The 54,895-nt window shown below is 64.2% G+C and carries 57 protein-coding genes and 1 pseudogene (2 of these 58 cut by a window edge); 27 read left to right on the top strand and 31 right to left on the bottom strand.

Going from position 1 to position 54,895, the window contains the following annotated elements:
• From VOI21_RS07890 to VOI21_RS07880, 3 genes are all read left to right on the top strand, one after another.
• A protein-coding gene (locus VOI21_RS07890; RefSeq protein ID WP_323769243.1) for a BCCT family transporter crosses the window boundary here: on the top strand, nt 1–375 show its 3' end. It extends 1,335 nt beyond the left edge of the window; only the last 375 of its 1,710 coding nucleotides appear in the window; its start codon lies off the left edge, out of view; its stop codon occupies nt 373–375.
• A gap of 139 nt (nt 376–514) precedes the next feature.
• Nucleotides 515–1,714 carry an aminotransferase class V-fold PLP-dependent enzyme gene (locus VOI21_RS07885; RefSeq protein WP_323769242.1) on the top strand — a complete coding sequence of 400 codons (1,200 nt, stop codon included), beginning with the start codon at nt 515–517 and terminating at the stop codon, nt 1,712–1,714.
• A 66-nt stretch (nt 1,715–1,780) separates the two neighbouring features.
• Nucleotides 1,781–3,202: a deoxyribodipyrimidine photo-lyase gene (locus VOI21_RS07880; RefSeq protein ID WP_323769241.1), complete on the top strand. Its 1,422-nt coding sequence runs from the start codon at nt 1,781–1,783 to the stop codon at nt 3,200–3,202.
• A 7-nt stretch (nt 3,203–3,209) separates the two neighbouring features.
• Here the strand turns inward: VOI21_RS07880 and VOI21_RS07875 are convergent, their stop codons facing one another.
• Nucleotides 3,210–3,491, bottom strand: coding sequence for a hypothetical protein (locus tag VOI21_RS07875; protein WP_323769240.1), 282 nt, complete (start codon nt 3,489–3,491; stop codon nt 3,210–3,212).
• A gap of 265 nt (nt 3,492–3,756) precedes the next feature.
• On the opposite strand from VOI21_RS07875, the gene VOI21_RS07870 reads away from it, so the two are divergent.
• The 3 genes from VOI21_RS07870 to VOI21_RS07860 are packed head-to-tail and all read left to right on the top strand — an operon-like array spanning nt 3,757 to nt 6,527.
• On the top strand, nt 3,757–4,962 hold the full coding sequence (locus VOI21_RS07870) for a cyclopropane-fatty-acyl-phospholipid synthase family protein (RefSeq protein ID WP_323769239.1): 1,206 nt from the start codon (nt 3,757–3,759) through the stop codon (nt 4,960–4,962).
• 3 nt (nt 4,963–4,965) lie between these two features.
• Complete coding sequence (locus VOI21_RS07865) at nt 4,966–5,406, top strand: TrgA family protein (protein ID WP_323769238.1); 441 nt, start codon at nt 4,966–4,968, stop codon at nt 5,404–5,406.
• Nucleotides 5,319–6,527, top strand: a complete 1,209-nt coding sequence (locus VOI21_RS07860) for an NUDIX domain-containing protein (protein ID WP_323769237.1) — start codon at nt 5,319–5,321, stop codon at nt 6,525–6,527. The genes VOI21_RS07865 and VOI21_RS07860 overlap by 88 nt, the downstream gene beginning before the upstream one ends.
• A gap of 164 nt (nt 6,528–6,691) precedes the next feature.
• Here the strand turns inward: VOI21_RS07860 and VOI21_RS07855 are convergent, their stop codons facing one another.
• Entirely contained in the window at nt 6,692–7,120 is a 429-nt protein-coding gene (locus VOI21_RS07855; RefSeq protein WP_323769236.1) for an Rrf2 family transcriptional regulator, read from the bottom strand.
• A gap of 79 nt (nt 7,121–7,199) precedes the next feature.
• Here VOI21_RS07855 and VOI21_RS07850 point away from each other — a divergent pair, with 79 nt between their 5' ends.
• The 6 genes from VOI21_RS07850 to VOI21_RS07825 all read left to right on the top strand — a co-directional run bounded on the left by VOI21_RS07850 (nt 7,200) and on the right by VOI21_RS07825 (nt 12,622).
• The gene (locus VOI21_RS07850) at nt 7,200–7,355 is read left to right on the top strand and encodes a hypothetical protein (RefSeq protein WP_323769235.1); all 156 of its coding nucleotides are present in this window, start codon (nt 7,200–7,202) and stop codon (nt 7,353–7,355) included.
• Nucleotides 7,356–7,357: 2 nt separating this feature from the next.
• Complete coding sequence (locus VOI21_RS07845) at nt 7,358–7,753, top strand: group III truncated hemoglobin (RefSeq protein ID WP_323769234.1); 396 nt, start codon at nt 7,358–7,360, stop codon at nt 7,751–7,753.
• Between the two features lie 247 nt (nt 7,754–8,000).
• A complete protein-coding gene (locus tag VOI21_RS07840) occupies nt 8,001–9,035 on the top strand; it encodes a cysteine synthase A (protein ID WP_323769233.1) in 1,035 nt (344 codons plus the stop codon).
• The gene (locus VOI21_RS07835) at nt 9,032–11,470 is read left to right on the top strand and encodes a DUF3772 domain-containing protein (RefSeq protein WP_323769232.1); all 2,439 of its coding nucleotides are present in this window, start codon (nt 9,032–9,034) and stop codon (nt 11,468–11,470) included. The genes VOI21_RS07840 and VOI21_RS07835 overlap by 4 nt, the downstream gene beginning before the upstream one ends.
• 5 nt (nt 11,471–11,475) lie before the next feature.
• Nucleotides 11,476–12,186, top strand: a complete 711-nt coding sequence (locus tag VOI21_RS07830) for an alanyl-tRNA editing protein (RefSeq protein WP_323769231.1) — start codon at nt 11,476–11,478, stop codon at nt 12,184–12,186.
• Nucleotides 12,187–12,271: 85 nt separating this feature from the next.
• Nucleotides 12,272–12,622: a hypothetical protein gene (locus VOI21_RS07825; protein ID WP_323769230.1), complete on the top strand. Its 351-nt coding sequence runs from the start codon at nt 12,272–12,274 to the stop codon at nt 12,620–12,622.
• Nucleotides 12,623–12,967: 345 nt separating this feature from the next.
• On the opposite strand, the gene VOI21_RS07820 is transcribed toward VOI21_RS07825, so the two are convergent.
• The 3 genes from VOI21_RS07820 to VOI21_RS07810 are packed head-to-tail and all read right to left on the bottom strand — an operon-like array spanning nt 12,968 to nt 15,178.
• Nucleotides 12,968–13,381, bottom strand: a complete 414-nt coding sequence (locus VOI21_RS07820; RefSeq protein WP_323769229.1) for a Fur family transcriptional regulator — start codon at nt 13,379–13,381, stop codon at nt 12,968–12,970.
• Nucleotides 13,378–14,304 (bottom strand): DMT family transporter, encoded by a 927-nt coding sequence (locus VOI21_RS07815; protein ID WP_323769228.1) that lies wholly within the window; start codon nt 14,302–14,304, stop codon nt 13,378–13,380. The genes VOI21_RS07820 and VOI21_RS07815 overlap by 4 nt, the downstream gene beginning before the upstream one ends.
• A gap of 10 nt (nt 14,305–14,314) precedes the next feature.
• Nucleotides 14,315–15,178, bottom strand: a complete 864-nt coding sequence (locus tag VOI21_RS07810; RefSeq protein ID WP_323769227.1) for a tellurite resistance TerB family protein — start codon at nt 15,176–15,178, stop codon at nt 14,315–14,317.
• 158 nt (nt 15,179–15,336) lie between these two features.
• On the opposite strand from VOI21_RS07810, the gene VOI21_RS07805 reads away from it, so the two are divergent.
• Nucleotides 15,337–16,248, top strand: a complete 912-nt coding sequence (locus VOI21_RS07805; protein ID WP_323769226.1) for a DMT family transporter — start codon at nt 15,337–15,339, stop codon at nt 16,246–16,248.
• Between the two features lie 95 nt (nt 16,249–16,343).
• Here VOI21_RS07805 and VOI21_RS07800 read toward each other — a convergent pair whose 3' ends face one another.
• From VOI21_RS07800 to VOI21_RS07780, 5 genes are all read right to left on the bottom strand, one after another.
• On the bottom strand, nt 16,344–17,762 hold the full coding sequence (locus tag VOI21_RS07800; protein WP_323769225.1) for a protein adenylyltransferase SelO: 1,419 nt from the start codon (nt 17,760–17,762) through the stop codon (nt 16,344–16,346).
• Between the two features lie 66 nt (nt 17,763–17,828).
• Nucleotides 17,829–18,275: a GNAT family N-acetyltransferase gene (locus tag VOI21_RS07795; RefSeq protein ID WP_323769224.1), complete on the bottom strand. Its 447-nt coding sequence runs from the start codon at nt 18,273–18,275 to the stop codon at nt 17,829–17,831.
• Nucleotides 18,272–19,213, bottom strand: a complete 942-nt coding sequence (locus VOI21_RS07790; RefSeq protein ID WP_323769223.1) for a nucleoside hydrolase — start codon at nt 19,211–19,213, stop codon at nt 18,272–18,274. The genes VOI21_RS07795 and VOI21_RS07790 overlap by 4 nt, the downstream gene beginning before the upstream one ends.
• 94 nt (nt 19,214–19,307) lie before the next feature.
• On the bottom strand, nt 19,308–19,673 hold the full coding sequence (locus VOI21_RS07785; protein ID WP_323769222.1) for a hypothetical protein: 366 nt from the start codon (nt 19,671–19,673) through the stop codon (nt 19,308–19,310).
• Nucleotides 19,670–20,617 carry a radical SAM protein gene (locus VOI21_RS07780; protein ID WP_323769221.1) on the bottom strand — a complete coding sequence of 316 codons (948 nt, stop codon included), beginning with the start codon at nt 20,615–20,617 and terminating at the stop codon, nt 19,670–19,672. The genes VOI21_RS07785 and VOI21_RS07780 overlap by 4 nt, the downstream gene beginning before the upstream one ends.
• Before the next feature lie 208 nt (nt 20,618–20,825).
• Between VOI21_RS07780 and zwf the strand changes: the two genes are divergently transcribed.
• The 4 genes from zwf (at nt 20,826) to VOI21_RS07760 (ending at nt 25,295) form a co-directional block, all read left to right on the top strand.
• Complete coding sequence (zwf, locus tag VOI21_RS07775; protein ID WP_323769220.1) at nt 20,826–22,280, top strand: glucose-6-phosphate dehydrogenase; 1,455 nt, start codon at nt 20,826–20,828, stop codon at nt 22,278–22,280.
• A gap of 15 nt (nt 22,281–22,295) precedes the next feature.
• Nucleotides 22,296–22,973 (top strand): 6-phosphogluconolactonase, encoded by a 678-nt coding sequence (pgl, locus tag VOI21_RS07770; RefSeq protein WP_323769219.1) that lies wholly within the window; start codon nt 22,296–22,298, stop codon nt 22,971–22,973.
• Between the two features lie 96 nt (nt 22,974–23,069).
• Nucleotides 23,070–24,653, top strand: coding sequence for a glucose-6-phosphate isomerase (gene pgi / locus VOI21_RS07765; RefSeq protein WP_323769218.1), 1,584 nt, complete (start codon nt 23,070–23,072; stop codon nt 24,651–24,653).
• Between the two features lie 90 nt (nt 24,654–24,743).
• On the top strand, nt 24,744–25,295 hold the full coding sequence (locus VOI21_RS07760; RefSeq protein ID WP_323769217.1) for a PRC-barrel domain-containing protein: 552 nt from the start codon (nt 24,744–24,746) through the stop codon (nt 25,293–25,295).
• A gap of 73 nt (nt 25,296–25,368) precedes the next feature.
• On the opposite strand, the pseudogene VOI21_RS07755 reads toward VOI21_RS07760, so the two are convergent.
• Nucleotides 25,369–25,782: pseudogene (locus tag VOI21_RS07755) on the bottom strand (cupin domain-containing protein); the annotation flags it as partial.
• An 83-nt stretch (nt 25,783–25,865) separates the two neighbouring features.
• Between VOI21_RS07755 and VOI21_RS07750 the strand changes: the two are divergent.
• From VOI21_RS07750 to VOI21_RS07735, 4 genes are all read left to right on the top strand, one after another.
• Nucleotides 25,866–26,489 (top strand): holin-associated N-acetylmuramidase, encoded by a 624-nt coding sequence (locus VOI21_RS07750; RefSeq protein ID WP_323769216.1) that lies wholly within the window; start codon nt 25,866–25,868, stop codon nt 26,487–26,489.
• Nucleotides 26,480–27,043 carry a holin family protein gene (locus tag VOI21_RS07745; protein ID WP_323769215.1) on the top strand — a complete coding sequence of 188 codons (564 nt, stop codon included), beginning with the start codon at nt 26,480–26,482 and terminating at the stop codon, nt 27,041–27,043. Before VOI21_RS07750 ends, VOI21_RS07745 begins: the two co-directional genes overlap by 10 nt.
• 86 nt (nt 27,044–27,129) lie before the next feature.
• A complete protein-coding gene (locus VOI21_RS07740) occupies nt 27,130–29,097 on the top strand; it encodes a heme lyase CcmF/NrfE family subunit (RefSeq protein WP_323769214.1) in 1,968 nt (655 codons plus the stop codon).
• 11 nt (nt 29,098–29,108) lie between these two features.
• Nucleotides 29,109–29,573: a cytochrome c-type biogenesis protein gene (locus tag VOI21_RS07735; RefSeq protein ID WP_323769274.1), complete on the top strand. Its 465-nt coding sequence runs from the start codon at nt 29,109–29,111 to the stop codon at nt 29,571–29,573.
• Nucleotides 29,574–29,584: 11 nt separating this feature from the next.
• Here the strand turns inward: VOI21_RS07735 and VOI21_RS07730 are convergent, their stop codons facing one another.
• Nucleotides 29,585–29,962 carry a VOC family protein gene (locus VOI21_RS07730; protein ID WP_323769213.1) on the bottom strand — a complete coding sequence of 126 codons (378 nt, stop codon included), beginning with the start codon at nt 29,960–29,962 and terminating at the stop codon, nt 29,585–29,587.
• Between the two features lie 225 nt (nt 29,963–30,187).
• On the opposite strand from VOI21_RS07730, the gene VOI21_RS07725 reads away from it, so the two are divergent.
• Nucleotides 30,188–30,691 (top strand): DUF2087 domain-containing protein, encoded by a 504-nt coding sequence (locus tag VOI21_RS07725; RefSeq protein ID WP_323769212.1) that lies wholly within the window; start codon nt 30,188–30,190, stop codon nt 30,689–30,691.
• A gap of 70 nt (nt 30,692–30,761) precedes the next feature.
• Nucleotides 30,762–31,538, top strand: coding sequence for an enoyl-CoA hydratase-related protein (locus tag VOI21_RS07720; RefSeq protein ID WP_323769211.1), 777 nt, complete (start codon nt 30,762–30,764; stop codon nt 31,536–31,538).
• Between the two features lie 71 nt (nt 31,539–31,609).
• Here VOI21_RS07720 and VOI21_RS07715 read toward each other — a convergent pair whose 3' ends face one another.
• The 3 genes from VOI21_RS07715 to gltX form a co-directional block, all read right to left on the bottom strand.
• Complete coding sequence (locus tag VOI21_RS07715) at nt 31,610–33,727, bottom strand: hypothetical protein (protein WP_323769210.1); 2,118 nt, start codon at nt 33,725–33,727, stop codon at nt 31,610–31,612.
• A gap of 312 nt (nt 33,728–34,039) precedes the next feature.
• Nucleotides 34,040–35,335: a citrate synthase gene (gltA, locus tag VOI21_RS07710; protein ID WP_323769209.1), complete on the bottom strand. Its 1,296-nt coding sequence runs from the start codon at nt 35,333–35,335 to the stop codon at nt 34,040–34,042.
• A gap of 80 nt (nt 35,336–35,415) precedes the next feature.
• A complete protein-coding gene (gene gltX, locus VOI21_RS07705; protein WP_323769208.1) occupies nt 35,416–36,831 on the bottom strand; it encodes a glutamate--tRNA ligase in 1,416 nt (471 codons plus the stop codon).
• Between the two features lie 76 nt (nt 36,832–36,907).
• On the opposite strand from gltX, the gene VOI21_RS07700 reads away from it, so the two are divergent.
• A complete protein-coding gene (locus VOI21_RS07700) occupies nt 36,908–38,977 on the top strand; it encodes a ComEC/Rec2 family competence protein (RefSeq protein WP_323769207.1) in 2,070 nt (689 codons plus the stop codon).
• On the opposite strand, the gene lexA is transcribed toward VOI21_RS07700, so the two are convergent.
• The 7 genes from lexA to VOI21_RS07665 form a co-directional block, all read right to left on the bottom strand.
• Complete coding sequence (lexA, locus tag VOI21_RS07695; RefSeq protein ID WP_323769206.1) at nt 38,971–39,666, bottom strand: transcriptional repressor LexA; 696 nt, start codon at nt 39,664–39,666, stop codon at nt 38,971–38,973. The genes VOI21_RS07700 and lexA overlap by 7 nt on opposite strands.
• Before the next feature lie 172 nt (nt 39,667–39,838).
• Entirely contained in the window at nt 39,839–41,005 is a 1,167-nt protein-coding gene (gene glp, locus VOI21_RS07690; RefSeq protein ID WP_323769205.1) for a gephyrin-like molybdotransferase Glp, read from the bottom strand.
• Nucleotides 41,002–41,478 carry a cyclic pyranopterin monophosphate synthase MoaC gene (gene moaC / locus VOI21_RS07685; protein ID WP_323769204.1) on the bottom strand — a complete coding sequence of 159 codons (477 nt, stop codon included), beginning with the start codon at nt 41,476–41,478 and terminating at the stop codon, nt 41,002–41,004. The genes glp and moaC overlap by 4 nt, the downstream gene beginning before the upstream one ends.
• Complete coding sequence (trpC, locus tag VOI21_RS07680; RefSeq protein WP_323769203.1) at nt 41,475–42,278, bottom strand: indole-3-glycerol phosphate synthase TrpC; 804 nt, start codon at nt 42,276–42,278, stop codon at nt 41,475–41,477. Before trpC ends, moaC begins: the two co-directional genes overlap by 4 nt.
• Nucleotides 42,275–42,949: a uracil-DNA glycosylase gene (locus tag VOI21_RS07675; RefSeq protein WP_323769202.1), complete on the bottom strand. Its 675-nt coding sequence runs from the start codon at nt 42,947–42,949 to the stop codon at nt 42,275–42,277. The genes trpC and VOI21_RS07675 overlap by 4 nt, the downstream gene beginning before the upstream one ends.
• Complete coding sequence (trpD, locus tag VOI21_RS07670; protein ID WP_323769201.1) at nt 42,946–43,965, bottom strand: anthranilate phosphoribosyltransferase; 1,020 nt, start codon at nt 43,963–43,965, stop codon at nt 42,946–42,948. The genes VOI21_RS07675 and trpD overlap by 4 nt, the downstream gene beginning before the upstream one ends.
• Nucleotides 43,962–44,543, bottom strand: coding sequence for an aminodeoxychorismate/anthranilate synthase component II (locus VOI21_RS07665; protein ID WP_323769200.1), 582 nt, complete (start codon nt 44,541–44,543; stop codon nt 43,962–43,964). The genes trpD and VOI21_RS07665 overlap by 4 nt, the downstream gene beginning before the upstream one ends.
• A 188-nt stretch (nt 44,544–44,731) precedes the next feature.
• Between VOI21_RS07665 and VOI21_RS07660 the strand changes: the two genes are divergently transcribed.
• A complete protein-coding gene (locus VOI21_RS07660) occupies nt 44,732–46,366 on the top strand; it encodes a divergent polysaccharide deacetylase family protein (protein WP_323769199.1) in 1,635 nt (544 codons plus the stop codon).
• 24 nt (nt 46,367–46,390) lie between these two features.
• Here the strand turns inward: VOI21_RS07660 and VOI21_RS07655 are convergent, their stop codons facing one another.
• The 5 genes from VOI21_RS07655 to VOI21_RS07635 form a co-directional block, all read right to left on the bottom strand.
• Nucleotides 46,391–47,086, bottom strand: coding sequence for a DUF1638 domain-containing protein (locus VOI21_RS07655; RefSeq protein WP_323769198.1), 696 nt, complete (start codon nt 47,084–47,086; stop codon nt 46,391–46,393).
• Nucleotides 47,067–47,240, bottom strand: coding sequence for a hypothetical protein (locus VOI21_RS07650; protein ID WP_323769197.1), 174 nt, complete (start codon nt 47,238–47,240; stop codon nt 47,067–47,069). Before VOI21_RS07650 ends, VOI21_RS07655 begins: the two co-directional genes overlap by 20 nt.
• A gap of 99 nt (nt 47,241–47,339) precedes the next feature.
• A complete protein-coding gene (locus VOI21_RS07645) occupies nt 47,340–47,678 on the bottom strand; it encodes a YbjQ family protein (protein WP_323769196.1) in 339 nt (112 codons plus the stop codon).
• The gene (locus VOI21_RS07640; protein WP_323769195.1) at nt 47,678–47,893 is read right to left on the bottom strand and encodes a hypothetical protein; all 216 of its coding nucleotides are present in this window, start codon (nt 47,891–47,893) and stop codon (nt 47,678–47,680) included. Before VOI21_RS07640 ends, VOI21_RS07645 begins: the two co-directional genes overlap by 1 nt.
• 74 nt (nt 47,894–47,967) lie before the next feature.
• Complete coding sequence (locus tag VOI21_RS07635) at nt 47,968–48,672, bottom strand: B12-binding domain-containing protein (protein WP_323769194.1); 705 nt, start codon at nt 48,670–48,672, stop codon at nt 47,968–47,970.
• 173 nt (nt 48,673–48,845) lie between these two features.
• On the opposite strand from VOI21_RS07635, the gene VOI21_RS07630 reads away from it, so the two are divergent.
• Nucleotides 48,846–49,931, top strand: a complete 1,086-nt coding sequence (locus VOI21_RS07630) for a PA0069 family radical SAM protein (protein ID WP_323769193.1) — start codon at nt 48,846–48,848, stop codon at nt 49,929–49,931.
• Nucleotides 49,932–50,088: 157 nt separating this feature from the next.
• On the opposite strand, the gene bmt is transcribed toward VOI21_RS07630, so the two are convergent.
• From bmt to VOI21_RS07610, 4 genes are all read right to left on the bottom strand, one after another.
• Nucleotides 50,089–51,105 (bottom strand): betaine--homocysteine S-methyltransferase, encoded by a 1,017-nt coding sequence (bmt, locus tag VOI21_RS07625; protein WP_323769192.1) that lies wholly within the window; start codon nt 51,103–51,105, stop codon nt 50,089–50,091.
• Nucleotides 51,106–51,261: 156 nt separating this feature from the next.
• On the bottom strand, nt 51,262–51,909 hold the full coding sequence (locus tag VOI21_RS07620; protein ID WP_323769191.1) for a YdcF family protein: 648 nt from the start codon (nt 51,907–51,909) through the stop codon (nt 51,262–51,264).
• Nucleotides 51,900–53,468, bottom strand: a complete 1,569-nt coding sequence (gene guaA, locus VOI21_RS07615) for a glutamine-hydrolyzing GMP synthase (protein ID WP_323769190.1) — start codon at nt 53,466–53,468, stop codon at nt 51,900–51,902. Before guaA ends, VOI21_RS07620 begins: the two co-directional genes overlap by 10 nt.
• A gap of 46 nt (nt 53,469–53,514) precedes the next feature.
• Nucleotides 53,515–54,684: an alpha/beta fold hydrolase gene (locus tag VOI21_RS07610; protein WP_323769189.1), complete on the bottom strand. Its 1,170-nt coding sequence runs from the start codon at nt 54,682–54,684 to the stop codon at nt 53,515–53,517.
• Between the two features lie 159 nt (nt 54,685–54,843).
• Here VOI21_RS07610 and VOI21_RS07605 point away from each other — a divergent pair, with 159 nt between their 5' ends.
• Nucleotides 54,844–54,895, top strand: the 5' portion of a protein-coding gene (locus tag VOI21_RS07605; RefSeq protein ID WP_323769188.1) for a hypothetical protein. Its footprint extends 128 nt past the window's final position; 52 of the gene's 180 nt are visible here — the first part of the coding sequence; the start codon lies at nt 54,844–54,846; the stop codon falls past the right edge of the window.

Genomic DNA, 54,895 nt, shown 5'->3' with positions numbered 1-54,895 from the left:
GCAGTAAAGGCGAACGTGATCGATAGCTATGTGCCCGAACTCTCACTGTTCGCGATGCTGGACAGCTTGCCGTTCACCGCAATCACCTCGACCATCGGCATCGTGCTGGTCATCGTGTTCTTTGTGACCTCGTCGGATTCCGGGTCATTGGTGATCGACACGATCACGGCGGGCGGCAAGGTCGACGCGCCGGTGCCGCAGCGGGTGTTCTGGTGTACCTTCGAGGGGCTTGTGGCCATCGCGCTGCTGATCGGCGGCGGCCTGACGTCGCTTCAGGCGATGGTGATCTCGACGGGTCTGCCGTTCACGTTGGTCCTGTTGTTGATGTGCTATGCCATCTGGAAAGGCCTTTTGGCGGAGCGCAAGCTGCGCTGAGGGCCGCACCGGTCATGCAACAGAAAAGAGGCCCCGGCGGAAACGTCGGGGCCTTTGCCGTTTTCGGTGCTCTGGTGGGTTGACGCCGCCCGATCCTCGGGCTTTGTCTCAGGCTCCGGGATCATGGAGGAGGGGTATCATGCTGGATGTCGATTTCGTGCGGGCGCAGTTCCCTGCCTTTTCCGAGCCGTTCCTTGAGGGGCAGGCATTTTTTGAAAACGCGGGCGGGTCTTATGCCTGCGGACCGGTGATCGACCGGCTGACGCGGTTCTACCGCGAACGCAAGGTGCAACCCTACGGGCCGTTTGCAGCCAGTGAGGCCGCCGGGGCCGAAATGGATGAGGCCCGTCGTCGCCTGTCGGCGCTGTTGGGCGTGGACACCGATGAACTCAGCTTTGGTCCTTCGACCACGCAGAACACCTATGTCTTGGCCCGGGCGTTCCAACAATTCATGCAGCCCGGTGAGGCGATCATCGTCACCAATCAGGACCATGAGGCCAACTCTGGCCCGTGGCGGCGGCTGGAGGCAGAAGGGATCGAGATCCGCGAATGGAAGATCGACCCCGGCACCGGTCAGCTAAACCCCGAGGACCTTGAGGCGCTGCTGGATGAAAAGGTGCGTCTGGTCTGCTTTCCGCATTGCTCCAACGTGGTTGGAGAGATCAACCCGGTGGTTGAGATCACGGCGCTGGCCCATGCGGCGGGGGCCTTTGTCTGTGTCGACGGGGTCAGCTATGCGCCGCACGGCTTTCCCGATGTGGGCGGGCTGGGGCCGGATATCTACCTGTTTTCCAGCTACAAGACCTATGGCCCCCATCAGGGGATCATGGTGGTACGCCGGGCCTTGGCCGAGGTTCTGCCGAACCAGGCGCATTTCTTCAACGGGGCGAGTCTGACCAAAAAGTTCACGCCCGCCGGGCCGGATCATGCGCAGGTGGCAGCCTGCGCGGGTATGGCCGATTACATCGACGCACTGGCGGCACATCACGGCTGCGCAGCGGGAGAGGTGCATGACCTGATGCGCGCGCACGAGGTCCGTCTGTTGAAGCCGCTTTTGGACGCGGTGGCAGGACGCAACGGCGTGCGTTTGCTGGGGCCACGCGATGCAGAGACCCGCGCGCCAACCGTGGCGCTATCTTTGCCGGGGTCGGCGGCGGGTGCGGCGGCGGAACTGGCGCAACACGGGATCATGGCAGCAGGCAGCGATTTCTACGCGGTGCGCCCCTTGCAGGCGATGGGCATCGACACCCAGCGCGGCGTTCTGCGTCTGTCCTTTGTCCACTACACGTCTGAAGCAGAAGTGACGAAGCTGATCGAGGCGCTGGACAGGGTTCTCTGATCCGGGCCTTGTCCTGTGCCAGCGCGCGCTATCTGACTGACGGGCAAGACCACGAAGGAACCCGCCTTGTCCGACCGCTCCCCAATCCTAGTCTGGGTCCGCCGTGACCTGCGCCTGACCGACCATCCCGCCCTGAGTGCGGCCAGCAAATCGGGTCGGCCAGTGATCCCGGTGATGATCCGCGACACGGCGGTCGATGATCTGGGGGCCGCGCCGAAATGGCGGATGGGTCTGGGGATCGGGCATCTGGCGGAACGTTATGAGTCTGCGGGCTCTCGTCTGATCCTGCGATCGGGTGATGCCGTGGACGTGCTAAAAACGCTGATCGAAGAGACCGGGGCAGGGGCCGTGTACTGGATGCGCGCCTATGACCCGGCCAGCGTTGCGCGCGACACGGCGGTGAAGTCAGCCCTGAAAGAGGCAGAGATAGAGGCGCAAAGCTTTGCCGGCCACCTGATGTTCGAGCCATGGACCGTCGAGACCAAACAGGGCGCGTTCTACAAGGTCTACACCCCATTCTGGAAATCCGTGCGCGACCGGGGCGTCGCGGACCCCCTGCCCGCGCCGGGGCGTATCCCGGCACCGGATTGTTGGCCCGCCAGCGAGGCGTTAGAGGACTGGAAACTGGGTGCCGCAATGCGGCGCGGGGCCGAGGTGGTGCGCCCTTGGGTCCGGTTGGGCGAAGAGGCCGCACAGGGAAGGCTGGGGGCCTTCATCGCGCACAAGGTCAAGGACTATGACACCACGCGCAACTTGCCCTGGACCGACGGCACCTCTTGCCTGAGCGAAAACCTCGCCTTGGGCGAGATTTCCCCGGCCCAGTGTTGGCACGCCGGGCGCCGCGCGATGGAAGAGGGCAGCAAAGGGGCCGAGACCTTTCTCAAGGAACTGGTTTGGCGCGAGTTCGCCTATCATCTCATGTGGCACACGCCCCGCCTGTTGGACAGCAACTGGCGCGAGGAATGGGAGGCTTTCCCATGGAACACGGATGAAGACCGACCAGAGGTCATTGCCTGGAAACAGGGGCGCACGGGCATTCGGTTTGTCGATGCGGGGATGCGTGAGATGTATGTCACCGGGCGGATGCACAATCGCGCGCGGATGATCGTGGCCTCGTACCTGACCAAGCATCTCATGACTGACTGGAAAATCGGCATGCGATGGTTCGAGGATTGCCTGATCGATTGGGACCCGGCGTCCAACGCGATGGGCTGGCAATGGTCGGCGGGGTCCGGACCGGATGCGACGCCCTATTTTCGAGTCTTCAACCCGATTACCCAGCGAGACAAGTTTGACCCCAAACGGGACTATGTGGATCGCTGGATTGCCGAAGGGCGAAAATCACCAACGGACACCGCGCAAAGCTATTTTGACGCCATTCCGCGCAGCTGGAACCTATCCGCGCAGGACCCATACCCCGAGCCGATTGTCGGCGCGGACGAGGGACGCAAACGCGCCCTGTCTGCTTATCAGGACCGCGGGTTCTGAACCGCGATCAATTGCTGACGCCGCCCATACGGTCCATCTTGACCCAGCCGGTGGTGTTGCCGGCATAGGCGATCTTGCATACCGGCTTGGCGTCCGAACAGGTCTCGACGTAGCCGCCTTCGCCGGGGGCGAGGGTGCCGGTCTTTTGGGTGAACTCCACGTCGCTGTAGACCGCGACGGGCAAGGCCGACATGTTGAAGTAGGGGATGTCTCGGGCCACATTGCTTTCCCACGACCCGCCAGCCACTGCCTTGGGCTGAACCTCACGCACGGGCTCGGATAGGGTCATGGCAGGAGCCGCGGCTGGCGCGGTGGTTTTACTTTTTTCGACACCCACGAAATTCATGACCTTGCTGCAGCCAGTGGTTGCAAGGGCGCAAAGAAAAACGGCTACTAATTGCTTTTTCATCGGTCGTCTCCCGCATCGAGGGAACATTTCGCTCCGGAATGACTCCAGAAAACACCACTTTGGCCAGAATCCAAAGCACAAATCCTTGTCTCGAAGGGCTTCGGCCATAAACTTTGGGAAACAACAGGCATCTTGAAAGAAACTCATGCATCTGACGGACACGATTGGCCAAGCGGACCTGCCCCGCTATTTCACGCGGGTTTTCGACCTTGCTCGCAGGATGCAGCGGGGGCGGCTGGATTTCGTCCTGCGCGACGGGCGTGTGTTTCGCGCAGAGGGCCGTGTGGCCGGGCCCGTCGCCGAATTGCACTTGCTGAACAATGACATATTCGCCCGGCTGATCCGCGAAGGCGACCTTGGGTTTTGCGAGGCTTATCTGGATGAATGGTGGTCGACGCCGGACCTGATAGGGTTTCTGGACCTTGTTCATGCCAATGAAGAGATGTTCGACGGCTACCCCGGCGGCGGCCTCGTGCGCGCATGGGAACGGCTGCGGTTCTGGCTGCAATCCAACAGCAAGCGGCAGGCGAAAAAGAACATCGCGCACCACTATGATCTGGGCAATGCGTTCTATGGCCTGTGGCTGGACGACTCGATGACCTATTCTTCGGCACTGTTCGGAACCGGGCAGGAGAGCCTCGAAAAGGCGCAAGAGCTGAAGTACGCGTCGATGATTGACCAGATGGGGGCCATGCCCGGCGATCACGTGCTGGAGATCGGCTGCGGCTGGGGCGGTTTCGCGGAATACGCGGCGCGGGAACGGGGGTTGCGCGTCACCGGGCTGACCATCAGCCGCGAGCAATTTGTCTACGCGCAGGATCGGATTGCGCGGGCGGGGCTGTCGGACCGCGTGGATTTCAAGTTGCAGGACTACCGGGATGAGCGGGGCAGCTATGACGGCATCGCCTCGATCGAGATGTTTGAGGCGGTGGGACAGAAATACTGGCCCGTCTACTTCGAAACGGTGCGCGAGCGGCTGAAGCCCGGCAAATCCGCAACGCTTCAGATCATCACCGTTCAGCACAAACGGTGGGAGGTCTATCGGCGCGGGGTGGATTTCATTCAGAAATACATCTTTCCCGGCGGGATGCTGCCCTCACCGGTGGTGCTGCGGCAAGAGGTCGAACAGGCGGGCCTGCAGGTCGTGCGCAGTCTGGAATTTGGCGAGAGCTATTCGCAGACCCTGCGCCGCTGGCATGACACCTTCAACACGCGATGGGAGGATATTTCCGCGCTGGGGTTTGACGAACGATTCCGGCGGATGTGGAATTTTTACCTCGCCTCTTGCGCGGCGACCTTTCACAGCGGTAACTGTGACGTGACCCAGATCACGATTGCAAAGCCAGCCTGACACATGCCCAATGCCGCCAAACTCTTTGCCGCCCTCGGACTTGCGGCGTTGGGCTGGATCATTTCGGACATGATCAAACCGCTGGTGCCGTTCAGCGTTGACTTTGGATATTTCAACTACGTCAACGCAGTCATCGGCGTGCTGATCGGGTGGCTGTTCCTTGGTCCGCGCGCGGGTGAGGGTGTTACATCGGCGATCAACAACGGGGTCACCAGTGCGGTTGCCATGGTTGTTGTGGGGGTCTTGGTTCAGGGTACGAACGAGATGGTGCGCCTATCGTTTGCCCGCCGCTACGACTCTCCCATCGAAGCGATCGCCGCGATCTTTGAGAAAAGCATCGATTACGGGCTGATCCTGTGGAACTTGCAGTTGATCCTGACGCTGCTTGGCGGGGCCGTCGCGGTTGCTCTGGTGGTCGAGATGGCGGGCAGACGCTGGAGGTAACCCTGTCAGACCTGTTTTTCTACGGAACGCTGCGGCATCTGCCGCTGCTGGAGTTGGTGTTGGGCCGGGTGCCGGACATGCTGCCCGCCCGCTTGGCCGATCATGCGGTGGTCTGGGCAGACGGGCAGGCCTTTCCTCTGATCCTTGAGCGTGCCGGGGCAGAGGCGGAGGGCGTGCTGGTGCGCGACCTCAGCGACGCGGATCGCGCGGCGCTGGATTTCTACGAGGGTGGCTTTGTCTATGCCCTGCGTTCGGTGACGGTTCAGACCGCCGAAGGGCCGCAGGCGGCAGAGGTCTATTTTCCCCAGACAGATCGTTGGCGTCCGGGGGAGGAGTGGTCGCTGGACGACTGGGCCGAGCGATGGGGCGTCGTGACGATGGGGGCTGCGCGTGAGGTGATGGACCGGCGCGGGTCGTATGATGCGAGGGACGTGGCGGGGATGCTGCCGTTCTTTCGGGCCCGCGCCTGGGCGGGACAGATCGCTGCCAAGGGCGCGCCGCAGACGGTGCGACGGGCCAGCGGCATGGAAGACGTCGATTATCAGGGGGTGCACGGGACACCCTACAAGGGCTTTTTCCGCATCGATCCGTTCCGCCTGCGGTATCGGCGCTTTGATGGCGAGTGGAGCGCGCCGCTGGAGCGGGAGTGTTTCATCGCCTTCGATGTGGCGCTGGTGCTGCCCTATGATCCGGTTCTGGACAAGGTGCTGCTGATCGAGCAGATGCGTTTTGGTCCGATCCATCGCGGCGACCCGGCCCCTTGGATATTGGAGGCGGTGGCGGGTGTGGTCGACGCGGGGGAGACCCCCGAAGAGGCGGCGCTGCGCGAGGCGATGGAAGAGGCGCATGTGGACGTGAAAGAGCTGCGTCTGGCCTGCCGAGGCTATGCCTCGCCCGGATATACGACCGAGTTTTATCATTCCTATGTGGGTCTGTGTGACCTGTCCGGGCGGGACAAGGGGCTGGCCGGTCTTGATGAAGAGCATGAGGATATCCGCAGCCATGTGGTGTCTTTCGATCATGCGATGGAGCTGGTGGACACGGGGGAGATCAATGCCCTGCCGCTGGTCCTGCTGATCAACTGGGTGGCTGCGAGACGGGACAAGCTGCGGGCGGGCTGAGAATGGCTGTCCACGTGTGGACAGCCATGCCGCCAATATAAATCAAGGGCTTACAGAGACGGTTTTACGTTTCGGTAACGTCTGGACGGTCCGTGGAAAGGCGCGCGTCCCGGTCTGAATCACCGGAACATGGCCGCGCCCGGCGTCCCCGGCCGCTGGCGTGGTCAGCCATCTAGCAGCGCCGCCAGCGCGCTGTGGGGGCGGACCACATCGGCCAGTGTGTATCCGTCCAGCGTGGCAAAAAACGCCTCTTGTGCCTGCGCCAGTGGCCCTCGCAACCCGCAGGCGGGCAGGATCAGGCAGGAGGTGTTGGCCCCGAAACACTCTGCCACCGGATCATCGCGTTTCATCGCCCGCACCACGTCGCCGATGCGGATCAGCTCTGCGCTGCGTCCAAGGGTCAGCCCGCCGTTGCGCCCGCGTTCGGACCGCGCAAAGCCCTCTGCCACAAGCTGTGTCGCGACCTTGGACAGGTGATGGTCCGACAGGTCAAAAAGTGCGGCAATCTGCGATGTCGGCACGCGGTCAGGCGACCGCACGGCCAATGTCATCAAGATCCGCAAGGCGTAGTCGGTGAATTTGTCCAGTTGCATGGTCTTTATTTAGCATTTGAAATGCGCATTTGACAGTGCTAGATAATGCGCATCGAAAATACCAAATAAGGCGAATCTCATGACTCTCTCCGAAGCCTTCCTGTGGCCGGGAACAAAGGCCTGCGAAAAAATGGGCGTCGATCCGGAAGGTGAGGCGGGATTGCTGCGCTGGATGGTCAACACTCTGGTCTATCTGGTGCTGAGTCTGGCCGTGGTCTGGGTGCTGGTGGTGTGACCATGCCGCCGCGCATCCCCGTCACCGTGGCGCAGATTGAAACGGTTGTGGCCCGGTTCTATGCCCGCGTGCGCGTCGACCCGGTGCTGGGGCCGGTATTTGCCGCCCATGTGGACGACTGGCCGCCGCATGAGGCCAAGATCGTGCGGTTCTGGCGCAACGCCCTGTTGATGGAACGGTGTTACAACGGCAATCCGATGCAGGTGCATGCCGCGGCGGGCAACGTCAAAAGCACGCATTTCGCGATCTGGCTGTCGTTGTTTGATAGCGTTCTGCAAGAGGAACTGCCGCCGATGCTGGCCGCGTCGTGGTCGGCGCTGGCCCATAGGATTGGACGCGGGCTGAGCTATGGGCTGCCGTCGCCCTGCGGTGCGGAGATGGTGCCCGATCTGGGCTGATTTCGGCCAAGCCTGACGCTGCGCCGTTGCCAACTGTCGCGGCCCCCCACGTCTTTTTTCATAAAAATGTGCCGGGCGGCGCAACCCGGCAGCGGGTTTGCGCGTTGACGCGGTCAATGGGACCGCGATGGCGCGTATCCCGGGCCGACCCGCACAGGCGGAGCTGGCCCTGCGGCGCGCGTCATCGGCTTGAGTTCCCCCCACCTCGGCCCTAAACCAAGGGGAACCGGGATCGAAAGGACATGTCATGCGCAATTCGCAGGACCTCGCACAGGCCGTCGGGCAGACGCCGCTGATCAAGCTTCGCAAGGCGTCGGAACTGACCGGCTGTGAGATTTGGGGCAAGGCAGAGTTCATGAACCCCGGCCAGTCGGTCAAGGATCGCGCGGCGCTGTACATCATCAAGGATGCCATCGCCAAGGGCCAGCTGGAACCGGGCGGCACCATCGTCGAGGGCACCGCTGGCAACACCGGGATCGGCCTTGCGCTGGTGGGCGCGTCGATGGGGTTCAAGACCGTGATCGTCATGCCAGAGACCCAGAGTCAGGAAAAGAAGGACATGCTGCGGCTGGCCGGTGCCGAATTGGTGCTGGTGCCTGCGGCGCCTTACAAGAACCCCAACAACTACGTGCGCTATTCCGGGCGTCTGGCCGCCGAACTGGCCAAGTCTGAGCCGCATGGCGCGATCTGGGCGAACCAGTTTGACAACGTGGCCAACCGTCAGGCCCATATTGAAACGACCGGCCCGGAAATCTGGGAGCAGACCGGCGGCAAGGTGGACGGGTTCATCTGCGCGGTGGGGTCGGGTGGCACGGCGGCGGGTGTTGGCATGGCCTTGCAGCCCAAAGGCGTGAAATGCGGCATCGTCGATCCGATGGGATCGGGGATTTACACGCTCTATACCCAAGGTGAGGCCAAAGCCGAGGGCAGTTCGATCTCTGAGGGGATCGGGCAGGGGCGGATCACCGCCAACCTTGAAGGCTTCAAGCCCGATTACCTGACGCAGGCCAGCGACGAAGAGGCGCTGCCCATCGTGTTTGACCTGCTGGCCGATGAGGGCCTGTGCATGGGCGGATCGACAGGCATCAACGTCGCAGGCGCGATCCACATGGCGCGCGAGATGGGGCCGGGCCATACCATCGTCACGGTGCTGTGCGACTATGGCACCCGTTACCAGTCCAAGCTGTTCAACCCCGACTTCCTGCGTGACAAGGGTCTGCCGACCCCGCCGTGGATGTCGCGCGGGCCGTCCAGCATTCCCGGCGTATTCGAGGACGCATGACCCTGAGTTTCCGCACGGCCCTACGGCCCGCCGCCGCCCTTCTTGTCGTTCTGTTCCTCTGGGCCACAAGTGTTCTGGCCCAACAAGCGACATCACCTGATTATACCTCGTGGCAGACCATCGCCGCGCGCGCCGAGTCGATGGTCGATTCCGAGCGGGCCTCGGATGAGCGGCTGGAAACGCTGCGCGGGCAGATCGCCACGTGGCGGGAGCAATTCCTTGCCGCGCAGAGCGTCAACACCGCGCGTATCCAGACGCTGGAGGCGCAGATCAAGGCGCTGGGACCGGAACCCGAAGACGGCACCGAGTCGGTCGAGATCAAGAACCAGCGCAGTGAGCTGAACACCCAGCTTGCCGATCAGCGCGCGCCGGTCCTGAGGGCAGAGGCGGCCTATTCGCGGGCGAATGCCATCATCGGTGAGATCGACCGGATCATCCGGGAACGTCAGGCCGATGCGCTGCTGGAGTTCGGGCCATCGCCGCTGAACCCGGTGCACTGGCCGGGGGCGGTGCAGAACCTGCGCAGCACCTTCGTGTCGCTGTGGAATGAAATCACCGCCAACGTGGGCTCACGCTCTGCCCGGTCGGCTGCGTTGCAGAATGCGCCTGCGGTGCTGCTGTACCTGATTGTCGGCATCATGCTGATCGCGCGCGGTCAGATCTGGGCCCGCACCGCCGTCGAAAAGCTGCGCAGCGGCACGCGGCGCGGGACAGGGGTGTTCCGTTTTCTGGTGTCGCTGATGCAGATCCTGCTGCCCTATCTGGGGATCGTGGCGCTGTTGCAGGCGCTGAAGACGACCGGATTTGCGGTGGATGAATGGAACGTGTTGCTGGGCAAGCTGCCGTTCTGGGCGGCGCTGATGTTCGGCATCCGCTGGCTGGCGGATCAGGCGTTCAACCGCGACAACGAGGTCGCCGCCCTGCCGCTGCCGATGGACGAGCGGCCCAAGGCGCGTCGGCTGGCGAACGGGCTGGCCTTTCTCTACGTGCTCGAGGCCTTTGTCTCGACACTGATCGAGTTTGACGGCTATCCGACGGCCACCGCGACCGTTGTCCAGTTCCCGGTGCTGTTGCTGTCGGGCTTCTTGTTGTTCCGCATGGGCCGCTTGCGCAACGAGGCGCCGATCGTGGGGTCGAACGAGGCGCGCGAACAGGGGCCGGGCGATTTCCGCCTGCGCTTTGCCAAGCTGCTGGGACGGATCATTCAGGTCGTGGGCATCTTGGGGCCGATCATGGCCGCGGTGGGCTATTTCAAGGTGGGCGAGGCGCTGGTCTATCCTGCCATCGCGACGCTGGCGCTGGTTGGCCTTGTGATGGTGCTGCAGCGCTTCATGACCAATCTCTACGAGTTGATCACCGGGCGGCATCCGGACCAGTCCGAAAGCCTGCTGCCGGTGCTGGCGGGGTTCATCCTTGCGCTGGTCGCGCTGCCGGCGCTGGCGTTGATCTGGGGCGCACGTGTGGCGGACCTGACAGAGATCTGGGCGCGCGCGCAGGAAGGTATCTCGCTGGGGGATACGCGCATCTCGCCGACTTCGATCATCGTGGTGATCGCGGTCTTTGCCACGGGGTACATGCTGACGCGGCTGATGCAGGGGGCGCTGCGTACCTCTGTGCTGCCCAAGACCAAGCTGGATCAGGGCGCGCAAAACGCGGTGGTGTCGGGCATCGGTTACGTCGGCATTTTCCTTGCGGTCATCATATCGGTGACGGCGGGCGGTCTGGACCTGTCGTCGCTGGCCATTGTCGCCGGTGCGCTGTCGGTCGGTATCGGTTTTGGCCTGCAGAACATCGTGTCCAACTTTGTCTCCGGGATTATCCTGCTGATCGAACGTCCCATCGGCGAGGGCGACTGGATCGAGGTGGGCGGCACCCACGGGATTGTCAAGGACATCTCTGTGCGCTCGACCCGGATCGAGACCTTTGACCGGTTCGACGTGATCATCCCCAACGCCGACCTCGTGTCGGGCACGGTGTCGAACTACACCCGTGGCAATTCGCTGGGCCGGATCATCGTCGAGGTGGGGGTGGCCTATGGCTCGGACACCCGCAAGGTGGAGCGCATCCTGCTGAACATCGCGCGCGAACATGAAATGGTGTTGATGAACCCCGCACCGGCTGTGGATTTCATGAACTTTGGCGCGGACTCTCTGGATTTTCGCGTGCGCGCGGTCCTGCGTGACATTGGGCAGGGCATGGCCGTCAAGACCGAGATGCGTCACCAGATCGTCGAGCGGTTCACCGAGGAAGGTATCGAGATTCCCTTTGCGCAGCGCGACCTTTGGCTGCGTAACCCCGAATTGCTGGCAGAGGCGGTCGAATCCCGATGGACCGCCACAAATGGCGAGCGTGAGAATGCGCAGAGCGGCAGCACGCCGCGCAAGTCGACCGCTGTCATGGGCGATGAGCGCGTGGGCGACGAGGACGAGGGCTGAGCATCATGGAACTGTACCGCGAAGACCCTTATCTGCGGGATGCCCCCGCCGAGGTGGTGGCGCTGACCGACGAGGGCGGCATCGTCCTGTCGCAGGCGATCTTTTACCCCACCGGCGGCGGCCAGCCCGGTGACAGCGGCTGGCTGGAGTGGGGCGGGCAGCGCCTGCCCATCGCCACAACCCTGAAGGGTGAGGCGGGCGCATCGGTTCTGGTGCCTGCAGAGCCCGCGTCGCTGCCCCCCGTCGGCACGCCGGTGATGCAGGTGCTGGACTGGGAGCGCCGCCACCGGCACATGCGCATCCACACCGCGCTGCATCTGCTGAGCGTGGTGGTGCCGCTGCCGGTGACCGGCGGGCAGGTGGGGGCGGGCACCGGGCGGCTGGATTTCCTGATGCCGACCCCGCCGGACGACCGCGACGGGATCGAGGCGGCGCTGAACCGGCTGGTGGACCGCGATCTGGAGGTCAGCGACGGCTGGATCACCGAGGCGGAACTGGACGCGCGGCCCGATCTGGTCAAGACCATGTCGGTGCAGCCGCCGCGCGGCGCGGGCCAGATCCGTCTGGTGCGGATCGGCACCGGGACCGAACAGGTGGACCTGCAACCCTGCGGCGGCACCCATGTGGCGCGCACCGGAGAGATCGGCGCGCTGAAGCTGGGCAAGATCGAGAACAAGGGCAAGCAGAACCGCCGGGTCCATATCGCGCTGGCCTGAGGGGGCAACAGGCGCAGGCTGGGCAGAACAGGCGCGGCGCGGTATCCTGCCGGGATTGATCTGTTTCAGACCGGAGGATTTCGAAATGCGCCTTGTCCTGATTTTTTGCGGCCTTGCGGCGGCCGCCCCTGTTGCCGCCGAAGTCGATACCGTGACCTTTATCCAGAGTTGCCGCGACCTGCATCAGGGCCGCGCGGGCGGCGAGACCTGCGAGGCCATGATGGAGGGGGCCTTGGGCGCGTTTAGCCTGATCGGAGCGGATTACATGCCGCTGTCGGCGGAAATGGGCTATTGCCTGATGCCCGACATGACCGCCGTCGAGGCCGCCACGGCCATCGTGCGCTATGTTGACCGCGACCCGGAGTGCGCGCAACTGGCGCATTTCTCGATGTGTATGAACCTTGCGTTTCAGGAGACCTATGGCGGGTCGTGTTGATTGGAGTATTGGGAGCGCTGGCGTGATCCAAAGGCGCGCTTGCGCGCACAGGTTCAGCGCCTGCGGCGCGGCGCTGTGGTGGGGTGACGTGTCTTGAAGCTGTGGTGCGGGTGAGAGCGGGCACAGCTTCTGGACTCACCAGAACGAAGATCTTCGTCCCTGACCCATCCCTCTACCCGCTTTTGGCCTGACGGTTCGGGCCACCCGCGCCAAGCCAAATAGCCGTCTCCCCGCAGGCGGGGCCCCTCGGCGATTTGGCTTGTCCCGTGCGTCCCAAACCGTCCACCGGCCCGCGCGGCGAGGGATGGCTCCGGAACGAAGATCGGCGGTGGGTGTGGTTGGGGGTTAGCGTTTCTTGAGCGGGACGCCGTAGAGTTCCATGCGGTGGCCCTTGAGTGTGTAGCCGAGTTTTTCGGCGATCTTTTCTTGCAGGGCCTCGATCTCGGGGTCGACGAATTCGATCACTTCGCCGCTGTTGAGGTCGATCAGGTGATCGTGGTGTTCGCGTTCCGCGTCCTCGTAGCGGGCGCGGCCGTCGCCGAAATCGACCCGTTCGAGAATGCCTGCCTCTTCGAAGAGTTTCACGGTACGGTAGACCGTGGCGATCGAGATATTCGGGTCGCGCGCCGAGGCGCGGGCGTAGAGGTCCTCTACGTCCGGGTGATCGGTGGCGCTGTCGAGCACATCCGCGATGGTGCGGCGCTGCTCTGTCATGCGCAGGCCTTTGGCGGCGCAGCGTTCGGCGATGGTGTCTGTCATGGGCCCGGCGTGAGTTGTCTTGGGGTCGTTTTAGGCAAAGCGGCGCGCGAGGCCAAGCCTCGAACGCGCCGGGCGCGCAGGACGTAGAGGGCAAGGGTGATCACGACAATCGCGCCGCCGATGAGCATGCGGTGCGAGGGGGCCTCTCCGGTGCCGATCCAGACCCAGAGCGGGGCGAGCACGGTTTCCAGCAGCAGGAGCAGGCTGACATTGGCGGCGGCGGTGTAGCGCGAGGCCTGACTGAGGGCGAAGAAGGACAGCGGGAGGACCACGATGCTGGTTGTGAGGATCGCCCAGAGGGTGCCGTCGGTCATCTGCGCCGGGCCGGTGACGGTCCAGCCTGCGGTGCCTGCGATCAGCGCGCCGATGCCAATGGCCGGCAGCAGTGGCAGGTCCGGGTTGTGGCGCAGCGTGACGAAGTTAAGCGCCAGTGCGAGGGCCACCCCAAGCCCGCAGGCGGCCCCGGCCAGCGAGGCGGTGTCCAGCGCCGCCGCGCCGGTGTCGGTGACGGCATAGCCCAGCCCGGCCAGCACCAGCGCGATGGCGACCCATGTGGCGGTCGAGGTGGATTCGGCGTGCAGCACGCGGGACAGCAGGGCCGACCAGACCGGCACCGTCGCCACCCCCAGCAGCACGGGGGCCACCGGCGAGACCGCGATGCCTACCGGAAACAGCGTGGCGTTGAGCGCATGGCACAGGATCACCATCGCGGCGGTCGGGCCTGCGAGGCGGCGCAACTCGGCGCGGGGCGCGCGGGTTGTCAGGCCCCATGCGGTCAAAAAGATCACGCCCATGCACAGCCCGCGCCAGCCAAGCATCTGGAACCCGTCCATGCCGGAGAGACGCAGCAACAGCGCGTCCGGTGTCAGGATGAGCGCCCCGGCCAAGGCAAGGCCGAGGCCGAAGGCAGGAGAGCGCGTCACGGTGCGGGCCTCAGGCGTAGAGCGGTTGCAGGCCCATCTGCATGTGCAGCATGTTCACCATCGCCTCATCCAGATGCATCGCCTTGGCGAGGCGGTCGAGGTACTGCGCCTCTTCCTGGGTGTCGACGCGGATGGTCATGAGCGAGGCGGAATAGACCTGCATGCGCTGCGACTCGGGGACGTCAGAGGCCAGCGCCTCGGGGTCGACGGGGGCGGCAAGCTGGGTCTGGATGAACGCGCGATCCGACGCGTCGGCATCGTCGCCGAGGGTTTCGAGGATCTTGGCCTGTTCGGCGCGGTCGATGTCGCCGTCGCTTTTGGCGGCCTGAATCATCGCGCGCAGCATCAGGCCTGCGGCCTCTTCGGCCTCTGGCGGGGCGGCCTGCGCGGTCATGGCGTTCAGAAGCCCCGAGGCGCCCTGACCCTGTGCGTCGGCGGTGGTCCCGGCCATGGCGGCGAACATGCCCGCCATGCCGGTGCCGCCCGCGCCCAGTTGCGACAACAGGCCCTCACCCTTGCCGGTGCCCGCGCGGCCCATGATCGCCGACAGGTCGAGGCCGCCGGACTGGAGCGATTTCATCATGTCCGCCATCGGGTTGGCGGCGCCCGAGGCCCCGCCGGACATGGCGCCCATACCCCCCATGCCGCCCTTTTGCATGGCCTCCATCATGTCCTGCATGCCGCCGCCCTCTGGCATCTGGCCGCCCATGAGCTTGCCCATCTGTGCCTGCAGCGAGGCGGCCTGTGTCTTGGCCGGCACTTGCGCGCCACCGCCCAGCAGCGAGCCCATCCCCTGTCCGCCCGAAAGCCGGTCGACGCCGCGTGCGGCGGCGTATCCGATGGCCACCTTGGCCAGTGTTCCCATGAGACCCATTTGACTTCTCCTCCTTGCCGGTCCTGCGCCGGTCCTGCGTTGAGACCGACTGTGGCAGAAGAACGGGCTTTCGCACAGGGGAAGTATCCGCACAAAGTATCGGTGGCCGCATGTCGGTGGCGGATTGACCTTGTGGTTGCTCGGGTGTCCAAGGAGCCATGGAACGCAAGCAACAGATGGACCTTGCCGGGGCGGTGGGGATGGTGGTTTTCGCCACGCTGCTGGCCTTTAACCAAGTGGCGATCAAATTCACCAATGACGGCTTTGGGCCGATCTTTGCCGCCGGGGTGCGGTCATTGCTGGCGCTGGGAGTGCTGGCACTGTGGATGCGGTTCAGCGGGCGGCGGGTTGGCGGGCTGCGGCAGACGCTGTGGCCGGGGCTGATGCTGGGCCTGCTGTTCAGCGTAGAGTTCATTTTCCTGTTTCTGGCGCTGGATCTGACCAGCGTCTCACGCGCCTCGATCACTTTTTACGCGATGCCGGTCTGGCTGGCGCTGGTGGCGCATTTCACCCTGCCGGGCGAGGCGCTGTCGCCGCGCCGCGCCTTGGGGCTGGTGCTGGCGATGACGGGCGTGGCCTGGGCGCTGGCGAACCCCGAGAGCCGGGGGGCGGGCGATTTCCGGGGCGATGTTCTGGCGCTGCTGGCGTCCTGGTCCTGGGCGGGGATCGCGCTGACGGTGCGGTTGACGCGGGTGTCGGAACTGCCCGCCGAAGGGCAGTTGTTCTGGCAACTGGCGGTGTCCGCGGTGGTGCTGTGCGCGGTGTCGCCGCTGTTTGGGCCGTTGTTGCGGGAGCCGGACGCGCTAAGCCTGTTCGGGATGGGCTTTGGCGTGTTGGTCGCCTCTTTGGGGTTCTTGTTCTGGCTGCGGCTGATGGGGATCTATCCGGCCTCTGACATCGCCTCTTTCAGCTTTCTGTCGCCGGTGATGGCGGTGGCGTTTGGCTGGATGATCTTTGACGAGCCTGTGGGTCTGGGGTTCCTCGGCGCGCTGGTGCTGGTGGGCGTCGGGATCGTGCTGATCAACCGGCGGCGCAAGAGCCGGAAGGACCCGGTGGTTCCGGCGCCCTGAGGTCTGCGGCCCTGTCAGGTGTCCTGAGGTCTGCGGCCCTGTCAGGTGTCCTGACGTTTGCGGCCCTGTCAGGTGCCCTGACGTCTGCGGCGCTGTCAGGTGCCGCAGAAGGTGGCGCGGACACGTTCGTCCTGTGCCGGGGGACGGCGCAAATCGGAATAGGCGTCATCGGCGGCGAAAGGCTTTGCCAGGGCTGCGTTCAGACGGTGGAACGGCGCGTCATCGCCTGCAACTGCGGCCTCGATCATCTGTTCGATGCGGTGGTTGCGCGGGATCAGCACCGGGTTCACCGCGCGCATGAGGGTCTGCGGGTCGTCCTCAGTTTCAAGGCGTGTTTTCCAGCGGGTCTGCCATGCTTCAAAAGCCGCGCGGTCGGTGAACTGGTCGCGGGCGTCGCCTTCGGCCAAGGCGCGGAAGGTGTTGGTGAAATCGGCGCTGTTCTCAAACATCAGCATCAGCAGGTCACCGATCAGGGGCAGATCGTCCTGTGTCGCCTCGGCCAGTCCGATCTTTTGCCCAAAGCGGTGCCGCCAATGCTGGCGCAGCATGTCGGGCATGGTGTGGATGGCCTTGGTGAAATCCTCAACGGCCTTGTCGGTATCGGGCATCAGCGGCACCAGCGCGGTGGCCAGTTGCGCCATGTTCCAGACGATGATGTCGGCCTGTGCCGCATAGCCGTAGCGCCCGAAACGGTCGATGGAACTGAACACCGTATCGGGGTCATAGCTGTCCATAAAGGCGCAGGGGCCATAGTCGATGGTCTCACCCGACAGGGCGCAATTGTCGGTGTTCATGACGCCATGGATAAAGCCCACGGCCATCCAGCGGGTGACCAGATCGGCCTGCCGTTCCATGACGGCGGTCAGCAGGTCCAGCGGGTCTTTGGCGTGCGGGTCGTGGCGGTCGACCGTGTAGTCGAACAGCTTTTGCAGGCGGTCGTTGTCCTGTCGCGCGGCGAACACCTGAAAGGTGCCGACGCGGATATGGCTTTGCGCCACGCGGGTCAGGACAGCACCGGGCAGCGGGCGTTCGCGGATGACCTCTTGGCCAGTGCGGATCGCGGCAAGCGCGCGAGTGGTCGGAATGCCAAGGGCGTGCATCGCCTCTGACACCACGTATTCGCGCAGCACCGGACCCAGCCACGCGCGGCCATCGCCCCGGCGGGAAAATGGTGTCGGGCCGGAGCCTTTGAGCTGAATGTCGCGGCGGATGCCGTCGGTGCCCACGACCTCTCCCAGCAGCAGGGCGCGGCCATCGCCAAGCTGCGGGTTGAACTGGCCGAACTGGTGGCCTGCATAAAGCTGGGCCAAAGGCTCTGCCCCCTCGGGGACCGCGTTGCCGCCGAAATGCGCCGCCAGCGCCGGGTCGTCCGCGCCGGTGATGCCCAGAAGGGCGGCCAGATCGTCGTTGAAGGCGACGGTGCTGGGGGCCTTGACGGGGGTCGGCCCCTGACGGGCAAAGAAACCATCGGGCAGTCGGGCGTAGGAGTTGTCAAAGGGGATGTGCAGGGTCATGCCCCCGATATAGGCGGAGCGGGTGCGTCGCGCCAGCGGGGAGGGTGGAAATCTGCCCTCGCAGGGTTACAGAACGCGCGACATGAACAGGTATTGGTCACGCTGTTTGAACCGGGCGCGGCCGTAAAAGCGGTGGGCGCGTTCGTCCTGCCGGTCGACTTCAAGGTGCAGGGCGCGCACGCCTGCCGGTTTCATCGCCTTGGCGATGCCGTCCAGCGCCTCTAGCCCCATGCCGCGCCCGCGCACAGCGGGGCGGATGTACAATTCGTCCACGATGGCATCCAGCCCGCCAAACTCCACCGACCAGCCAAAGGTCAGCACGATATAGCCCACCGGCGCGCGGCGCGGGCCGACCAGCCAGACCGCCCCATGAGGCGATCCGCTCAGCAGCGGGGCGATGGCCCCGGTGCGGTGTTCCTCGGTGGTGTCAAAGCCCATTTCGGCGTGAAAGGCGGCGACAAGGGACAGCAGCTTATCGGCGTCTTCCTCACCGGCCAGATGAAGCGATTTCATAGCCGCGCCAGTCTTTCCGTCAGCAGGGCGAAAAAGCCGTCCGCGTCGATGTCGCCCATGAAGGTGGCGTTGCGGGGGCGGTCGGTGACGTGCCACCAGTCGGCGACGGTCATGCCGCGTGTCAGGTCTGATTGGGTCTCGATCTCGACGTTGACGAAGCGTCCGGTGAAAAGGCCGGGCTGTATCAGGTAGGCGGTCACGCAGGGATCATGCAGCGGCGCGCCGTCCGAGCCGTATTTCTCCTTGTCGAAGCGTTCGAAGAAATCGGTCATCTGGGCGACCGCATAGCCGACATCGGTGCCAAGCGCGCGGAACGCCTCATTCCGGGCGGTTGTGACCAGCGCCTTATGGGTGACATCCAGCGGCATCACGGTGATCGGCGCGCCGCATTTGAACACGATTTCAGCGGCTTCGGGATCGACGTAGATGTTGAACTCAGCTGCCGGTGTGATGTTGCCGACCTCAAAATAAGCGCCGCCCATCAGCACGATCTCACGGATGCGGGCGGCGATCTCGGGGGCTTTTTGCAGCGCGGTGGCGATATTGGTCAGCGGCCCCAGCGGGCAGAGGGTGACGGCGCCAGAGGGCTGCGTGCGCAGGGTGTCGATGATGAAATCGACGGCGTGTTGGTCCTGAACGGGCATGGTCGGCTCTGGCAGGTCGGGACCGTCGAGGCCGGTTTTGCCGTGGACATGTTCGGCGGTGACGAGTGTATGCGCCAGCGGACGATCGCAGCCTGCAAAGACAAGTGTATCGGGCTTGCCCGCCAGTTCGCAGACCTTGCGGGCGTTGAGGGTGGTCAGCGCCAGCGGCACGTTGCCCGCGACGGAAGTGATTCCCAGAACCTCGATCTCTTCGGGAGAGGCGAGGGCCAACAGGATGGCGACGGCGTCGTCCTGGCCGGGATCGGTGTCGATGATGATCTTTTTCGGGGCCATCCGGGATCTCCTGCTTGGTGCCGGAGCAGTCGCACGCGAACCGGGGCTGTGCAAGATGGATCGCTGCGTCGGCAAGGGTTCGCCGGGGGCGGTGTCAGTCCGCCGGGTCCGTGGCGGTCAGGCTGCACATGTGGATCAGCCAGCCGCTATCCGGCTGACGCTGGAACACGCACAGGGTTATGCCGCTGCCTGTTGCCGCGCCCTCGGAGAACTCTGCAAGACCCCAACCCAGATCACCGTCGCGCCCGCCGTCCGTCAGGATCAGTGCCTTGCCGTGGCCGTCCGTCACCCAGTCAGCATGCAGCGTGGCAATTGCGGCCCGACCAAGCGCGGGCGGCGCATAGGGGGACAGCATCCGGGCGTCAGCTGTAAAGCAGGCGGCGCAGCCGTCGGCGTCGCCGGATATATAGGCCGCGACATAGGCGTCCAGCAGTGGCTGGAAGGTGTCGCGCGCGGTCATGCAGAGCAGCTTGCCCCGCCCAATACGCAGAACTTGGCGCAATGGGGGTGGTTGAGCGGCACGGCGGCCTCTGCCTGTTCCAGCGTTTCACCCATGTCGAATTGTGGGTCGTAGGGCAGCAGGGTGCAGGCCACGACCGAGGGGCTGGCCGCGCCCTTGCGTTTGACCACCATGCGCGAGGAGGAACACATCACGTCCTTGGGCGATTTGCCAAGGATGCCCCAGCAGTCGGTTGTGATCTCGGGGACTTCGACGGTCATGTCCATTTCCGGGAACAGCACGCATTGGCCGGGGTCGGCGGCGTCGATGGCAAAGCCTTCGGTTGCGAACAGGCGGGCAAAGCCTGCGCGCGCGTCGGATTCGGCCTCGTCCCACATGCTGCGGCCCGCCACAGTCATGGCGATGCCCGCGTCGCGCAGCCAGCGCATACCGTCCAGCGTCTTGTTGAAGGTGCCGGTGCCGCGTTCGGCGTCATGATTCGTGGGCGACCAATGGTCGAGCGAGATTCGCAGGGTCAGGCGATCCGCGTGGTCGGCCTGCAACGACTCCAGCCCCGCCCGCATTGCCGGGCGCATCATCGGGCGCATGGCGTTGGTCAGGATCAGCACCCGATAGCCGCGTTCCAGACAGCGGGCCGCCATGTCGATCATCTGGGGATTCATGAACGGCTCGCCGCCGGTAAACCCGATCTCGGTCACACCCCAGTTCCGGGCGTCGAGCTGGTCAAGGTAAGACGTGACCTCATCGGCGGTGATATAGACGAGGCTGTCGTTTTCCGGCGAGCTTTCGATGTAGCAATTCAGACAGGCGATGTTGCACAACGTCCCGGTATTGAACCAGAGCGTCTGGGGATCGCTGAGGGCCACTTTGGCGCGCGTTTCACCCTTTGCGGTGACGTCCGGGTCTTTGAACTTGCCTTCGTTGGCGGCAACCGTGTCTTTCATGGATCGTCCTTCGTGTCTGCTACTTTGGCCTATTCGGTCGGCATGGCGGGGGCCAGTCCGAAGATTTTGCCTGACGCCATTGTGAAGCTTCACATGGGTGTTAGACTTTTGGTTGCACATGCGGTATTCGGAGCGTGACAAGGGTCGTTAGCGCTAACAGCGGGTGCCGGAGTGGCACAGGCGACCAAACAGGAAAGGCACGGGACTCATGGTTTCACGCGTTATTCCGGTCGAGCCTTTCGACCTGGTAATCTTCGGGGCGACGGGCGATCTGGCCCGCCGCAAGATTTTGCCGGGCCTGTTCCGGCGCTTTTGCAGCGGACAGATGCCCGAGGATGCCCGTATTCTGGGCGCGGCACGCAGCGAGATGGACACAGCGGGCTTTCGCCAGATGGTGTCCGAGGCGGTGGCCGAATTCGGTGGCGGGCGTCACTGCGAGGACGGCACGCTGGAGCAATTCCTTGAACGAGTCGACTATGAGGCCGTCGATGCCATGGGCGATGGTGGCTGGGAGGCGCTGAAAGGCCACCTGCGGGACGGGTTTGTGCGCGCGTTCTATTTCTCTGTCGCGCCGTCGCTGTTTGGCGCGCTGGCGGAACGGCTGCGGCATTTCGGTCTGGCCGATGATGACAGCCGCGTGGTGGTTGAAAAGCCCTTTGGCCACGATCTGGCCAGCGCCAAGGCACTGAACGCCACGCTGCGTCAGCATTTTGCCGAGGATCAGATTTACCGGATCGACCACTATCTGGGCAAGGAAACGGTTCAGAACCTGATGGCGGTCCGCTTTGGCAATATGCTGTTTGAGCCGCTGTGGAACGCGCAATACGTCGATCACATCCAGATTACCGTGGCCGAAACCGTCGATGTGGGCGGGCGCGGCGGCTATTACGACAAATCCGGTGCGATGCGGGACATGGTGCAGAACCACCTGATGCAGCTTTTGTGCCTGATCGCGATGGAGCCGCCCGCGCGGTTTGAGCCGGATTCGGTGCGCGACGAAAAGCTGAAGGTGATCCGCGCACTGGACCCGGTGGATTACCACCACATCGTGCGTGGTCAGTACGATGCCGACGACAACCAGCCGGGGTATCGGGTGCATGTGGACAACCCGCGATCGACCACCGAAAGCTTTGTCGCGATGAAATGCCATATCTCGAACTGGCGTTGGGCAGGCACGCCGTTTTACCTGCGCACCGGCAAAAAGCTGCGTGCGCGGACAAGTGAGATCGCGGTGGTGTTCAAGGACGCGCCGCATTCGATCTTTGACCCGGAATCGGGCCGCCATCGCAATGTGCTGTCGATCCGGCTGCAACCGAATGAGGGCATGACGCTGGATGTGACCATCAAGGAACCGGGGCTGGGCGGGATGCGTCTGGTGGATGTGCCGCTGGACATGACCTTTGCCGAGGCGCTGGGACCAGAGGCCGAAGAGGTGACGGATGCCTATGAGCGGTTGATTATGGACGTGATCCGGGGCAATCAGACCCTGTTCATGCGCGGCGACGAGGTCGAGGCGGCCTGGGCCTGGACCGATCCGATCATCGCCGGCTGGCAGAGCCGGGGCGAAGTGCCCAAGCCCTATGATGCGGGCACGGCGGGGCCGGAAGACGCGCTGATGCTGATGCACCGGGACGGACGCCGGTGGCGGGAGATCCGGGCGTAACAGGGAAGGCCTGTCATGAGCTATGAATTCGTCGAGTATCAGGACCGCGAAATGCTGGTCATCGACCTTGCCAACCAATTGGCGGGGGACCTGCGGGCGGCCTTGGGACATGAGGACCGCGTGGCGTTTGCCGTGCCGGGCGGCACCTCGCCCGGACCGGTGTTTGATCACCTTTGCGCGGCGGATCTGGACTGGTCGCGGGTGGACGTTTTGCTGACGGACGAACGCTGGGTGCCGGAGGACAGCCCGCGGTCGAACACGGGGTTGCTGCGGGAGCGGCTGCTGGTAAATCGCGCCGCCAAGGCGCGTTACCTGCCGCTCTACGCCGATGCGCCGCAGCCCGAGGGTGCGCTGGACGCATTGGCCGCGCCGATTGCTGAGGAACTGCCGCTGGCGGTGGTTCTGCTGGGTATGGGCGCGGACATGCACACGGCCTCGATCTTTCCGGGGGCGGATCTGCTGGAAGAGGCGTTGTCGTCAAAGGCGCCGATTCTGTTGCCGATGCGTGCGCCCGGCGCGCCGGAGCCGCGCATCACCCTGACCGCGCCGGTGCTGAACGGCGCGATGAAGAAACACGTTCTGATCTATGGTGCCGAAAAACGCGCGGTGCTGGAGGCGGCGCGCGGGAAACCGCCACTGGAGGCCCCGATCAACGCGGTCCTTGCCGATGCCGTGGTGCATTGGGCTGCCTGACGGCGGCGGATCACCGTAATGCTGTGACATGCCGCCCGCAGAAGGGCGGTCAGACGGAATGAAGAGCACCGCCATAAGGGCGGGCAAGGGGGCACGATGTTCGAAGATCTCAAGGCACTGGCAGCCGCACAGGGCGATCGCCGGATCGAGGCGCTGTTCGAGGACACGGGCCGCGCGGAGGCGTTTAGCCTCGCGGCGGAGGGTCTGCTGTTCGACTATTCCAAGACGCAGATCGACGACAAGGCGCGCGCGGCGCTGCTGGCGCTGGCCGAAGCGCGCGGCGTGGCGGCCCGACGCGACGCCATGTTCGGCGGCGAAAAGATCAACGAGACCGAGGGGCGGGCGGTGCTGCACACCGCGTTGCGCAATCTTGATGGCGCGACGGTCAAGGTGGACGGCGTGGATGTGATGCCGCCGGTGCTGGAGACGCTGGGCCGGATGGAGACGCTGGCGGATGAAATCCGTGGCTCTGACATCACCGACGTTGTGAATATCGGTATCGGCGGGTCGGACCTTGGTCCGGTCATGGCGGTTCTGGCGCTGGCCCCCTATCACGACGGGCCGCGCACGCATTTTGTGTCCAACGTCGATGGCGCGGATATCACCGATACGCTGAAGGCGTGTAATCCGGCAACAACGCTGTTCATTGTCGCCTCCAAGACCTTCACCACCATCGAGACCCTGACCAATGCCCGCAGCGCCAAGGCGTGGCTGGCGGCAAATGGTGTTTCGGACGCAGGCAAGTTTGTGGCACTGTCGTCGAACCTTGAAAAGGCGGGTGAGTTCGGCATTCCGGCGGAGCGTGTCTTTGGCTTTGAGGACTGGGTTGGCGGGCGCTATTCTGTCTGGGGGCCGATTGGCCTGTCGCTGATGCTGGCGGTGGGGCCGGAGAATTTCCGCGCTTTCCTGACCGGCGGCATGAAGATGGACCGGCATTTCCAGTCCGCGCCTTTGGCAGAAAACCTGCCGGTGCTGCTGGCACTGGTGGGCATTTGGCACAATCAGGTGCTGGGCCATGCCTCGCGCGTGGTGCTGCCCTATGACAACCGTTTGATGCGGCTGCCCGCCTACCTGCAACAGCTGGAGATGGAGAGTAATGGCAAGGGCGTCAGCATGGACGGCACCGATCTGCCCTACAATTCAGGCCCTGTGGTCTGGGGCGAGCCGGGCACCAACGGCCAGCACGCCTTTTACCAGTTGATCCATCAGGGCACGCGCGTGATCCCGGCAGAGTTCATGCTGGCGGCCCAAGGCCATGAGCCGGACCTGAAGCATCATCACGACCTACTGGTGGCCAACTGCCTTGCGCAGTCCGAGGCGCTGATGCGCGGCCGGTCGCTGGACGAAGCGCGAGGCAAGGTGGCGGACAAATTCGAGGGCGATGAATTGGAACGGCAGGCGCGGCACCGGGTGTTCCCGGGCAACCGCCCGTCCACCACGCTGATCTATCCGCTGCTGGACCCCGAGACGCTGGGCAAGATCGTGGCGCTGTATGAACACCGGGTGTTTGTCGAGGGGGTGATCCTTGGCATCAACTCTTTCGACCAGTGGGGGGTCGAGCTTGGCAAGGAACTGGCCACCGCATTGGGACCGATGGTGACGGGGGACCAGAAGACCGACGGTAAAGACGGCTCAACCGCCCAATTGCTGAAGTTCGTGCATACGCACGGGCGCGGTTGAAGTTCCATCAAAAGGAAAAAACTTTTCCGGGAACGAAGGTGAAAAAGCACGCGTTTTCAAGGCAGATCGAACGAAACAAAGGAGATCGCCATGACACGCTTTATGCTGACCGTCGCAACGACTGCCCTCGTTCCCGCCCTCGCGCTGGCCGAAAGCCACGCGACCGGAGACACAATGGACCCGGCCACTGACCCGGTGCCGATGGAACAGGCCGATACGGTTGATCCGATGGCCACTGATATGGCCGAAGACGCGGATCCGGTTGCGCCCAAAATGGGCACGGACAAGATGGACACCGGGCCCTCGATTGGCCTGATGGCCTCTGCCAAGGCTTCTGTGATTATCGGTTCGCCGATCTACACGCTGTCGGCTGAGGAACAGGTCGATTGGGACCCGATGGTGAACTACGAGGACGTGGCCGATGAATGGACCCGGATCGGGTCCGTGGATGACATCGTCCTGTCGGAAGACGGCAAGATCACCGGTCTTGTGGCCGAGGTTGGCGGCTTTCTCGGGATGGGCGACACGCTTGTTCTGTTGCCGCTGGACGACACCCGCATGGTGACGGTGGACGAGGCAAGCTATGCTGTCGTGACGCCGTACACCAGTGAGCAACTGACCGAGATGGAAAAGGTCGAGTGACCTGACTGACGCTTTCAGTTAACCAGCGACGCCCGGGGCAAGTCCCCGGGCGTTTGCCGTTGCGGCCTTGGGTCGGGATGTCAAAGCCCGGTGCGGCCAGTTCGAACCCTTCGAACCGAAACCCCGGTGAGACGGTGCAGCCGACCAGCGTCCAGTCGCCAAGGGTTTCGGCAGCCTGCCAATGGCCCGGTTCCACAATGCCCTGCGGGCGTTGCCCGGCCCCCAGATCGGGGCCAAGGATCATGTCCTGACGCGGGCCATCCTTGGTGGGCGCGCGCATCAGGCGCAGCGGCGCGCCGGAATAGAAATGCCAGATTTCGCCGGCATCGACACGGTGCCAATGGCTGCGCTCTGCCGCTTTCAACAGAAAATAGATGCAGGTTCCGGCAGAACGCCCTTCGCCCGCCGCCTCCCATGTCTGGCGATAATGCCCGCCCTCGGGATGAGGGGTGAGGTTCAGCAGGGCAATGATCTCATCTGCGGTCATGCAACGTACGGTCCTCTGAGGTTTGGTTAACGCCGCAAGCGCACCTTTTGGCCATCGACAGAAAACCGAGCAGGAGAGACAAAATGTCGACTCTGACGACCGAAGTCCGCAGGATGGCTGAAGAAATCGTTGCCCGAGAGGGCGGCTATGTCAACGACCCCGACGATCCCGGCGGGGCGACGAAATACGGCGTAACGATCCACACGATGCGGCGTCTGGGCCTTGATCTGACCGGGGACGGGCGGGTGGATGCCGAAGACGTGCGCCAGATCACCCGCGAGCAGGCGGTGACGATCTTTCTGACGCATTACTTCGTGAAACCGCGCATCGCCGAACTGCCGGAGCCACTGCATGAGACGGTGTTCGACATGTATGTGAACGCGGGCGGCAATGCGGTGAAGATCCTGCAACGCCTGCTGAAACAGATGGGCGAAGAGGTGAGCGTGGACGGCGCGATTGGCCCGCAGACCATCGCGGCGACGGTGCGCGCCTATGCCAAGGCCCCCGGCCATATGGTCGACGCCTATGGGATCGCGCGGCGGAACTACTATTTCCGCATCGCTGACAACCGGCCTGCGTCACGTAAATACGCGCGCACTCGCGCCGGCGGCAAGGGCGGCTGGATCAAGCGGGCCGAGGCGTTCATCTCGCCCCGATACCACCTGTCGGAGGCCGAGTTTCAGGCCCGGGTGGCGGCATGGGGTTGATTGGTCAGATCTTTGGCGCGCTGTTCGGCTCTGGTCGCAACGTGGTGGCCGAAACCGCAGAAGTGTTTCGCGTCAACGCCGAAGCGCAGGCGCAGCGCGGCCATGACGCGCAGGGCGCGGCGCTGGCGCAGATGGCCGGAGAATTCCGGGTCGTGCGCCGGGGTTGGTTCGACCGCTTCATGGATGCGCTGAACCGGGTGCCGCGCCCCGCTATGGCGCTGGGCACGCTGGGGTTGTTTGTGGCGGCGATGGTTGACCCGGTGTGGTTCGCGGCGCGCATGGCGGGCATCTCGCTGGTGCCAGAGCCGTTGTGGTGGCTGCTGGCGGCCATTGTCAGCTTTTACTTTGGTGCGCGACATCATGCTAAAGGGCAGGATTTCCAGCGCGATCTGGCCGCGACCATGGCGGCGGTGCCGCAGGTGGTGCAGACCGTGCGCGACGTCGAGGCGTTGCGCGATGTGACACCTGTGGGCGAGGCCCCGCTGGAACCGGCCAGTTACGACGTGCCCGCTGACAACCCGGCGCTGGCGGATTGGCGGGACGGGCGCGGCTGAGCCGGGCCATACATTGCGACATTGTGATCTGTTCTGCGGGCCGATTTCGATTGGCCCGCATTTTTCGTGGCCCTATAGTCCGGTTCATGATTACAGAGCTCGGACATTTCGCCCTCATCCTGGCCTTCCTGGTCTCGATTGTTCAAATGGTCATGCCAATGATCGGCGCGCATAAGCGTTGGCCGGGGTGGATGGCGGTTGGGGAACCGGCGGCAACGCTGCAATTCCTGCTGGTTGCGGCCAGTTTCGCGGCGCTGACCCACGCCTTTGTGGTGTCCGATTTCACGCTGCGGATCGTCTATGAGAACAGCCATTCCGACAAGCCGATGCTCTACAAGATCTCGGGCGTATGGGGGAACCACGAAGGGTCCATGCTGCTCTGGGTGCTGATTCTGGCGCTGTTCGGGGCCTGTGCCGCATGGTTCGGGTCCAACGTGCCACCGACGCTGCGGGCGCGGGTGCTGGCGGTGCAAAGCTCTATCTCGGCGGCGTTCTACGCCTTTATCCTGTTCACCTCGAACCCGTTTCAGCGGTTGTCCGTCGCGCCGATCAACGGCACCGACCTCAACCCGCTGTTGCAGGACCCAGGTTTGGCCTTTCACCCGCCGTTCCTGTATCTGGGCTATGTCGGGCTTTCGATCTGCTTCAGCTTTGCGGTTGCCGCCCTGATCGAGGGGCGCGTTGATGCGGCTTGGGGGCGCTGGGTGCGGCCCTGGACGTTGGCCGCGTGGATTTTCCTGACCATCGGCATCGCGCTGGGATCGTGGTGGGCCTATTATGAGCTTGGCTGGGGCGGTTTCTGGTTCTGGGACCCGGTGGAAAATGCCTCTTTCATGCCTTGGCTCTTTGCGGCTGCTCTGCTGCATTCCGCCATCGTGGTGGAAAAGCGTGAGTCGCTCAAAAGCTGGACGATCCTGCTGGCGATCCTTGCCTTTGGGTTCTCGCTGATCGGGACGTTTATCGTGCGCTCTGGCTTGCTGACCTCCGTCCATGCCTTTGCCAACGACCCGGTGCGCGGGCAGTTCATCCTCTATATCCTACTGTTCTTCACCGGCGGCGCGCTGACGCTGTTTGCGGCGCGGGCGCAGGCGATGGAGGCGAAAGGCGTCTTTGGCGTTGTCAGCCGCGAGAGCGCGCTGGTGGCGAACAATATCCTGCTGGCGGTCTCCAGCTTTGTGGTCTTTGTCGGCACCATGTGGCCCTTTGTGGCGGAGATGCTGTTTGACCGGAAATTGTCGGTTGGTGCGCCGTTCTTCAACATGGCCTTTACGCCTTTCATGGTGGTGCTGGGGCTGATCATGCCGATTGGCGCGATGATCAGCTGGAAACGGGGCAAGCTGGGCCGGGTGTTCCGGGCTTTGCTGCCCGCCTTCGGGCTGGCCGTGGCGCTGATGGGGCTGGTCTGGGCGATGCAGTCCGGGCGCAGTCTGATGGGGCCGATTGGTGTATTCCTTGGCACATGGCTGGTCGCGGGTGCCGCAACCGACCTGATCAGCCGCACCGGCCAGAATCGCGACCTGTCACGCCTGTTCCGGCTGCCGCGCTCTGAATGGGGCAAGGCGGTGGCGCACTCGGGCCTTGGGGTGACCATGCTGGGCATCGCCGGGATGCTGGCCTGGCAACAAGAGGACATCCGCGTTGCCGGTCTGAACGCCCCATACGAGGTTGGTGCCTATGAGTTCACCCTGCAAGACGTGCAGCGCGTGCAGGGGCCCAACTATATCTCGACCATGGGGCAGGTGCTGGTCACCAAGGCGGGGCGCGAAGTTGCTGTGCTGAGCCCGGAAAAACGCATCTACCCGGTGGCGCAGATGCCCACGACAGAGGCCGCCATCGACTATCGGTTCATGCGTGACGTCTATGTGGTGATCGGCGATGCACAGGACGGCGGCGGCTGGGTCATGCGGGTCTATATCAAGCCGCTGGCTAACTGGATCTGGGGCGGGGCCATCCTGATGGCGCTTGGCGGGGGCCTGAGCCTCAGCGACCGTCGTTACCGGATCGCGGCGGGCGCGCGCAAGGCGGCCCCGGTGCAGGGGGTGCCTGCGGAATGATGCGGTTTGCAATGCGGTTGCGGCCCTACATCCTTGGGTGTGCCCTTGCCTTGGTTTCGACCGTGGCGATGGCCGTGCAGCCCGACGAAGTGCTGGACGATCCGGCGCTGGAGGCGCGGGCGCGCGACATCTCGGCGGGGCTGCGCTGTCTGGTCTGCCAGAACGAGAGCATCGACGAGAGCAACGCCTCATTGGCAAAAGACCTGCGGCTGCTGGTGCGAGAGCGTCTGCTGGCCGGGGACACGGACGCAGAGGTGGTGGCCTTTATCGTCAATCGCTACGGCGAGTTTGTCCTGCTAAAGCCCACGACCGGTGGATGGAACTGGCTGCTCTGGGCCACGGGTCCGGGGCTGTTCGTGATCGCGCTGGGGCTGGGTATTGTCTACGTTCGCCGCCGGGGGCAGGTGCCTGCTGGCGGAGAGGCGGGCCTGAGCGCGGATGAGCAAAAGCGTCTGGACGAGTTGCTGAAAGACTAGGCCCGGCGGTCTCAGGCGGGCGCACCCATCTGCTTCGCCACAAACCATTGCGTCCCGCAGGGTGAGCGAAAGCCGCCGCGCCGGTCGCCATCGCCTTTTTCCAACATTGGCTGAATCTCTGTCGCGCCCTGCGCCAACGCGCGCGCAAGGGCGGCGTCGGGATCGGGCAGGTAGAGATGGATCATCGCATCCGATCCGCCCTCGGCCCCGCCCATCATCAGAACGGTATCGCCGATGCGGCATTCCGCGTGCATGATGCGGTCCCCGTCGTGGATGACACGCAGACGGTTGGCGCCAAAGACCGCCTCACAGAATCGCAAGGTCGCTTCTGGATCGGACAGGATCAGGTAGGGGGACAGATCGGTGTAGCCGTCGGGTTTGTAGGTCATTCCAAAAGCATTGCAGAGGGCAGGGCATGTGGTCAACGCTTGCAATGGACCGACGGGGCGTCCTCTGCTAAGACGCGTCCAAGGGTCTGCAGTTCACCCAGGCGTCGCCTTTTGCTAAATCTGCTTATTCGACGGTTCCCATGGATTGCTTTCGCGATGCCCATGGACAAGGGCGACCCTCCAATCCCCGATCCGGGGACGCGGTATCGGTGACGGAGCAAACCCATGTCACGAGATCCCATATCCCTGACCATTCCGGACCTGTCCGGTTTCGCCAAAACCCTTCGTTCCGGGCTGGAAAACCCGCCTTCACATCTGGAGATGCTGGGGCTGATCGCCCGCGCGGCGGGTTTTCGAAACTACCAACACCTGCGCGCGCGATTGTCTGAGACCCCGGCAGAGCCTGTAGACGACAGGGCCGTCGCTCGGGCGGGACGATTTTTCGACGAAAAATCGCGTTTCACCGATTGGCCAGCGAAGACCAGCGTGCAGGGCCTGTGCCTCTGGGTGATCTGGGCGCAACTGCCGCCCGATACGATCTGGACCGAACGGCAGGTCAGCGGCGTGATTGACGGGCTCTGTACCTTTCGGGACGCGGCGCAGATCCGGCGGGCGATGATCGAGCACGGATTGCTGCGGCGCGAAAAGGACGGCAGCGCCTATGCGCGGGTCGAGCGCAAGCCGACGCCGGAGGCGCGTGCGCTGATCTCTCGGGTGCGGCGCCCGTGACGCGGCGTTTGGCTTTGCCTTTCCGGGGGGAGCGATGTTTCATGCGCGGCAAGGAAAAGGGAGTTCGCCGATGCAATACGACATGATCACCTACGGGGTGGCCGAGGACGTCGCCACCGTGACGCTGAACCGGCCCGACGTGATGAACGCGCTCAACACCCAGATGCGGGCCGAGATCACCGATGCGGTGGCGCGCGGCGGGCGTGAGGCGCGCGTGGTGGTGCTCACCGGGTCGGGCAAATCGTTCTGCTCGGGTCAGGATCTGGGCGACCGGGCCAATGCCGCCAACCTTGATCTGGAACGGACGCTGCGTGACGAATACGTGCCGATGCTCAAGGCGATCTATGACTGCCCGGTGCCGACGATCAGCGCGGTGAACGGAGCAGCTGCCGGGGCAGGGGCGAACCTTGCGCTGTCGGCGGATGTGGTGATCGCGACAGAATCGGCGTTTTTCCTACAGGCCTTTACCCGGATCGGGTTGATCCCGGATGCGGGCGGCACGTGGCTGCTGCCGCGCCAGATGGGGCTGGCCAAAGCCATGGGCGCCTCGCTGTTTGCCGAAAAGATCACCGCGCGGCAGGCGGACGACTGGGGCATGATCTGGGAGGCGGTGCCGGATGAGGGCTTTGCCGCCCATGTGGCGGGGCGCGCGGCGCATTTGGCCAAGGGGCCGACCGCTGCCTACCTGCGCGTGAAACAGGCGCTGCGGGCGAGCTATGACAACGATCTGGAATCGCAACTGGGTGTGGAGTCGAAACTACAGGGCGAATGCGGCAAGACCCGCGATTTCAAAGAGGGCGTCGTCGCCTTCATGGAAAAGCGCCCCGCCGTCTACGAAGGGCGCTGAGCGGCGTTGACTGACCCTGTGACGTGAAACAGGCCCGGCGCGATGCCAGGCCTTTTCCTTTGGTGCCGGGATCAGATGATCATGACGTCCGCCGCATCGTCCGGCTGGACGTCCTCGACCAAGGGGTCTTCGGGCAGCGGATCGGCGACCATCCAGTCGTCATAGGTGACGTCATACTGGCCGCAATCGTCGGGATCCTCGCCGGGAACGCTGTAGCACAGGTCGTCAACCGCACCGGACCCGGCCAGTGTGACGGTCATTGTCGCCACCCCCGATGTGTTGATCGCGATGTCCTGCGCAGAGTTGTTTCCCCCCGCCGGAATGGCAATGGAATTGATCAACTCACCATCCGTGTCATAGAGGTCGATCGCGCCGCCTTCTTCTTCGACGTCGAGCAACGTGAGGCTGGTCACGTCCGACACTTCGTCGAATTCGAACATGATCGTGCCGCCCTGTGCGTTGTCATCGGGGTCGCCCGCGTCGCCGTCCTCGGAAATGATGATGGCGTTGCCCTGATCGGCAAAATGCAGGTCCCAGTCGCCGCCGGTGGGATTGGCGGTGTCAAAGATCATGGCGTCATTGCCGCTGTCAGGATCGTCGCCCTCGCGCTGTGCGGTGACGCTAAAGCCGTCGAATTGCAGCGCGGCGGTGTCCCCGGCCTCTGCCGCCTCGAAATCTTCGCAGGCCTCATCGGAGTGATCGGCGACAACGGTTTCGGTCACCGTGATTTCGACGTTGTCGATCTTAATGATCTCGTCACAGGCGCTGATGTCGGACACGATGCGGAACTGCACGTCCTCGGAGGCGGTGTCCAGCACCCCGCCCGAGTAGCTGAGGTCGCCCCAGCCACTGCCGATGGTCTGCCCGGTGGTGTCGCCGACAAGCGCTGTGCCCTGATCGTTGACTGCAAAGGTATCCAGCGTCACCCAGTCGCCGCCGTCGATCTGCACTTGCAGGGTCAGGCTGTCGGCGGAATAGCCGCTGTTCTCAAAGCGGTCGATGTTGATCCCGCGCGCGTCCAGCGTGATGCCTACGGGGCCTTCGGTTTCCACCGTGTCAAAGGTCAGCGCGCCGTCGTGGTAGCCGTTGGTCGTGGCCTGATCGTGGTAGTTGACATACCAGCGGCCGCTGGACTCGACCCCGTCGCCAAAGCCGTGGTCGAAACCCTCGGTCAGGGCGACGGTCTCTGTTTGGATGACCTCGACGGGGGCGTCGCTTTCGGTCACGGTGATCTCGACATTGTCAAAGCTGACCTTTTCATCGTCAGCACTGATGTCAGAGACGATGCGGAACTGGACATCCTGCGTCGCCGTGTCCAGAAGTCCGCCGGAATAGGTGAGGGTGCCAAAGCTGTCGCCGATCTGCTGGCCGGTGGTGTCGCCCACCAGCGCCGTGCCGCTATCGTTGACCTCAAAGGTATCCAGCGTCACCCAGTCGCCGCCGTCGATCTGCACCTGCAAGGTCAGGCTGTCGCCATAGTATCCACCGTTCTCAAAGCGGTCGATGTTCACCCCGCGCGCATCCAGCGAAATGCTGACTGGCCCATCGGTTGCAACGGTGTCAAAGGTCAGCGCGCCGTCATTGTTGCCGTCGGTCATGGCGTGGCCGGTGCTGTTGACGTACCAGTTGTCGCTGCCGGCAACACCGTCGCCGAAACCACCGTCAAAGCTTTCGCTGAGGGCCACAACCTCGGTCTGACTGGCGGTCACGTTCAACCCGCCTGTCAGGGCGATGCCGCCGCCGCCTTCGGAGTTGATGACGGCGGTCATGTTGGTCAGGTCGATGTCATCGGCGGTCAACTGGTAGTCGCCACCATCGACGTAAAAGGTCAATTGCGCCGAGTCGACATCGCCACCCGCCGTATATGGGATCTGGCCGAATTCCAGCCGGACATCATAACCTTCCTGAATCTGCGCGCCGGTGCTGAGCGCGCTCAACGTGCCGATGGACACGTCGTAGCCAGTGACGTTCTCGCCGTTTGATCCGATGCTCTCGTCATAGCCGGGCCAAATGGTCAATTCACCGGCCACCGAGTCGTTGCTGAGATTGAAGAACAGCGCGTCGATATCGGTATTCGCCGGGTCCTCTGCAAAGACCTGCACCACGAGGTTGCCCTCATCTTCGATAATGACGACGCGAACTTGTGGGTCACAGCCAAGCAGGATCTCGGTATTGGGCGACGTGGACATCTGGAGACTCCGAAAAAAAAGGCGCGGAAAAGGCAATTTCCGCGCCTTCTTGCCAAAGTTCGGCCCGAATTCGGCGCTTTTTAGCGGAAACAACGCGTTTCCGCCGCAATTCGGCCCTAATTCACTGGCGGGTGTCTTCGATTGCGAAACACTCGTCGGTTCTCAGAAGTTTCGTCCGCGTAGCGTGGATCGTACCGAGGGGGCAATTTTGGTCCCGGCGAATCGAGTCCCATTCCGCGTGCCATTTCCCCGAACGCAAAAAGGCCCGGCGCGGGGCCGGGCCTTTCAAGGAGATAAAGCGGTAAACCGCGGTCAGCGGTTCTCGATATCCACGTAGTCGCGCTCTGTCTCGCCGAGGTACAACTGGCGCGGGCGACCGATCTTGTTTTGCGGATCGTTCAGCATCTCTTTCCACTGGCTGACCCAGCCGACGGTGCGCGACAGCGCAAAGATCGGCGTGAACATGGAGGTCGGGAAACCCATCGCCTCAAGGATGATGCCGGAATAGAAATCGACGTTCGGGAACAGCTTTTTCTCGGCGAAGTAGGGATCGGCCAGCGCCTGTTTTTCCAGTTCCTTCGCGGTGGCGAGTACCGGGTTATTCTCAACACCCAGCAGATCCAGCACCTCATCGGCAGACTGCTTCATAACCTTGGCGCGCGGGTCGAAGTTCTTGTAGACGCGGTGGCCAAAGCCCATCAGGCGGAACGGATCGTTCTTGTCCTTGGCGCGGGCGATGTATTCCGGGATGTTTTCCGGCGAGCCGATTTCCTTGAGCATCTCAAGGCAGGCTTGGTTGGCGCCACCATGTGCAGGACCCCAGAGGCAGGCAACACCAGCGGCGATGCAGGCAAAGGGGTTCGCGCCCGAGGACGAGGCCAGACGCACGGTCGAGGTCGATGCGTTCTGTTCGTGGTCCGCGTGCAGGGTAAAGATACGGTCCATCGCGCGGGCAAGGATCGGGTCGACGACATATTCCTCGGCCGGGACAGAGAAACACATGTGCAGGAAGTTGGCCGCGTAATCCAGATCGTTGCGCGGATACACGAAGGGCTGACCGATCGAGTATTTGTAGGCCATCGCCGCGATGGTCGGCATCTTGGCGATCAGGCGGTGGCTGGCGATCTCGCGCTGGCGCGGGTCGGCAATGTCAGTGCTGTCGTGGTAGAAGGCGGCCATTGCGCCAACCACGCCGACCATGACGGCCATCGGATGCGCGTCGCGGCGGAACCCACGGAAGAAGTTGTACATCTGCTCGTGGATCATCGTGTGACGGGTGATCGTGTTCTCGAACTCTTCCAGCTCACCCGCCTTCGGCAGATAACCGTAGAGCAGCAAAAAGCAGACTTCGAGGTAATGCGATTTCTCGGCCAGTTGGTCGATCGGATAACCGCGGTGCAGCAGCTCACCCTTGTCGCCGTCGATAAAGGTGATGGTCGAGTCGCAGGACGCGGTCGAGGTAAAGCCGGGGTCGTAGGTGAAGACGCCCGCCTGTCCGTACAGCTTGCGAATGTCGATCACGTCCGGACCGGCGGTGGGCGCGTGAATAGGCAGCTCAAAGCTGTTCCCGTCGATCGTCAGCGTCGCGGTCTTGTTGGTCTCAGCCATGCTTGTCATCCCTCTGATATCGTGAGGCGGGGCCGGTTTGCGGCCCTGCCGGTTGAAGTCACATGGCCGTTCCCGGGGCCTCAGCCCTCTTTTTCGGCCGCAGCCCGGGCCAAGCGCGCGAGGCTTTCGTCGCGACCCAGAACGAGCATCATGTCAAAGACCGACGGGGTCACCGCGCGCCCTGCAAGCGCGGCCCGAAGCGGGCCGGCAAGCTTGCCGAACTTGGTTCCCTGGTCTTCGGCGAAACGGTTGAGTACCGTCTCCAATTCCTCTTTGGTCCAGCTAGCATCTTGCAACTGCGGCGTCAACGCAGCCAGTATACCACGGGATACCGCGTCGAGGTTTTTCGCCGCCTTCTCATCCGGAACGATTGGCGTGTCGGTCAGGACAAACTGAGCCTTTTCAATAAGTTCCGGGAAGGTTTTGGCCCGCTCCTTGAGGCAATACATCGCACGTCCCAGACCATCGCGTTTTTCCTCAGGCAGTTTAATCGCACCAGTTGCCTCTAGGTAAGCCTCGATTTCATGCAGCAGTGCAGCATCGTCCGCGACAGCGATGTGCTGACCGCAGAGATTTTCCAGTTTCTTCAAGTCGAAACGCGCAGGAGACTTGCCGATTCCACCCAAGTCGAACCAGTCTTTTGCCTGCGCATCGGTAAAGAATTCGTCATCGCCGTGGCTCCAGCCCAGCCGCGCAAGGTAGTTGCGCATGCCTGCGGCGGGGTAGCCCATCTTTTGATACTCGTCGGCCCCCAGCGCCCCGTGGCGCTTGGACAGCTTTTTGCCGTCGGGTCCGTGGATCAGCGGGATATGCGCGTAGACCGGCAGAGGCCAACCCATCGCAGCGTAAATGCCCATCTGCCGCGCGGCATTGTTGAGGTGGTCGTCGCCCCGGATCACATGGGTCACGCCCATGTCAAAGTCATCAACCACCACCGCCAGCATATAGACCGGCGTGCCGTCCGACCGCAGCAGCACCATATCATCCAATTGGTCGTTGCGGATGGTCACGGTGCCTTGCACCTCATCCTCGATGACCGTCTGACCCTCTGTCGGGGTCTTCAGGCGCACCACATATGGCGCGTCCGGGTGCGTGGTGGCGTCTGCATCGCGCCACGGGCTGACGAACAGGGTAGAGCGCCCCTCGGCGCGGGCGGCCTCACGGAAGGTTTCGATTTCTTCCTGGGTCGAGAAACACTTGTAGGCCGCGCCCTTGGCGAGCAACGCGTGCGCGACCTCGGCGTGACGGTCGGCGCGGGCGAACTGGCTGATCACCTCGCCGTCATGGTCAAGGCCCAGCCAGTCCAGGCCGCGCAGGATCGCCTCTGTCGCCTCGGGGGTGGACCGCGCGCGGTCGGTGTCCTCGATCCGCAGCAGGAACTTTCCGCCGCGTCCTCGGGCATACAGCCAGTTGAACAGCGCGGTGCGCGCCCCGCCGATGTGCAGGAAACCAGTGGGTGAGGGAGCGAAACGGGTGACGACCTGAGCGTCGGACATCGTGGTTAACCTTTTCCTAACGGCGGGGAGGGTAAGTTAGGGCGTTCCTTAACGAGCCACCCATCGGGGGGCAAGCATGGGTCAACCCCTCTCTTGGCTGTCATCGGTCCTTCTGGGACAGCGCGGCCACCTGTTTCCATGGGCGCCGGTCTGCCTTGCGACCGGCATCGGGATCTTTTTTGCCCTGCGGATTGAACCGCCGGTGCCTTTGCTGTGGCTGTGCGGGTCGTTTGGCCTGCTGGCCGTGTTGCAACACCGTGCCGGACCCATATGGGGCCCGCTGTTGGCGGCATTGGCGCTGGCGTCGTTGGGTTTTGCGCTGGCGGGCGCGCGGGCGCATCAGGTGTCCGGCCCGGTGCTGGATTTCCGCTATTACGGGGCCATTGAGGGGCGGGTGATCCAGATTGACCGCTCTGCCTCGGACGCGCTGCGGCTGACGCTGGACCGCGTGGTGCTGGAGCGGATGGACCCGGACGACGTGCCAAACCGCGTACGCGTCTCCTTGCATGGCACCCAAGGCTATCTTGATCCGAAACCCGGGCAAGTGGTGATCCTGACCGGGCATCTGTCGTCGCCCGGCGGCGCGGTGGAACCCGGCGGTTTTGACTTTCGCCGCCACGCCTGGTTTCTGCGGCTGGGGGCGGTGGGCTATACGCGCACCCCGGTGCTGTTGCTGGAACCGGCGAGTGAGGGGCTGCGTGTGGCGCGGTTGCGGCTGTGGCTGTCGGCACGGGTGCAGGCTGCACTGCCCGGAGAGCGCGGTGCCTTTGCCGCCGCCATCATGACCGGGGACCGCTCTGGCATGGGGCAGGACACGTTACAGGCGCTGCGCGACAGCAACCTTGCGCATTTGCTGGCGATCTCGGGGCTGCATATGGGGCTGCTGGCGGGGTTTGTCTTTGCGGCCTTGCGGCTGGCATTGCTGCTGCACCCGCACGTCCGCCACCACTGGCCGGTCAAGAAGCTGGCAGCGGGCGGCGCGCTGCTGGCGGCGGCGGGCTACCTCGCCTTGTCGGGTGGTAACGTGGCGACGGAACGGGCCTTCATGATGGTGGCCGCCGCGCTCTGCGCGATGATGCTGGACCGCCGCGCGCTGAGCCTGCGCAGCGTCGCGATTGCGGCGCTGGTGGTGCTGGTGATGCGGCCCGAGGCGCTGCTTGGCCCCGGTTTCCAGATGTCCTTTGCGGCCACCACGGCGCTGGTGGCGGTGTTTGAGCGGTTGAGCATCTGGCAGCGCGACCATGACCTGCCGCGCTGGATTGCGCCGGTGCTGTCAGTTGTCGTGTCCTCGGCGGTGGCGGGCGCGGCGACTGCGCCCGTGGGCATGGCGCATTTCAACCAGATCGCCCAATACGGCCTGCTGGCCAACCTTGTCGCCGTGCCGGTCATGGGCATCTGGGTGGTGCCACTGGCGGTGCTGGCAGCCTTGCTGATGCCCTTTGGTCTGGACTGGATCGCGCTAGAGGTGATGGCGCTGGGGCTGGGCTGGATTTTGGGTGTGGCGCATACCGTCGCGGGCTGGGACGGGGCGGTGGGGCATATCGTGGCCCCCGCGCCGGTTGTGCTGCCGCTGATCGTGGCGGGCGGGCTGTTCCTGTGCCTTTGGCGCGGGCGGGGGCGGCTGGCGGGGCTTGCGCCGCTGGCGCTGGCCGTGGTGCTCTGGGCGGGGACAGAGCGGCCCCCGGTGCTGATCGCCGACAGTGGCACGCTGGTCGGGCTGATGACACCGACGGGGCGGGCGCTGTCACGGGATCGCGGATCGGGTTTCGTGGCCGAGGTCTGGCTGGAGAATGACGGACAGGGATACAACCAGCCGCAGGCGGCGGCCCTCTGGCCGGACCCTGTCACGGATCGCACGGCGCGGGCGGATCTGGAGGGGCTGCACATCCTGCACCTTCAGGGCAAACGCGCCGCCGCCCGCGTCGAGTCCTGTCAACGCGATCAAATCGTCGTCTCCAGTGTCGATATCGATCTGCCCGGCGGGTGTGAGGTCTTTGACCCGGCGCGCCTGCGGGAAAGCGGCTCTGTGGCGGTGTGGTTGGACGACGGCACACCGCGCATCGTCACAAACCGCGACCTGTCGGGCACAAGGCTCTGGCACGGCGGCGTGCCAGAGATTTTTCGGCTGGCGTGGCGTGATCAGTAGGTGCGGATCAACCCGACAAGACGCCCCTGCACGGTGACAGAGCCCTCTGGCAGGACGCGGGGCTCATAGGCGGGGTTTGCCGCCTCAAGGATGATCATGTCGCCCTTGCGGCGGAACCGTTTCAGCGTGGCCTCATAGCCCTCGATCTGGGCGACGACGATATCGCCGTCCGACGCATCAGGGGATTCGCGGATCACCACCACGTCACCATCGTTGATGCCCGCATCGATCATCGAGTCGCCCTTGACCTCAAGCGCGTAGTGCCGGCCCTGTCCGCGCAACATCTGCCCGGGAACCGACACCCCCGGAGCGGGATCGTTGATCGCTTCGATCGGGCGACCGGCGGCGATGCTGCCCACCAGCGGCAGTTCCGTGAGGTTCGCGGCCCCCAGATTGAACGCGCCGGAAGGACGGGTATCGGCGCGGTCCCCGTCGATCACAGTGGGGGTAAACCCGACCGGATGGCCACCCAGGCTTTCGGGCAGTTTCACGATTTCGATGGCGCGTGCCCGGTGGGCCAAACGGCGTATGAAGCCACGTTCTTCCAGCGCGGTGATCAGCCGGTGAATGCCCGACTTCGACCGCAGATCAAGCGCGTCTTTCATTTCATCGAAACTGGGCGGGACGCCATCACGGGTCATCCGTTTGTTGATGAACTCCAGAAGGTCGAGTTGTTTTTTTGTCAGCATCGCGCAACCCCGTGTTTGTTAACTTTTGTTCTACGGGTGTTCCTGTTTTGTGTCAATAATCCTGTCGATTGTGCCTGGAATTTGTTGCGGGTTGGCGTCAGGACGCCCTAAGGCTCCCGCGCGCACAGCTCTCTGGTTTGGGAAAAACCTACGGGCAGGGCACCCGCAGTTTTTACAATGGCAGATAGGCGACGGTCTCTCCGACTGCGCGCGCGGCATCACCGACCGGGCGCACCAGCAGCGCATTTGCGCGGCCCAGCACGCTGAGCAGGCTGGAGTCCTGACGCGCGAGTGCGGTGATGCCATCCTCTGACAGTTCTGCGCGCATGTAATGCTCACGCGGACCGTTTGCCGTCAGCGGTGCGGCAAGCCGCGCCGTGAGGCGCGGGGCAGGGGCCGCGCCCAGACCCAGCATGGCGCGGATCACCGGGGCCACAAAGACATGCCCGCAGACCATTGCGGACACAGGATTTCCGGGCAGGCCGATCATCATCGCGTCGTTCAGGCGACCGGACATCAGCGGCTTGCCGGGGCGCATGGCGACGGTGTGAAAAGCGCGGTCCATGCCCAGGTCTTCGGCCACTTGCGCCACAAGGTCGTGGTCGCCCACGGAAGCCCCGCCAATGGTGATCACGAGGTCGGCGTCTTCGACCAGAGAAAATCCATGGATGAGCGAAGCAGAGGTGTCGCGCGCGATGGGCAATATGCGCGCTTCGGCCCCCAGCGCGCGCAGCAGTGCGTGCAGGCCAAAGGTGTTCGACGCGATGATCTGGTCGGGGCCGGGGGTGTCGCCCGGCATGACCAGTTCATTGCCGGTGGAAATCAGCGCCACGCGTGGCCTGCGGGTGACAGGCACTTCGGCAATGTTCATCGCCGCCAGCAGCGCCACGTCTTGTGCGGTCAGGCGTTTGGGCGCGTTCACCGTCTGGCCAACGCGAAAATCGGTGCCTGCGGGGCGGATGTAGGGGTTTTCGTCAAGGTCGTCGTGCAGGGTGATCCGGTCACCATCGCGGGTGACGTCCTCTTGAATGACGATGCGGTTGGCACCCTCGGGCACCGGCGCGCCAGTGAAAATGCGCACCGCCTGTCCCGGCCCGACGGGAGCGTCAAAGCGTTGGCCAGCCGCACTCTCTCCGATGACGGTAAAGCTTTGCCCCGCTGCCGCCTCGGGGACGGCATAGCCGTCCATCGCCGACGCGGAAAAAGGCGGCTGGTCCCGCCGTGCGGTGACCGGGCGCGCAAGGACCCGGCCTGCCGCCTTTGTCAGGGGGACGGTTTCCACTGGCAGCGGAGCGGCCAAGGCAAAGAGGTGGTCGAGGGCTTGGGTGACGGTGATCATGACGCCTCAAAGCGCCCGGATTTGCCGCCGTCTTTCAGCAAAACGCGGATGCCGCCGATCTCCATCGCCTTATCCACGGCCTTGACCATGTCATAGACGGTCAGCGCGGCGGTTGAGACGGCAGTCAGTGCCTCCATCTCGACCCCGGTTTGGCCGGAGGTCTTGACCGTGGCCACGATGCGCAGGCCGGGCAGGTCAGAGTCAGGTACAAGGTCGACGGTGACCTTGGTGATGGGCAGCGGGTGGCACAGCGGGATCAGTTCGGGCGTTTTCTTCGCCCCCATGATCCCGGCAAGGCGCGCCACGCCGATCACGTCACCCTTCTTGGCACGGCCTTCGGTGATCAGGGCAAAGGTCTCGGGCGCCATTTTCACATGGCCCTCGGCGGTGGCGATGCGGTCGGTCACTGGCTTGTCGGAGACGTCGACCATATGCGCATTGCCCTGCGCGTCGAAATGGGTCAGCCCGCTCATGCCAGCACCGGGTTGGCCAGCAGGGTGCGGGTCGCCTCGGTCACGTTGTCCTGTCGCATCAGGCTTTCGCCAATCAGAAAGGCACGCGCCCCGTGGGCCGCCATGTCGGCCAGATCGGCGGGGCCGGTCAGCCCGGATTCGGAGATCAGGAAACGGTCGTCGGGGACGCGTTTCGACAGGTCCCGTGTCGTGTCCAGCGTCGTCTCAAAGGTCTTGAGGTTGCGGTTGTTCACGCCGATCAGCGGGCTTTTCAGCGCCAGCGCACGGTCGAGTTCCGGGCCGTCATGCACCTCTATCAGCACGTCCATGTCCCAGCCCTGTGCGCAATCCTCAAGTTCCGCCGCCTGCGCGTCTGAAACCGATGCCATGATGATCAGGATACAGTCCGCCCCTAGCGCGCGTGCCTCGGCCACCTGATAGGTGTCGTACATGAAATCCTTGCGCAGGGCGGGCAGGGCGCAGGCCGCGCGCGCCGCCGTCAGAAAGGGTTTCGCGCCCTGAAAGCTGGGCGTGTCGGTCAGCACCGACAGGCAGGTGGCACCTCCGGCCTCATAGGCGCGGGCGAGTGTCGCGGGATCGAAATCGGCACGGATTAATCCCTTGGACGGAGAGGCCTTCTTGATCTCGGCGATCAGACCATATCCGGTCTCTGACGCCTCCATCAACGCCCCGGCAAAGCGGCGCACAGGGGGCGCGTTGCGGGCGTCGGCCTCTACCTCGGACAGCGGTTTGGCGGCCTTGTCGGCGGCCACTTCGTCCAGCTTGTAGGCCTTGATCTTGTCGAGGATGGTCGTGGTCATGGGGCAGGTCTTTCCGGCGTCGTCCAGTTGATCGGCGTCTCGCCGTTGTCTTTAAGCCAGTCGTTGATGCGCGAAAAGGGCCGCGAGCCGAAAAAGCCCCGCCGCGCCGAGAGGGGCGAGGGGTGTGCGCTGGTCAGGATCAGGTGGTTAGCGCCGGATATGTGTTTGGCAAAGCCCTGCGCGTGGTTGCCCCAAAGCAGAAAGGCACGGGGTTGGTCCGACAGCGCGGCAAGCACCTGCTCAGTCAGGTTGGACCAGCCGAGTTTGGCGTGGGCACCGGCCTTGCCCGCCTCAACCGTCAGCGCGGTGTTCAGCAGCAGCACGCCCTGTTTGGCCCAAAAGCGCAGGTCGCCGTTGGGCGGTTTGGCCCCCAGATCCTCCTGCATCTCCTTGAAGATGTTGGTTAGCGAGCGCGGGAGGGGGCGCACCTCCGGTTCTACCGAAAAGGCAAGCCCGTGGGCGTGGCCGGGCGTTGGGTACGGGTCCTGCCCAAGGATCACAACGTGGGTATCCTGCGGTGCGCAGGCGTCCAGCGCGGCAAACACCTGCGGGGCAGGTGGCAGCACCTGCGCGTCGCTTTGGGCAAGATGCGCCGCGATACGGGGCAGGTCCTGCACGAAGAACGGCAGATGCTGCCAACTTTTGGGCGGGGTCGGGGGCGTGAAACTCACGCCGCCTGTGTCGCCTTGGCCAGCGCCTGCACCTTGGCCAGCGCCGCGCCGCTGTCGATGCTCTGCCGCGCCCGTTCGACCCCGTCGCGCAGGTCCGTGGCCTTGCCCGCGATCACCAGCGCGGCGGCAGAGTTCAGCAGAACCGCATCGCGATAGGCCGACTGCGCGCCGTCCAGCAGGGCGCGCATGGCCTTGCCGTTTTCCTCTGGCGTGCCGCCGACGATGTCGTCAAACGGATGCACCGGCAGCCCCGCGTCTTCGGGATGCAGTTCCGCCTCATGGATGCTGCCATCCTCTTCCAGCGCGGCGATCCAGCTGACGCCGGTGATGGTCAGCTCATCGGTGCCGTCCGAGCCATGCACCAGCCAAGCCCGTTCGGACCCCAACTGGCCCAACGTTTCGGACATTGGGCGGATCAGATCGCGGGTAAAGGCGCCAGTCAGCTGGCGTTTGACGCCCGCCGGGTTGGTCAATGGGCCAAGGATGTTAAAGATCGTGCGCGTGCCCAGTTCGGCCCGGACCGGGCCGACATGGGCCATCGCCGGGTGGTGCATGGGGGCCATCATGAAACAGATGCCGACCTCGGCCAGCGCCTTTTCCACCTTGTCGGCAGACAGCATGACCTCAATCCCCATCTGTCCCAGCGCATCAGCCGCGCCGGATTTTGACGACAGGTTGCGGTTGCCGTGCTTGGCCACGGTCACACCCGCGCCCGCCACCACAAAGGCCGTGGCAGTCGAGATGTTCAGCGTGCCCTTGCCGTCACCGCCGGTGCCGACGATGTCCATCGCCCCCGCAGGGGCGGCGACCTTGTTGCATTTCGCGCGCATGACGGCGGCGGCGGCGGCGTATTCGTCCACCGTTTCGCCCCGCGTGCGCAGGGCCATCAGTAACCCGCCGATCTGGGCCGGCGTGGCCTGACCTGCGAACAGGATGCCAAAGGCGCGTTCTGCCTCGGCGCGGGTCAGGGGGCGGTCGGCGCTGGTGCCGATAAGGGGGCGGAGATCGTCGCTCATACCGGCACCTTCAATACGTCTAGGAAATTCTGCAACATGGCATGCCCATGTTCCGAGGCGATGGATTCCGGGTGGAACTGCACGCCGTGGATCGGCAACTCACGGTGCATGAGGCCCATGATGGTGCCATCCTCCAGCTCTGCCGTGACTTTCAGTGTCTCGGGCAGGTCCGACCGTCGCACCACGAGGCTATGATACCGGGTCGCCTTGATGGGTGAGGGCAGTCCCTTGAACACGCTTGTCCCGTGGTGATGCATCAGGCCCATCTTTCCGTGTACGATCTCATCGTGCCGCACAACGGTGCCGCCAAAGGCCTGACCGATGGTCTGATGGCCAAGGCAGACGCCCAGCAGCGGCGTGCGCGTCTCTGCGGCGGCTTCGGTCAGCGCAAGGCAAATGCCCGATTGGTCCGGGGTGCCGGGGCCGGGAGACAACACAATGCCCGCCGGGTTCAGCGCCATCGCCTCTTGCACGTTCAACGCGTCGTTGCGCCAAACCTGCACGTCAGCCCCCTGTTCGCCCAGGTAATGGACGAGATTATAGGTGAAACTGTCGTAGTTATCGATCAGGAGCAGCATGGCCGGGCCTTCATCTGCAGGTTGCGGTTGCAGGGATACTGAGCGGGGACGCGATCGGGGGCTGGCGGCCCGGGGCCACGTCGCGGTATACATGCACAGGCCCTACTGGTGGCGTCAAGACCGGCAAGGGTGCAAGACTACAGGACAAAGGCGCCGGAACAGGCGCACGACAGGTCGGAGAGAGCAGCATGGCACGGGGAATTCTGTCTGGGGCGATCTGGGGCGCGGTGTTTTCTGGCGCGGGGCTGGCGGCGATCTCGCTGAACACGCCGCTGCCGGAACAGGGCGCGATGGTGCCGCCACCTGCCGGGAACGTCGACGGCAGTCTGCTGGTGGAGACGCCTGATCCGAAGCCCGATGTGAAGCCCGACCAGACGGCTGTCGCTCCGGTGCCCGGTCCGAAACCCGATCCGAAACCCGCCCCGCAGGCCGCCACGCCAGTCGTGCCGGATGCGCCCGATCCGTCAAAGCCGCGCGTGGTGGAAACGCCCGACGCCGACCCCACAGCCAAACCCGACGTGTCGAAACCGGGCGTCAGGCCGCAGCCGGAAACCGGGGTGGACCGCCCGTTGGCCCCGACAGGTACGCTGCCCGCGCCCGCTGATCCGGTGATCGCCGGGGCCGATACCGCTCCGCCGGTGCCGCCGCAGGTGGGGCTTGCGCCCGATGCGCCCGAAGGCGCGGGGCCCGATGTGTCCGATGCGCCCCGGCTGGCGGGTCAGGACTCGCCGGTTCTGCCCCCGGCGCAGGCAACGGCCCCCGGCGCGCCGCGTCCAGAGGCGCAGCCGGTCATTGTCACCGGACCGGCGCAGCCTCCGGCCCCGGTGGTGCCTGATGTGGACAGCGCCTTGATCCCCGAAAGAGCTGATCCCGCACCGGCCCCGATTCCGCAGGCCCCGGAAACCCCGTTCGCACGAAAGCCTGAACCGGTGGCACCGGCCCCTGACCCCGCAGACACCCCCCCGTCGCCAGAGATCGCCGCCCCGGCACCGACCCCGTTGCCCACCGGCCCCGCCATCGGCAAACCCGCAACGTCCCTGTTCAACCGCGCGCCGGATACCGCGCCCGACGCGACGCCTGTTCCGGACGCGGACGTGACGCTGGAGGTAGAGCGCTCCGGTCCCTTGGCGGCGCTGTCCGAGGACAGCCCGCTGGTGCGGTTCTCGGCCCCGGTGACGGTGCCGGACGGCGTGCCACGCATGGCGGTGGTGCTGGTGGACGACGGCAGCGGCCCGCTGGGACCGTCAGGTCTCAAGGCGTTTCCTTTTCCGGTCAGCTTTGCCATTTCGCCCGCGCATCCCGATGCGGCAGCGGCGGCGCAAGGCTATCGCGACCTGGGATTCGAGGTGTTGGTGCTGGGCGATATGCCCGAGGGCGCGCAGGCCGCCGATGTCGAGGTGACGATGGATGGGCTGATCCGTGCGATCCCTCAGGCGGTGGCCGTGCTGGAAGACCCCGATGGCAGTCTTCAGGACAGCCGCGAGGTGTCATCGCAGGTGGCGGCCTTCCTCGGGGACAGTGGTCACGGGTTGATCACGCAGCCCAAGGGCCTGAACACCGCGCAAAAGCTGGCGCTCAAGGACGGCGTGCCTGCGGTCACCCTGTTCCGGGATTTCGACGGCGAGGGGCAGGATGCCTCGATGATCCGGCGGACACTGGATCAGGCAGCGTTTCGGGCGCGGCAAGAGGGCGGAGTGGTCATGATGGGACGGCTGCGCGCCGACACGATCTCGGCGCTGGTGCTCTGGGGGTTGCAGGACCGCAGCGACACCATCGCGCTGGTGCCGGTGTCGGTTGTTCTGGCCGAAGCGCTGAACGACTAGCGCCAAAGCGGTTGCGAAATCGCGTTAAGGGGTTTGCAGCGCCTTTGTCACCGGCGCGGCTGACGTGTCCTGCTGTGCCCAGCCTTCCAGCACGCGCGCCAGATCGCCGTAGCCGGTGAACCGCCGCTCAAACGCCAGCCCCAGCCGTTCGGCCTGTGCCTTGGCCCGCGCGGTCAGGTCCGGGTCGTCGGTCTGTGCGAGGTAGACCAGCTTTTCATAGTTGCCAAAGTACATCTCAAGCAGTTGTGGATGCCGGTCGAGGCCCAACGGCCGCCAGACAAAGGCATCGAACTGTCGGCTCAGGAAATCGGTCAGGTAGAAGGAGGTGATCTCATCACGCGATTCGAATTGGGCCAGCCCGTCGAAAAAGGCGTAACAATGTGGGCCAGCCACCATCTCGACCCCCATCTGGTCGCAGGCGGCCTGTAACAGACCGCCGGTGCCGCAGTCGGCATAGACAACGCAGATCCGCGCATATTTCGCGCGATGGGTCTCGACCGCCGCCCGCACCGCTTCGGTGATCTTTTCGGGGTGATTGTGCAGGATGGCGGGCAGACAGGCGAGATCCATGTGATCCCAGCCGTTCAGCCGCACAAGCGCCAGAATCTCTCGCGCAAGAGCGCCGCAGGCCAATAGCAGCACGCGGCCCTCCCCGGCAGGGCGCAGGCCCTCGGCAGTCAGATGCGCATCAGAGAGATGGTCATGTGCGGGTGTCGTCATGGGGCACATGCGCCATGGCCCAACGCGCAAGCAGCGCAAGCGCGAGAAGAACGGGAATGACCGTCAAAACCCCGAAGGACGACATGGCCCAGACCGTCAGACCCGCCGCTAAAACCACGGCGCAAACGAGCAGGGCAAAGGATGTCACGGGCATCAAGGTCTCCTTCCGTACCTCTTAATATGGGCCAAAGGTGAAAAAAGAAAAAGCCCCTTTGCATCATCGTGATCGCCCGTACCGTGTGTTGACGCAATGTCAGGCGATATCCCGCGCCTGCGCGGGGGCCAGTCGGACAGCGGTGCCATAGGCCACGATTTCCGACGCGCCCTTGGCAATGGCCGAGGTCTGGACCCGCATGCAGATGACGGCATCGGCCCCCAGCGCCTGCGCCTCGGCGACCATTCGGTCCAGTGCCTGTTCCCGCGCGCCAGCCATCAGCGAGGAATAACCGGACAGCTCACCGCCAACGAGGGATTTCAGCGCCGCGACGATATCGGTTCCGACATGTTTGGCGCGCACGGTTGCGCCGCGCACAAGGCCCAGCGTTTCGGTCACGGGCCGCCCGGCGACGGTTTCGGTGGTCACGATCAGCATCAGTGGTTCATCCCGTCATAATGGTCTTCTTCGGCGTTGCCGACCCGTTCGGCGATGACGCGGTAAAGGATATAGCCCACCAGCGCGGCTGGCAGCAGGGCCAGCGCGCCAAAGGGCACCTGGAACGCCGCCAGCAGCATCGCCGCCAGCCAGAAGGTCGCGACCATGCCTGCGATCACGCAGACCAGAATCAATACGAATGTGTCGAGTTTCATGGGCCGTTCCTCCCCGGTGGCCAGAGTAGCCCCGGGGAGTGACAAAGGAAAGCGGCAGGCGGCAGAGACGGACCTTAGCCCGCCGCCATCTGGTTGTGCTTGCGGGCGATGAATTTCTTGGCGGTTTCCACCGCGACAGCCGCATCACGGCAATAGGCGTCGGCCCCGATGGCCTTGCCGAATTCCTCGTTCAGCGGTGCACCGCCCACCAGAACGATATAGTCGTCGCGGATACCCTGTTCCTTCATCGTGTCGATGACGACCTTCATGTAGGGCATGGTGGTGGTCAGCAGCGCCGACATGCCAAGGATGTCGGGCTTGTGCTCTTCCATCGCACCAAGATAGGCGTCGACGGCGTTGTTGATGCCCAGATCGACGACCTCGAACCCGGCGCCCTCCATCATCATCGCCACAAGGTTCTTGCCGATGTCGTGGATGTCACCCTTGACGGTGCCGATCACCATCGACCCCATGCGCGGCGCGCCGGTTTCTGCCAAGAGCGGCTTGAGGATGGACATGCCGCCCTTCATTGCGTTGGCGGCCAGCAGAACCTCGGGGACAAACAGGATACCGTCGCGAAAGTCGTTGCCGACGATGGTCATGCCGCCCACCAGCGCCTCTGTCAGGACACGGTAGGGGGCCCAACCGCGCTCCAGCAGGATATTCACGGCCTCCATGATCTCTTCCTTGAGACCATCATAGAGATCGTCGAACATCTGTTGGACGAGTTCCTCATCGTCCAGTTCAGAAAGGATGATGTCGTCTTCTTCGTCGGACATGACGTGATTCCCTTGCTTTGACATGCCGTGACATGCCGTCGTTACAACGACTATTCGTCGTTTTTGCAGAATTTCAATTGGTGGATTGCGACATGGAACGCTGCGGGACCGACCTTGGACACCCGGCGCGCGTAAAACTTGCACATGTTCCCGTTGTGTTCTAGTTTTTGGGCATGTCTTCGTCCGCTCGCCCTGTCGATCCTGCTCTGGCCCGTGGCCGGGCCGCGCTCAGCCGCGAGTGCGGTCGTTTTGAACGGTTGCGGCGTGAGGATGTGCATGACGGCTGGGATCTGCCGGAGGACGGAACCGTCTTTCGGACCGAGGTCAGCGAAGAGGTGCCGCGCTCTGTCGTCAGCTATGTGCGCTCGCCCGATCTGCCGTTTGACCGCTCGCTGAACCCTTACCGGGGGTGTGAACACGGGTGCATCTATTGTTTCGCCCGTCCGACCCATGCTTGGCTGGGCCTGTCTCCGGGTCTGGATTTCGAGACGCGGCTGGTGGCGCGGCCCGCAGCGCCGCAGGTCTTGGCGCGGGAATTGAGGGCGAAGAAATACAGTGTCGCGCCGCTGGCCATCGGCACCAACACCGATCCCTACCAGCCGGTTGAGCGGGACCGGGGCATCATGCGCGCCTGCCTTGAGGTGCTGCGCGACTTTCGCCATCCGGTTGCGATTGTGACCAAGGGCGCGTTGATCGAACGCGACATCGACATCCTGTCGGACATGGCGGCGCAGGGGCTGGCGCGGGTGGGGATTTCCGTCACCACGCTGGACGAGGGCCTGTCGCGCCGGATGGAACCGCACGCGCCGGGGCCAAAGCGCCGCTTGCAGGTGATCCGCAGGCTGGTCGAGGCCGGGGTGCCGGTGCGGATCATGGCCTCGCCCATGGTGCCCGCGCTGACCGATCCGGAACTGGAGTCGATCCTGAAAGCGGGCGCAGAGGCGGGGGCGACGTCCGCCAGCTGGATCATGCTGCGCCTGCCGCTGGAGGTGGCGCAGTTGTGGCAGGACTGGTTGCACGAACACTATCCCGACCGTGCGAACCGCGTGATGAACCACCTGCGCGACATGCACGGCGGAGAGGTCTATTCCTCCAAGTGGTTTGCCCGGATGCGCGGCGAGGGTCCTTATGCGGATATTGTCGCTGCGCGGTTTGCACGGGCGGCGCGGCAACTGGGACTGGACCGCAGCCAGCCGCCCCTGCGCTGTGATCTCTTTGCCCCGCCACCACAAAGCGGCGATCAACTCAGCCTGTTCTAGGCTGGGCTGCTGCCGTGCGATGATCGGGGTAGGGGACATGTACAGGCCGGGTCTAAAGGTTTCAGGATAGCGCAACCGGACCGGCGCAAGAGCTGCGCCGGGTGACGGGTGCAAAAGACAAAAACTGCGCGCCCCACCTGTTCGGCGGGGCTGCTGCTCAGGAGGTCCGCCGGCGCTTGTTGCGCCGCTCTCTTGTGGGGCCTTCGCCGTCGGTGCCGTCGCTTTCGGACGAGAACCCGCCAAGCGTCTGTGTGATCTGTTCCAGCGTGGGCCGCGGGCCGGGCTCATGGGTTTCCAGCGCCGCGCGCATCGCGCTGAGGTGCTCGGGCATGGTGCCACAGCAGCCGCCGATGATCCGCGCGCCGCAATTGCGGGCCATAAGGGCATATTCGGCCATCAGCGCGGGGGTGCCGTCATAGTGGATGTGGCCTTCGTGGTATTTCGGGATACCGGCGTTGCCCTTGGCAATGATGGGGCGTTCCGTGCCTTGCGCGACAAATCCCAGCACCGTGCGCAACAGGTCAGAGGCCCCGACACCGCAGTTTGCGCCAAATCCGATCGGCGGGTTCGGCAGCGCCTCGACCATCTTGACCATATCGGCAGAGGTCATGCCCATCATGGTGCGTCCGGCGGTGTCGAAACTCATGGTGCCGCACCAAGGCATCCCGGCATTGGTAAAGGCCTCTGCCGCTGCTTTGAACTCCTCGGGGGCCGAGATCGTCTCGACCCACAGCACATCCGCGCCGCCATCTTTCAGGCCGTGCGCGGTTTCCTCGAACATCTCGACCGCGCGTTCATGGCTGAGCGATCCCGCCGCCCCCATGATTTCACCCGTCGGGCCGACGGAGCCTGCGACGATGACCTCACGCCCGGAGGCATCCGCGACTTCGCGGCCCAGTTCGGCGGCCAGCTTGGACAGCTCATAGGCCCGGTGGCCCGCATCGTGCAATTTCAGGCGCGAGGCATTGGCGCCGAAGGAGTTGGTCAGGAACAGGTCCGACCCGGCATTGACCGCGCCGCGATACAGCGTGCGGATCTTGTCCGGTTCATTCTCGTTCCAGAACTCCGGCGCGTCACCGGATTGCAGGCCCATGTTGAAAAGATTGGTGCCCGTGGCCCCGTCCGCCAACAGCCAGTCGCGCTGTGCAAGGGCCCGGGTGAGTGCGTCGGTCATTTGTGTCGCCTTTCCGGAGGTCGTCGCCCGCGTGTTTCACATCCAAACAGCGCAGGCAAATTCATAATTATCATCATTTACATGAGGTCAGTTTGTTGCCGTGCCAATCCGGGGCAGCGGGCGGGCCGCCTGAAATGCACTGGCAGGTAGGTTGGGTCATGTCAGCAAAGCGGTGGGCATCCGGTCACCTAGGCCGACAAGCTGTGCGAGTGACCACAGGGCCGCGCGCGGAATATTGACACCCCAGGCAGCGGTTTCGCGCGCCAGAACCTTGGCTTGCTGAAACGGCGTCCGGCCGGGGTCGCGGCTGGCGCAGACATCTGCGGGCCGTCCGCTCCACGCAAATGACGCACGGGCGCGCCAGCCGTGATACGCCTCTGTCACAAGGATCAGGCGCGCGTCGACCGGCAGATCGGGGCGCGAGAACAGCGCGTTTTGCAGGGTCGACAGCGACCCTGTCTCAAGCTTTAGGTCCGTGTCGGGGATGCCCTCGGCACGGGCAATTTTCGCCAGCAGCAGTGCGTTGCTGGTGGCCTTGTCCGGTGGGCCGCCGGTCAGGTGCAACCGCGAAACCTTGGCGCGATCGTAAAGAGTGATTCCCGCGTGGATGCGGCCGGATTCTTCGGCTTGCACCCGTTTCAGATGCTCCGTGCCGCCGCCAAGCACCACGGCGATATCGTAGATTGTGTCCACTTCGGAACAGTCGCGGGTCAGCAGCGTCGATCCGGTGGTAAGCAAAAGGCACAGCGCCGTGTACAGCGCCGTGCCTTTCAGAAACCAGACCAATCGTCGATTTATTCCCACTCGATGGTTCCCGGAGGCTTCGAGGTCACGTCATATGTCACGCGGTTGATGCCCTTGACCTCGTTTATGATGCGGGTCGCGGTCTCGCCAAGGAAGTCATGGCTGAACGGGTAGTAATCCGCCGTCATGCCGTCCACGCTGGTGACCGCCCGCAGCGCGCAGGCGTAGTCATATGTGCGGCCATCGCCCATGACCCCAACGGTGCGCACCGGCAGGATCGCCACGAAAGCCTGCCAGATCTTGTCATACAGCCCATGCTTGCGGATCTGGTCGATATAGACCGCGTCCGCCTTCCGCAGGATCTCCAGCTTTTCGCGGGTGATCTCACCGGGGCAGCGAATTGCCAGACCGGGACCGGGGAAGGGGTGGCGACCGATAAAGCTGGCAGGCAGGCCCAGTTCATGACCCAGTGCACGCACCTCGTCCTTGAACAGCTCGCGCAGCGGTTCGACCAGCGTCAGGCCCATCTTCTCGGGCAGGCCGCCGACGTTGTGGTGCGATTTGATCGTCACCGACGGCCCGCCGCTGAACGACACCGACTCGATCACATCCGGGTATAGCGTGCCTTGGGCAAGGAAGCGCGCGCCTTCGATCCCGTCGGCGTATTTCTGGAACACGTCGATGAACAGCCGACCGATGATCTTGCGCTTGGTTTCCGGGTCGGACACGCCATCCAACTCGCCAAGGAACAGTTCCTGTTCCTCGGCGTGGATCACATGCAGGTTCATGTGATCGCGGAACATGCCGACGACCTCTTCGGCCTCGTTCAGGCGCAACAACCCGTGATCGACAAAGACGCAGGTCAGCTGATCGCCGATCGCCTCATGGATCAGCGCCGCCGCGACAGAGCTGTCGACCCCGCCGGACAGCGCGCAGATCACCTTGGCGTCGCCGACCTGTTCGCGGATCTTGGCAATCGCCTCTTCGCGGTAGGCACCCATGGTCCAGTCGCCCTTGAACCCGGCGGCGCGGACAAAGTTTTCGTACAGCGTGGCGCCGTTGGGTGTGTGATGCACCTCGGGGTGGAACTGCACCGCGTAGAACCGCCGCGCGGGATCGCCGGTGATGGCAAAGGGCGCGCCGGGCGAGGTGCCGAAGACCTCGAAACCGGGTGCGATTTCGGACACATGGTCACCGTGGCTCATCCAGACCTGTTCGCGGCCGGTGCCGTCCATGAACCAGCCGGTCAGCATGTCCAGCCGCTGATCGGACGGCTGCACATAGGCGCGGCCAAATTCGGAGGTGCCTTCGCCGGCAACAACCTTGCCGCCAAGGTCCTGCATCATGACCTGCTGGCCATAGCAGATGCCAAGGATCGGCACGCCCAGATCGTAGACGGCGCGCGGCGGGCGCGGGCTGCCCTCTCGGGTCACCGAATCGGGACCACCGGAAAAGATCACCGCCTTGGGGGCGAAGTCGCTCAGAAAGGCGTCGGTGACATTCTGGTAAGGGTGGATTTCACAATAGACATTCAGCTCACGCAGGCGGCGCGCAATCAGCTGCGTTACCTGGCTGCCAAAGTCGATGATAAGGAGGCGGTCATGCTGGATCTCGGTCATGCCCTCCTGTAGGCAGGACCGCCGCAAAGTTCAATGTGGCCTGTGCTCAGCCGGACAGAAAGGCATCGGTGCGGTCCAGCATGGCGGACCATGCCGGATCTTGCGGCAATAACATGTGGCTGCGGCTGTCGAGCTGGACAAATTGCGCTCCCGGCAGATGCGCGGCCAGTTTCTGACCTTGGCTCAGTGGGTGGATGGCGTCGCCCGCCGCGTGAAAGATCAGCGCGGGGATGCGCACCTTGGGCAGGTCGGCGCGGACATCGAACCGGTCGATCACCTTGCGCAGGGAGACGGCGCGCTCCGGGCTGGCGGTCGACAGTTGCATTGCCACCAGTTCAGCGCGCTGCGCGCGTGTGGCGTCGGGGGCAAACAGCGTGGCAAAGGCCTGCATGAAGGGGCTGTCCGCCTTGCCCCACCCGGCGCGGATCATCGCCAGCATGGTGTCCTCGTCCAGATCCTCTCCGGCCGTGGCGCGGTGTACGCGGCCTTCGACATAGCCGCCCACAACCACCAGCCGCCGCACCCGATCCGGCCAGCGCGCGGCAAAGCGGATGGCGACGGGGGCGGCCTGCGAGGCGGCAAACAGATCAAAACGGTCCAGCCCGGCCGCATCGGCCACCGCCGCCAGATCCTCGGCAAAGGCGTCGATCCCGGTCAGGGCGGCGTCGCGCTCTGACAGGCCGGTGCCGCGCAGATCGTAGCGGATCAACCGGCGACCGGCGGCAAGGCGGGTTATCAGCGGCCCCCACAGGGCGCTTTGCGTGTCCATTTCGAGATGCGACAGCCAATGGCCGATTCGCACCAGCGGTGGTCCCTCGCCAAGCGCGCTCCATGCGATGGCGGTGCCGTCGGAGGACAGCGCATACGACACATCGGGCGGCTGCATAACAGCGGGGGCAGGGCGCGCGTCCTGATCCAATTGTGCGACAAAGGCGAACCCCCGCCGGGGGACCGTGCGCAGAATACCCTGTTCCTTGCCGGAATCGCCCACGGCGGCGCGTGCTGCGCTGATCCGCGCGCTGATCGTCGCGTCCGAGACGGCAAGTCCCTTCCACACCACCTCGACCAGTTTGTCCTTGGAAACGACGCAGCCGCCCGACTGCGCCATGTAGGCGATCAGGTCAAAGACCTGCGGTTCCACATGCACCTCTTGCCCGGTGCGCATTAGCGTCCGCCGGTCAAGGTCGAGCGTGCAAGAGGCAAAGCGCAGGATCATGTCCCCAGTGTCCCGCGTCCGCGCGGTTTCTCAAAGGGGTTTTGCGGGCAAAAGACCAATGACAAGAGTTTCGCAAGACAATGACAAGAGCGTCTTCAAGCGGCGTCGCGGCGTCGGTGGTCAGATGATCCCATCGAAACACCAGCCGGAGTGACCGACATGACCCGCCACCCAGACACCATTCGCACCCGCCCCGACGGGTCCATCGACA

Source organism: Antarctobacter sp., assembly GCF_034670325.1.
Classification (GTDB): domain Bacteria; phylum Pseudomonadota; class Alphaproteobacteria; order Rhodobacterales; family Rhodobacteraceae; genus Antarctobacter.
The sequence above is the reverse complement of the archived record's forward strand: the minus strand, read 5'-3'. Positions and strand labels throughout refer to the sequence as shown.

Excerpts from the sequence above, each read along its gene's own strand:
- VOI21_RS07700 (WP_323769207.1), top strand. The coding sequence starts at position 36,908 with ATGGGTCAACCCCTCTCTTGGCTGTCATCGGTCCTTCTGGGACAGCGC.
- VOI21_RS07825 (WP_323769230.1), top strand. The coding sequence starts at position 12,272 with ATGCGCCTTGTCCTGATTTTTTGCGGCCTTGCGGCGGCCGCCCCTGTT.
- VOI21_RS07780 (WP_323769221.1), bottom strand. The coding sequence starts at position 20,617 with ATGAAAGACACGGTTGCCGCCAACGAAGGCAAGTTCAAAGACCCGGAC.
- VOI21_RS07730 (WP_323769213.1), bottom strand. The coding sequence starts at position 29,962 with ATGACCTACAAACCCGACGGCTACACCGATCTGTCCCCCTACCTGATC.
- VOI21_RS07850 (WP_323769235.1), top strand. The coding sequence starts at position 7,200 with ATGACTCTCTCCGAAGCCTTCCTGTGGCCGGGAACAAAGGCCTGCGAA.
- VOI21_RS07760 (WP_323769217.1), top strand. The coding sequence starts at position 24,744 with ATGACACGCTTTATGCTGACCGTCGCAACGACTGCCCTCGTTCCCGCC.
- VOI21_RS07795 (WP_323769224.1), bottom strand. The coding sequence starts at position 18,275 with ATGAAATCGCTTCATCTGGCCGGTGAGGAAGACGCCGATAAGCTGCTG.
- VOI21_RS07865 (WP_323769238.1), top strand. The coding sequence starts at position 4,966 with ATGCCCAATGCCGCCAAACTCTTTGCCGCCCTCGGACTTGCGGCGTTG.
- VOI21_RS07735 (WP_323769274.1), top strand. The coding sequence starts at position 29,109 with ATGCGGTTGCGGCCCTACATCCTTGGGTGTGCCCTTGCCTTGGTTTCG.
- pgi (WP_323769218.1), top strand. The coding sequence starts at position 23,070 with ATGTTCGAAGATCTCAAGGCACTGGCAGCCGCACAGGGCGATCGCCGG.
- VOI21_RS07655 (WP_323769198.1), bottom strand. The coding sequence starts at position 47,086 with ATGACGACACCCGCACATGACCATCTCTCTGATGCGCATCTGACTGCC.
- VOI21_RS07885 (WP_323769242.1), top strand. The coding sequence starts at position 515 with ATGCTGGATGTCGATTTCGTGCGGGCGCAGTTCCCTGCCTTTTCCGAG.
- trpC (WP_323769203.1), bottom strand. The coding sequence starts at position 42,278 with ATGACCACGACCATCCTCGACAAGATCAAGGCCTACAAGCTGGACGAA.
- trpD (WP_323769201.1), bottom strand. The coding sequence starts at position 43,965 with ATGAGCGACGATCTCCGCCCCCTTATCGGCACCAGCGCCGACCGCCCC.
- gltX (WP_323769208.1), bottom strand. The coding sequence starts at position 36,831 with ATGTCCGACGCTCAGGTCGTCACCCGTTTCGCTCCCTCACCCACTGGT.
- VOI21_RS07840 (WP_323769233.1), top strand. The coding sequence starts at position 8,001 with ATGCGCAATTCGCAGGACCTCGCACAGGCCGTCGGGCAGACGCCGCTG.
- bmt (WP_323769192.1), bottom strand. The coding sequence starts at position 51,105 with ATGACCGACGCACTCACCCGGGCCCTTGCACAGCGCGACTGGCTGTTG.
- VOI21_RS07660 (WP_323769199.1), top strand. The coding sequence starts at position 44,732 with ATGGCACGGGGAATTCTGTCTGGGGCGATCTGGGGCGCGGTGTTTTCT.
- glp (WP_323769205.1), bottom strand. The coding sequence starts at position 41,005 with ATGATCACCGTCACCCAAGCCCTCGACCACCTCTTTGCCTTGGCCGCT.
- VOI21_RS07845 (WP_323769234.1), top strand. The coding sequence starts at position 7,358 with ATGCCGCCGCGCATCCCCGTCACCGTGGCGCAGATTGAAACGGTTGTG.
- VOI21_RS07740 (WP_323769214.1), top strand. The coding sequence starts at position 27,130 with ATGATTACAGAGCTCGGACATTTCGCCCTCATCCTGGCCTTCCTGGTC.
- VOI21_RS07805 (WP_323769226.1), top strand. The coding sequence starts at position 15,337 with ATGGAACGCAAGCAACAGATGGACCTTGCCGGGGCGGTGGGGATGGTG.
- lexA (WP_323769206.1), bottom strand. The coding sequence starts at position 39,666 with ATGCTGACAAAAAAACAACTCGACCTTCTGGAGTTCATCAACAAACGG.
- VOI21_RS07790 (WP_323769223.1), bottom strand. The coding sequence starts at position 19,213 with ATGGCCCCGAAAAAGATCATCATCGACACCGATCCCGGCCAGGACGAC.
- zwf (WP_323769220.1), top strand. The coding sequence starts at position 20,826 with ATGGTTTCACGCGTTATTCCGGTCGAGCCTTTCGACCTGGTAATCTTC.
- VOI21_RS07640 (WP_323769195.1), bottom strand. The coding sequence starts at position 47,893 with ATGAAACTCGACACATTCGTATTGATTCTGGTCTGCGTGATCGCAGGC.
- VOI21_RS07875 (WP_323769240.1), bottom strand. The coding sequence starts at position 3,491 with ATGACCCTATCCGAGCCCGTGCGTGAGGTTCAGCCCAAGGCAGTGGCT.
- VOI21_RS07635 (WP_323769194.1), bottom strand. The coding sequence starts at position 48,672 with ATGTCCGACGAAGAAGACGACATCATCCTTTCTGAACTGGACGATGAG.
- gltA (WP_323769209.1), bottom strand. The coding sequence starts at position 35,335 with ATGGCTGAGACCAACAAGACCGCGACGCTGACGATCGACGGGAACAGC.
- VOI21_RS07830 (WP_323769231.1), top strand. The coding sequence starts at position 11,476 with ATGGAACTGTACCGCGAAGACCCTTATCTGCGGGATGCCCCCGCCGAG.
- VOI21_RS07855 (WP_323769236.1), bottom strand. The coding sequence starts at position 7,120 with ATGCAACTGGACAAATTCACCGACTACGCCTTGCGGATCTTGATGACA.
- moaC (WP_323769204.1), bottom strand. The coding sequence starts at position 41,478 with ATGAGCGGGCTGACCCATTTCGACGCGCAGGGCAATGCGCATATGGTC.
- VOI21_RS07820 (WP_323769229.1), bottom strand. The coding sequence starts at position 13,381 with ATGACAGACACCATCGCCGAACGCTGCGCCGCCAAAGGCCTGCGCATG.
- VOI21_RS07650 (WP_323769197.1), bottom strand. The coding sequence starts at position 47,240 with ATGCCCGTGACATCCTTTGCCCTGCTCGTTTGCGCCGTGGTTTTAGCG.
- pgl (WP_323769219.1), top strand. The coding sequence starts at position 22,296 with ATGAGCTATGAATTCGTCGAGTATCAGGACCGCGAAATGCTGGTCATC.
- VOI21_RS07725 (WP_323769212.1), top strand. The coding sequence starts at position 30,188 with ATGTCACGAGATCCCATATCCCTGACCATTCCGGACCTGTCCGGTTTC.
- VOI21_RS07665 (WP_323769200.1), bottom strand. The coding sequence starts at position 44,543 with ATGCTGCTCCTGATCGATAACTACGACAGTTTCACCTATAATCTCGTC.
- VOI21_RS07720 (WP_323769211.1), top strand. The coding sequence starts at position 30,762 with ATGCAATACGACATGATCACCTACGGGGTGGCCGAGGACGTCGCCACC.
- VOI21_RS07630 (WP_323769193.1), top strand. The coding sequence starts at position 48,846 with ATGTCTTCGTCCGCTCGCCCTGTCGATCCTGCTCTGGCCCGTGGCCGG.
- VOI21_RS07745 (WP_323769215.1), top strand. The coding sequence starts at position 26,480 with ATGGGGTTGATTGGTCAGATCTTTGGCGCGCTGTTCGGCTCTGGTCGC.
- VOI21_RS07870 (WP_323769239.1), top strand. The coding sequence starts at position 3,757 with ATGCATCTGACGGACACGATTGGCCAAGCGGACCTGCCCCGCTATTTC.
- VOI21_RS07715 (WP_323769210.1), bottom strand. The coding sequence starts at position 33,727 with ATGTCCACGTCGCCCAATACCGAGATCCTGCTTGGCTGTGACCCACAA.
- VOI21_RS07645 (WP_323769196.1), bottom strand. The coding sequence starts at position 47,678 with ATGCTGATCGTGACCACCGAAACCGTCGCCGGGCGGCCCGTGACCGAA.
- VOI21_RS07800 (WP_323769225.1), bottom strand. The coding sequence starts at position 17,762 with ATGACCCTGCACATCCCCTTTGACAACTCCTACGCCCGACTGCCCGAT.
- VOI21_RS07810 (WP_323769227.1), bottom strand. The coding sequence starts at position 15,178 with ATGGGTCTCATGGGAACACTGGCCAAGGTGGCCATCGGATACGCCGCC.
- VOI21_RS07610 (WP_323769189.1), bottom strand. The coding sequence starts at position 54,684 with ATGATCCTGCGCTTTGCCTCTTGCACGCTCGACCTTGACCGGCGGACG.
- VOI21_RS07835 (WP_323769232.1), top strand. The coding sequence starts at position 9,032 with ATGACCCTGAGTTTCCGCACGGCCCTACGGCCCGCCGCCGCCCTTCTT.
- guaA (WP_323769190.1), bottom strand. The coding sequence starts at position 53,468 with ATGACCGAGATCCAGCATGACCGCCTCCTTATCATCGACTTTGGCAGC.
- VOI21_RS07750 (WP_323769216.1), top strand. The coding sequence starts at position 25,866 with ATGTCGACTCTGACGACCGAAGTCCGCAGGATGGCTGAAGAAATCGTT.
- VOI21_RS07785 (WP_323769222.1), bottom strand. The coding sequence starts at position 19,673 with ATGACCGCGCGCGACACCTTCCAGCCACTGCTGGACGCCTATGTCGCG.